Origin of the sequence: Psychroserpens damuponensis, assembly GCF_000826655.1 — a bacterium.
Lineage (GTDB): Bacteria > Bacteroidota > Bacteroidia > Flavobacteriales > Flavobacteriaceae > Psychroserpens > Psychroserpens damuponensis.
Genome location: NZ_JXJO01000004.1, coordinates 172,230 through 229,900 on the forward strand (window position 1 = coordinate 172,230; position 57,671 = coordinate 229,900).

Annotated in this window: 56 protein-coding genes and 1 other RNA gene (2 of these 57 cut by a window edge); 30 read left to right on the forward strand and 27 right to left on the reverse strand. The window is 31.7% G+C overall.

Annotated features, from left to right (window positions below; genetic code table 11):
- Positions 1 to 108 carry the end of a class I SAM-dependent methyltransferase gene (locus tag TD29_RS03150; protein ID WP_040278840.1) on the forward strand. The gene continues 597 nt to the left of window position 1, outside the view, so only the last 108 of its 705 coding nucleotides appear in the window; its start codon lies off the left edge, out of view; it ends in the stop codon at positions 106 to 108.
- Between the two features lie 1,205 nt (positions 109 to 1,313).
- Here TD29_RS03150 and TD29_RS03155 read toward each other — a convergent pair.
- The 4 genes from TD29_RS03155 to TD29_RS03170 form a co-directional block, all read right to left on the reverse strand.
- Positions 1,314 to 2,930, reverse strand: coding sequence for an amidohydrolase (locus TD29_RS03155; RefSeq protein WP_040278841.1), 1,617 nt, complete (start codon positions 2,928 to 2,930; stop codon positions 1,314 to 1,316).
- Between the two features lie 283 nt (positions 2,931 to 3,213).
- Positions 3,214 to 4,932, reverse strand: coding sequence for a porin family protein (locus tag TD29_RS03160; RefSeq protein WP_040278842.1), 1,719 nt, complete (start codon positions 4,930 to 4,932; stop codon positions 3,214 to 3,216).
- 61 nt (positions 4,933 to 4,993) lie between these two features.
- Positions 4,994 to 5,527: a T9SS type B sorting domain-containing protein gene (locus TD29_RS03165; RefSeq protein WP_040278844.1), complete on the reverse strand. Its 534-nt coding sequence runs from the start codon at positions 5,525 to 5,527 to the stop codon at positions 4,994 to 4,996.
- A 51-nt stretch (positions 5,528 to 5,578) separates the two neighbouring features.
- Entirely contained in the window at positions 5,579 to 8,599 is a 3,021-nt protein-coding gene (locus TD29_RS03170; protein ID WP_040278846.1) for a tetratricopeptide repeat protein, read from the reverse strand.
- 212 nt (positions 8,600 to 8,811) lie between these two features.
- Here TD29_RS03170 and TD29_RS03175 point away from each other — a divergent pair, with 212 nt between their 5' ends.
- Entirely contained in the window at positions 8,812 to 9,495 is a 684-nt protein-coding gene (locus TD29_RS03175; protein ID WP_040278847.1) for a cell division ATP-binding protein FtsE, read from the forward strand.
- Here the strand turns inward: TD29_RS03175 and TD29_RS03180 are convergent.
- Positions 9,492 to 11,111, reverse strand: coding sequence for a right-handed parallel beta-helix repeat-containing protein (locus TD29_RS03180; protein ID WP_040278848.1), 1,620 nt, complete (start codon positions 11,109 to 11,111; stop codon positions 9,492 to 9,494). The two genes, TD29_RS03175 and TD29_RS03180, sit on opposite strands and share 4 nt — an antisense overlap.
- 99 nt (positions 11,112 to 11,210) lie before the next feature.
- Between TD29_RS03180 and TD29_RS03185 the strand changes: the two genes are divergently transcribed.
- Entirely contained in the window at positions 11,211 to 12,101 is an 891-nt protein-coding gene (locus TD29_RS03185) for a glycosyltransferase family 2 protein (protein WP_040278850.1), read from the forward strand.
- Entirely contained in the window at positions 12,098 to 13,039 is a 942-nt protein-coding gene (locus tag TD29_RS03190) for a glycosyltransferase family 2 protein (RefSeq protein WP_052466958.1), read from the forward strand. Before TD29_RS03185 ends, TD29_RS03190 begins: the two co-directional genes overlap by 4 nt.
- Here TD29_RS03190 and TD29_RS03195 read toward each other — a convergent pair.
- Both TD29_RS03195 and TD29_RS03200 read right to left on the reverse strand, forming a co-directional pair.
- On the reverse strand, positions 13,022 to 13,432 hold the full coding sequence (locus TD29_RS03195) for a sugar 3,4-ketoisomerase (RefSeq protein ID WP_040278851.1): 411 nt from the start codon (positions 13,430 to 13,432) through the stop codon (positions 13,022 to 13,024). The genes TD29_RS03190 and TD29_RS03195 overlap by 18 nt on opposite strands.
- The gene (locus TD29_RS03200) at positions 13,422 to 14,531 is read right to left on the reverse strand and encodes a glycosyltransferase (protein WP_040278852.1); all 1,110 of its coding nucleotides are present in this window, start codon (positions 14,529 to 14,531) and stop codon (positions 13,422 to 13,424) included. The genes TD29_RS03195 and TD29_RS03200 overlap by 11 nt, the downstream gene beginning before the upstream one ends.
- Positions 14,532 to 14,566: 35 nt before the next feature.
- On the opposite strand from TD29_RS03200, the gene TD29_RS03205 reads away from it, so the two are divergent.
- Both TD29_RS03205 and TD29_RS03210 read left to right on the forward strand, forming a co-directional pair.
- Complete coding sequence (locus TD29_RS03205) at positions 14,567 to 15,721, forward strand: glycosyltransferase (protein WP_040278853.1); 1,155 nt, start codon at positions 14,567 to 14,569, stop codon at positions 15,719 to 15,721.
- A gap of 5 nt (positions 15,722 to 15,726) precedes the next feature.
- Positions 15,727 to 16,203 carry a DapH/DapD/GlmU-related protein gene (locus TD29_RS03210; RefSeq protein WP_052466959.1) on the forward strand — a complete coding sequence of 159 codons (477 nt, stop codon included), beginning with the start codon at positions 15,727 to 15,729 and terminating at the stop codon, positions 16,201 to 16,203.
- Here the strand turns inward: TD29_RS03210 and TD29_RS03215 are convergent.
- The 5 genes from TD29_RS03215 to TD29_RS03235 are packed head-to-tail and all read right to left on the reverse strand — an operon-like array spanning position 16,200 to position 21,855.
- A complete protein-coding gene (locus TD29_RS03215; RefSeq protein ID WP_052466960.1) occupies positions 16,200 to 16,958 on the reverse strand; it encodes an acyltransferase in 759 nt (252 codons plus the stop codon). The genes TD29_RS03210 and TD29_RS03215 overlap by 4 nt on opposite strands.
- Positions 16,951 to 18,438 (reverse strand): oligosaccharide flippase family protein, encoded by a 1,488-nt coding sequence (locus TD29_RS03220; protein WP_040278855.1) that lies wholly within the window; start codon positions 18,436 to 18,438, stop codon positions 16,951 to 16,953. The genes TD29_RS03215 and TD29_RS03220 overlap by 8 nt, the downstream gene beginning before the upstream one ends.
- A 16-nt stretch (positions 18,439 to 18,454) precedes the next feature.
- Positions 18,455 to 19,762, reverse strand: coding sequence for an O-antigen translocase (locus tag TD29_RS03225; protein ID WP_040278856.1), 1,308 nt, complete (start codon positions 19,760 to 19,762; stop codon positions 18,455 to 18,457).
- On the reverse strand, positions 19,763 to 20,866 hold the full coding sequence (locus TD29_RS03230; RefSeq protein ID WP_040278858.1) for a DegT/DnrJ/EryC1/StrS family aminotransferase: 1,104 nt from the start codon (positions 20,864 to 20,866) through the stop codon (positions 19,763 to 19,765).
- On the reverse strand, positions 20,863 to 21,855 hold the full coding sequence (locus TD29_RS03235; RefSeq protein ID WP_040278859.1) for a hypothetical protein: 993 nt from the start codon (positions 21,853 to 21,855) through the stop codon (positions 20,863 to 20,865). The genes TD29_RS03230 and TD29_RS03235 overlap by 4 nt, the downstream gene beginning before the upstream one ends.
- A 94-nt stretch (positions 21,856 to 21,949) precedes the next feature.
- On the opposite strand from TD29_RS03235, the gene TD29_RS03240 reads away from it, so the two are divergent.
- Positions 21,950 to 23,257, forward strand: coding sequence for a glycosyltransferase family protein (locus TD29_RS03240; protein ID WP_040278860.1), 1,308 nt, complete (start codon positions 21,950 to 21,952; stop codon positions 23,255 to 23,257).
- A complete protein-coding gene (locus TD29_RS03245) occupies positions 23,241 to 24,392 on the forward strand; it encodes a glycosyltransferase family 2 protein (protein ID WP_040278861.1) in 1,152 nt (383 codons plus the stop codon). The genes TD29_RS03240 and TD29_RS03245 overlap by 17 nt, the downstream gene beginning before the upstream one ends.
- 28 nt (positions 24,393 to 24,420) lie before the next feature.
- Here TD29_RS03245 and TD29_RS03250 read toward each other — a convergent pair whose 3' ends face one another.
- Together TD29_RS03250 and typA are read right to left on the reverse strand one after the other, a co-directional pair.
- Positions 24,421 to 24,975: a class I SAM-dependent methyltransferase gene (locus TD29_RS03250; RefSeq protein ID WP_040278863.1), complete on the reverse strand. Its 555-nt coding sequence runs from the start codon at positions 24,973 to 24,975 to the stop codon at positions 24,421 to 24,423.
- Positions 24,976 to 25,104: 129 nt separating this feature from the next.
- Positions 25,105 to 26,904, reverse strand: a complete 1,800-nt coding sequence (typA, locus tag TD29_RS03255) for a translational GTPase TypA (RefSeq protein ID WP_040278864.1) — start codon at positions 26,902 to 26,904, stop codon at positions 25,105 to 25,107.
- Positions 26,905 to 27,229: 325 nt separating this feature from the next.
- Here typA and TD29_RS03260 point away from each other — a divergent pair, with 325 nt between their 5' ends.
- From TD29_RS03260 to TD29_RS03275, 4 genes are read left to right on the forward strand one after another with little or no spacing between them, the layout of a single operon-like run.
- Positions 27,230 to 27,589 (forward strand): hypothetical protein, encoded by a 360-nt coding sequence (locus TD29_RS03260; protein WP_040278865.1) that lies wholly within the window; start codon positions 27,230 to 27,232, stop codon positions 27,587 to 27,589.
- A gap of 49 nt (positions 27,590 to 27,638) precedes the next feature.
- On the forward strand, positions 27,639 to 28,457 hold the full coding sequence (gene kdsA, locus TD29_RS03265) for a 3-deoxy-8-phosphooctulonate synthase (protein WP_040278866.1): 819 nt from the start codon (positions 27,639 to 27,641) through the stop codon (positions 28,455 to 28,457).
- Positions 28,458 to 28,514: 57 nt separating this feature from the next.
- On the forward strand, positions 28,515 to 29,384 hold the full coding sequence (locus TD29_RS03270) for a hypothetical protein (protein ID WP_040278868.1): 870 nt from the start codon (positions 28,515 to 28,517) through the stop codon (positions 29,382 to 29,384).
- A gap of 3 nt (positions 29,385 to 29,387) precedes the next feature.
- Entirely contained in the window at positions 29,388 to 29,861 is a 474-nt protein-coding gene (locus tag TD29_RS03275; protein ID WP_052466961.1) for a GNAT family N-acetyltransferase, read from the forward strand.
- Positions 29,862 to 29,964: 103 nt separating this feature from the next.
- Here TD29_RS03275 and TD29_RS03280 read toward each other — a convergent pair whose 3' ends face one another.
- Entirely contained in the window at positions 29,965 to 30,324 is a 360-nt protein-coding gene (locus TD29_RS03280) for a DUF1801 domain-containing protein (protein WP_040278869.1), read from the reverse strand.
- Positions 30,325 to 30,416: 92 nt separating this feature from the next.
- Here TD29_RS03280 and TD29_RS03285 point away from each other — a divergent pair, with 92 nt between their 5' ends.
- The 10 genes from TD29_RS03285 (at position 30,417) to TD29_RS03325 (ending at position 36,612) form a co-directional block, all read left to right on the forward strand.
- Positions 30,417 to 31,049 (forward strand): hypothetical protein, encoded by a 633-nt coding sequence (locus TD29_RS03285; protein ID WP_040278870.1) that lies wholly within the window; start codon positions 30,417 to 30,419, stop codon positions 31,047 to 31,049.
- 67 nt (positions 31,050 to 31,116) lie between these two features.
- Positions 31,117 to 31,413: a winged helix-turn-helix domain-containing protein gene (locus TD29_RS03290; protein ID WP_040278872.1), complete on the forward strand. Its 297-nt coding sequence runs from the start codon at positions 31,117 to 31,119 to the stop codon at positions 31,411 to 31,413.
- A 62-nt stretch (positions 31,414 to 31,475) separates the two neighbouring features.
- Entirely contained in the window at positions 31,476 to 32,879 is a 1,404-nt protein-coding gene (locus TD29_RS03295) for a DUF4153 domain-containing protein (RefSeq protein WP_040278873.1), read from the forward strand.
- On the forward strand, positions 32,879 to 33,268 hold the full coding sequence (locus TD29_RS18350) for a hypothetical protein (protein WP_152611450.1): 390 nt from the start codon (positions 32,879 to 32,881) through the stop codon (positions 33,266 to 33,268). The genes TD29_RS03295 and TD29_RS18350 overlap by 1 nt, the downstream gene beginning before the upstream one ends.
- Positions 33,255 to 33,755, forward strand: coding sequence for a Coq4 family protein (locus TD29_RS03300; protein WP_040278874.1), 501 nt, complete (start codon positions 33,255 to 33,257; stop codon positions 33,753 to 33,755). Before TD29_RS18350 ends, TD29_RS03300 begins: the two co-directional genes overlap by 14 nt.
- A 1-nt stretch (position 33,756) precedes the next feature.
- Positions 33,757 to 34,041 (forward strand): hypothetical protein, encoded by a 285-nt coding sequence (locus TD29_RS03305; RefSeq protein WP_040278875.1) that lies wholly within the window; start codon positions 33,757 to 33,759, stop codon positions 34,039 to 34,041.
- Positions 34,042 to 34,050: 9 nt separating this feature from the next.
- Entirely contained in the window at positions 34,051 to 34,680 is a 630-nt protein-coding gene (locus TD29_RS03310) for a SanA/YdcF family protein (protein WP_040278876.1), read from the forward strand.
- On the forward strand, positions 34,677 to 35,063 hold the full coding sequence (locus tag TD29_RS03315; RefSeq protein ID WP_040278878.1) for a ribosomal maturation YjgA family protein: 387 nt from the start codon (positions 34,677 to 34,679) through the stop codon (positions 35,061 to 35,063). The genes TD29_RS03310 and TD29_RS03315 overlap by 4 nt, the downstream gene beginning before the upstream one ends.
- A 56-nt stretch (positions 35,064 to 35,119) precedes the next feature.
- On the forward strand, positions 35,120 to 35,776 hold the full coding sequence (locus tag TD29_RS18170; RefSeq protein WP_152611451.1) for a DUF1361 domain-containing protein: 657 nt from the start codon (positions 35,120 to 35,122) through the stop codon (positions 35,774 to 35,776).
- Between the two features lie 335 nt (positions 35,777 to 36,111).
- Positions 36,112 to 36,612 (forward strand): hypothetical protein, encoded by a 501-nt coding sequence (locus TD29_RS03325; protein ID WP_040278879.1) that lies wholly within the window; start codon positions 36,112 to 36,114, stop codon positions 36,610 to 36,612.
- A gap of 113 nt (positions 36,613 to 36,725) precedes the next feature.
- Here TD29_RS03325 and TD29_RS03330 read toward each other — a convergent pair whose 3' ends face one another.
- From TD29_RS03330 to TD29_RS03345, 4 genes are all read right to left on the reverse strand, one after another.
- Positions 36,726 to 37,520, reverse strand: coding sequence for an SDR family NAD(P)-dependent oxidoreductase (locus tag TD29_RS03330; RefSeq protein ID WP_040278880.1), 795 nt, complete (start codon positions 37,518 to 37,520; stop codon positions 36,726 to 36,728).
- 42 nt (positions 37,521 to 37,562) lie between these two features.
- Positions 37,563 to 38,729: a peroxiredoxin family protein gene (locus TD29_RS03335; RefSeq protein WP_040278881.1), complete on the reverse strand. Its 1,167-nt coding sequence runs from the start codon at positions 38,727 to 38,729 to the stop codon at positions 37,563 to 37,565.
- 47 nt (positions 38,730 to 38,776) lie between these two features.
- Entirely contained in the window at positions 38,777 to 39,982 is a 1,206-nt protein-coding gene (locus TD29_RS03340) for an NAD(P)-dependent oxidoreductase (RefSeq protein ID WP_040278882.1), read from the reverse strand.
- 69 nt (positions 39,983 to 40,051) lie between these two features.
- The gene (locus TD29_RS03345; protein WP_040278884.1) at positions 40,052 to 40,264 is read right to left on the reverse strand and encodes a hypervirulence associated TUDOR domain-containing protein; all 213 of its coding nucleotides are present in this window, start codon (positions 40,262 to 40,264) and stop codon (positions 40,052 to 40,054) included.
- A gap of 311 nt (positions 40,265 to 40,575) precedes the next feature.
- On the opposite strand from TD29_RS03345, the gene ssrA reads away from it, so the two are divergent.
- The 4 genes from ssrA to TD29_RS03360 all read left to right on the forward strand — a co-directional run bounded on the left by ssrA (position 40,576) and on the right by TD29_RS03360 (position 43,731).
- Positions 40,576 to 40,971, forward strand: a transfer-messenger RNA (tmRNA) gene (gene ssrA / locus TD29_RS18175).
- Between the two features lie 227 nt (positions 40,972 to 41,198).
- Positions 41,199 to 41,933 (forward strand): flavodoxin family protein, encoded by a 735-nt coding sequence (locus TD29_RS03350; RefSeq protein WP_040278885.1) that lies wholly within the window; start codon positions 41,199 to 41,201, stop codon positions 41,931 to 41,933.
- Between the two features lie 330 nt (positions 41,934 to 42,263).
- The gene (locus TD29_RS03355) at positions 42,264 to 42,641 is read left to right on the forward strand and encodes a hypothetical protein (RefSeq protein WP_040278886.1); all 378 of its coding nucleotides are present in this window, start codon (positions 42,264 to 42,266) and stop codon (positions 42,639 to 42,641) included.
- Between the two features lie 73 nt (positions 42,642 to 42,714).
- Positions 42,715 to 43,731, forward strand: a complete 1,017-nt coding sequence (locus tag TD29_RS03360) for a TQO small subunit DoxD (RefSeq protein WP_040278888.1) — start codon at positions 42,715 to 42,717, stop codon at positions 43,729 to 43,731.
- A gap of 809 nt (positions 43,732 to 44,540) precedes the next feature.
- Here the strand turns inward: TD29_RS03360 and TD29_RS03365 are convergent.
- The gene (locus TD29_RS03365; RefSeq protein WP_152611452.1) at positions 44,541 to 46,241 is read right to left on the reverse strand and encodes a T9SS type A sorting domain-containing protein; all 1,701 of its coding nucleotides are present in this window, start codon (positions 46,239 to 46,241) and stop codon (positions 44,541 to 44,543) included.
- A 203-nt stretch (positions 46,242 to 46,444) separates the two neighbouring features.
- Here TD29_RS03365 and TD29_RS03370 point away from each other — a divergent pair, with 203 nt between their 5' ends.
- On the forward strand, positions 46,445 to 46,870 hold the full coding sequence (locus TD29_RS03370) for a hypothetical protein (RefSeq protein WP_152611453.1): 426 nt from the start codon (positions 46,445 to 46,447) through the stop codon (positions 46,868 to 46,870).
- 427 nt (positions 46,871 to 47,297) lie between these two features.
- Here the strand turns inward: TD29_RS03370 and TD29_RS03375 are convergent, their stop codons facing one another.
- The gene (locus tag TD29_RS03375) at positions 47,298 to 48,176 is read right to left on the reverse strand and encodes a DUF3298 domain-containing protein (protein WP_040278890.1); all 879 of its coding nucleotides are present in this window, start codon (positions 48,174 to 48,176) and stop codon (positions 47,298 to 47,300) included.
- 17 nt (positions 48,177 to 48,193) lie between these two features.
- Positions 48,194 to 48,649 (reverse strand): pyridoxamine 5'-phosphate oxidase family protein, encoded by a 456-nt coding sequence (locus tag TD29_RS03380; RefSeq protein ID WP_040278891.1) that lies wholly within the window; start codon positions 48,647 to 48,649, stop codon positions 48,194 to 48,196.
- A 157-nt stretch (positions 48,650 to 48,806) separates the two neighbouring features.
- Between TD29_RS03380 and TD29_RS03385 the strand changes: the two genes are divergently transcribed.
- Positions 48,807 to 49,805, forward strand: coding sequence for a metal-dependent hydrolase (locus tag TD29_RS03385; protein WP_040278892.1), 999 nt, complete (start codon positions 48,807 to 48,809; stop codon positions 49,803 to 49,805).
- Between the two features lie 5 nt (positions 49,806 to 49,810).
- Here the strand turns inward: TD29_RS03385 and TD29_RS03390 are convergent, their stop codons facing one another.
- From TD29_RS03390 to TD29_RS03405, 4 genes are all read right to left on the reverse strand, one after another.
- On the reverse strand, positions 49,811 to 50,107 hold the full coding sequence (locus TD29_RS03390) for a hypothetical protein (protein ID WP_040278893.1): 297 nt from the start codon (positions 50,105 to 50,107) through the stop codon (positions 49,811 to 49,813).
- Positions 50,108 to 50,122: 15 nt separating this feature from the next.
- Positions 50,123 to 51,199 (reverse strand): cytochrome d ubiquinol oxidase subunit II, encoded by a 1,077-nt coding sequence (gene cydB, locus TD29_RS03395; RefSeq protein WP_040278894.1) that lies wholly within the window; start codon positions 51,197 to 51,199, stop codon positions 50,123 to 50,125.
- Between the two features lie 2 nt (positions 51,200 to 51,201).
- Positions 51,202 to 52,533, reverse strand: a complete 1,332-nt coding sequence (locus TD29_RS03400; RefSeq protein ID WP_040278895.1) for a cytochrome ubiquinol oxidase subunit I — start codon at positions 52,531 to 52,533, stop codon at positions 51,202 to 51,204.
- 210 nt (positions 52,534 to 52,743) lie between these two features.
- Positions 52,744 to 55,026, reverse strand: coding sequence for a transglycosylase domain-containing protein (locus TD29_RS03405; RefSeq protein WP_241485200.1), 2,283 nt, complete (start codon positions 55,024 to 55,026; stop codon positions 52,744 to 52,746).
- Between the two features lie 256 nt (positions 55,027 to 55,282).
- Between TD29_RS03405 and msrB the strand changes: the two genes are divergently transcribed.
- Positions 55,283 to 55,753: a peptide-methionine (R)-S-oxide reductase MsrB gene (gene msrB / locus TD29_RS03410; protein ID WP_040278897.1), complete on the forward strand. Its 471-nt coding sequence runs from the start codon at positions 55,283 to 55,285 to the stop codon at positions 55,751 to 55,753.
- On the forward strand, positions 55,743 to 56,285 hold the full coding sequence (gene msrA, locus TD29_RS03415) for a peptide-methionine (S)-S-oxide reductase MsrA (RefSeq protein ID WP_040278898.1): 543 nt from the start codon (positions 55,743 to 55,745) through the stop codon (positions 56,283 to 56,285). The genes msrB and msrA overlap by 11 nt, the downstream gene beginning before the upstream one ends.
- Before the next feature lie 81 nt (positions 56,286 to 56,366).
- On the opposite strand, the gene TD29_RS03420 is transcribed toward msrA, so the two are convergent.
- Positions 56,367 to 57,671: the 3' portion of a protein-disulfide reductase DsbD family protein gene (locus TD29_RS03420; protein ID WP_040278899.1), read on the reverse strand. It continues 1,083 nt past the right edge of the window; the window shows 1,305 of its 2,388 coding nt (coding positions 1,084-2,388); its start codon lies beyond the right edge, outside the window — the gene reads right to left on this strand; its stop codon occupies positions 56,367 to 56,369.

Sequence of the window (57,671 nt, forward strand, 5' to 3'; positions counted from 1 at the left end):
ATCGATTTTGAGCGTTTACAACTCGCTTGTGATGTTGTTGGCTTACAATGTGAGAAAGTAATCGATGGTGAGCATTTTGATTTTTTGGCTCGGATTAGTGTCAAGTAAATTCTTCGCTGCGCTCTGATTGACATATTGCTGTTACATTGATATGAGTAAAACACAAACTCCTGCTGTCATTCAGAAGGAAGAATGACTGATGAATCTCATACGTATTAAACTTATTTAATCAAAGATTCTTCGCTGCGCTCTGAATGACATATTGCATTTTAAAATTATCTACTTAGAATTAAAGTTAACATTGTCATTCAGAAGGAAAAACGACTGATGAATCTCATACACATTAATCTACTGTAATAAAAGATTCTTCGCTGCACTCTGAATGACATATGGCTGTTATGTTGATATGAGTGAAATAAAAACTCCTGCTGTCATTCAGAAGGAAGGAACGACTGATGAATCTCATACACATTAATCTACTGTAATCAAAGATTCTTCGCTGCACTCTGAATGACATATTGCTGTTATGATGATATGAGTGAAATAAAAACTCCTGCTGTCATTCAGAAGGAAAAACGACTGATGAATCTCATACACATTAATCTACTGTAATCAAAGATTCTTAGCTGCGCTCTGAATGACATATTGCTGTTACATTGATATGAGTGAAATAAAAACTCCTGCTGTCATTCAGAAGGAGGAACGACTGATGAATCTCATACACATTAATCTACTGTAATAAAAGATTCTTCGCTGCACTCTGAATGACATATTGCTGTTACATTGATATGAGTAAAATAAAAACTCCTGCTGTCATTCAGAAGAAGGAGGAACGACTGATGAATCTCATACACATTGATCTACTGTAATAAAAGATTCTTCGCTGCGCTCTGAATGACATATGGCTGTTATGTTGATATGAGTGAAATAAAAACTCCTGCTGTCATTCAGAAGAAGGAGGAACGACTGATGAATCTCATACACATTGATCTACTGTAATAAAAGATTCTTAGCTGCGCTCTGAATGACATATTGCATTTTAAAATTATCTACTTAGAATTAAAGTTAACATTGTCATTCAGAAGGAAGAATGACTGATGAATCTCATACGTATTAAACTTATTTAATCAAAGATTCTTCGCTGCACTCTGAATGACATATTGCTGTTACATTGATATGAGTAAAACACAAACTCCTGCTGTCATTCAGAAGGAAGAATGACTGATGAATCTCATATAGAATTTACTTATTTATCAAAGATTCTTTGCTGCGCTCAGAATGACATATTGCTATTCCAAATAACCATTATTTCTTTACTGCTCCTCTCCTCCAACAAACGTCTTCTCCACCTTAATCTTAGGAATTTCACTCTGTTCCACAGTCATAATATCTTGATCTAAAATGATAAAATCTGCAAATTTCCCAGTTTCAATACTACCTTTTTCGTGTTCTTCAAAATTAGAATAAGCAGCCCAAATGGTCATTCCTTTTAGAGTTTCCTCACGAGTTAATCCGTTTTCTTTCTGAAATCCACCTTCAGGATATTGTTCTAAATCTTGTCTAGCAACAGCTGCATAAAAAGTTAAAAACGGACTCACTTGTTCCACCGGAAAATCTGTCCCTAAAGCTACTTTTCCGTAGGCATCAAGCAAATCCTTATAAGCGTAAGCGCCTTTTATACGTTCACTACCTAAACGATCTTCTGCCCAATACATATCACTAGTTGCATGTGTTGGTTGAATAGATGGCATCACATTTTTATACAAATCAAAATCCTCTGGTGAGACCACTTGCGCATGTTCCACTCGCCATCGTCTATCCGTTTTGCCAGCCAATACCTTATTATAAGTTCTTAAAACGGCATGATTTGCACTGTCTCCAATGGCATGTGTATTCATTTGAAATTCTGAGTTAGATATTTTTTGAGCAGATCTATTAAATGTTTTCAAATCTGTGACTAATAATCCAAAATGATTGTCTTTATCGCTATAGGGTTCTCTCAACATAGCGCCTCTAGAACCCAATGCACCATCGGCATAAAATTTAAATGAACGTACATTTAACCTATCGGTTTTTGTTATGCCTTTGTTAATATAATAATCTAAGTTTTCTGGTGTGTAAGACACCATAGCATAGACTCGCATTTTTAAATCTCCTGTTTGTTGTAAGCTATCAATAAGCTCAATAGATTGTTGATCTAAACCTGCATCATCAACAGTAGTTAGACCTAAATCAAAGCAAATTTCTTGAGCAGCAAGTAAGGCTTTCACAGCGTCTTCGCGTGTTGATTCTGGCCAATGTTGCCAAACTAAACCTTCGGCATTATCCACCAAGACACCTGTTAACTCACCGTTTTCTATAACAACCTCACCTCCTTCTACTTTACTGTCTACAGTCACTTTACCTAAATCTAAAGCCGCTTGATTACATAAAATCGCATGACCATCAATTCGGGTTAAAGCAATTGGAGTATTTGGAAATAATTTGTCTAATAATGTTTTCTTCGGAAATTCTTTCTCTTCCCAATCATTCTGATCCCAACCACGACCTGTAATATAAGGTGCTTGGTTTTTATTCTGAAACGTTGAAACACGTTTCACCACATCTTCAAAACTTTTTGTACCTACTAAATCTACTGCATACTGATTAAAACCTAACCCTAGAAAATGGCAATGTGCATCTATTAACCCTGGAACGATTGTTTTTCCGTTGGCATCAATTATATTTTCAGAATTGTAGGTTGATTTTATACGTTCAGAAGAACCAACTTCTATAAACTTACCATCTTTTATAGCGAAGGCTTCTGCTTTTCCGAAGGCATCATTAACGGTATAAATGTTGGCGTTGAATACTATAGAATCTGCTTGTTTTTTTTCTTCGGAACAAGAGAAAACAGCAAATAAAATAATTAGAATGGATAGTTTTTTCATGGTTGATTTTTTAGTGTAGTAAAAATACAAAAAGCATTGGATTTGTTATTATGAAGGAGGAACAACTGAAGGAGCTCTTGATAATTTAATTTTATAAAAGATTCCTCGCTGCGCTCTGAATGACAGTTGGCTGTTATGATAATATGAGTAAAATATAAACTCCTGCTGTCATTCAGAAGGAGGAACGACTGATGAATCTCATACACATTGATCTACTGTAATCAAAGATTCTTTGCTGCGCTCTGAATGACATATGGCTTCGCTAGGTTCTGGGTGACAGAATTTAAAAATCAAACTGATACGTAGCTCCAACCAAAAACTGAATACCTTGAACTTGATAATTCATCCAACGGTTATAGTTTTGATTTGCTATGTTATTCACTTTTGCAAAAGCCGATAATTGATCTGTGATTTTGTAGCCTGCATGAGCGTTGGCATCAAAATAACTATCTAAACTAATGGTTGAGACTACTGGTAAACTTAGGGTTCCAATTCCGGTGACTAACTCATCTTTTCGTTCTCCTACAAAAAACAAATTAGCTCCAGCAAACCAATGTTCGTCAATTTGAATATCTAAAAATGCAGAAGCTTCAATATCTGGAAGGTTCCAAGCTTCAGCTTCGTTATCTGTATCATATGCAAAATAATCAGCTTTCAAACCGAGTTTAAAATTTCGGTTTATATCCACGTTTAATTCACCACCAATTGAGAAAGTAGTGACGTCATCGTATGCAATTCCGAAGGAATTACCGAATTGATAATTCTCACGATCTATACCAACATCTGGATTGGATTTAAACAAAGCCTTGTTTTTATCAGCAAAATAACGTCCGTTAATAGTGTAGCTCATTGTATTTGACAACTTCCCTTTAATTCCCAATGCTGCATTATACGCTTGATCTGTTGGAGTAATAAATAAGGTTGGTGACACAAACGGATTTTCTTGAGCAAAATCATAATATGAGTTTTGATTTAAGCCACCTTCTATACTTCCGTAAGCAATTAGCAATTCATCTACCAAACGGTAACTGGCTGTAATGTTTGGGTAGATAAAGAATTTTCCATCACTAGCTTCGGTATCGTTAAAATACGTGAGATTCACTCCTAAACTAAGACTTAAGTCATCTTGTGTCATTTTGTAACTTGGTGCAATACCGAAAATAATGTTACTATAATTCAATTCTTCGGCAACATAATAGTTTCTATCAAAGGAACCTACTAAATAATCAATTGTTGCTTCTGCGTTAATAATTTCGTCTGCTACAGGTACATCAAATCCAGATTTTAAAACGAAGCGGTTTTCTCCAGAATCTTGATCATCACCAAAACGTCTAAACAAGACACTTCCCTTTTTAAAAATTGCATCATCAAACTTAATATTACCGCCAATATTTGCTGTATAAAATGAATGACCTACATCAAAAACATCGACACTTTGATCTGGCAAACCGTACCAATTAAAACGTTGTAATTGGAATCCTCCTTCTACTTTCCAAGAGTAATCTCTAAGTTTTTGACTGTAGTGTGCATTTAAGCCTGTTTCAGAAAAATTATTATCAAAATTGATATCTTCAATATCTCCAGAAGATGAATGATGACTAAAATAACCTCCAACGCGTTCGGTTCTACTTATGGCATGATTGAGATAGACTTCTCCTAAAATCGTTGTGTATGTACCAACACCTAAAGACGCATAATTATCATATAATTTTACAGCCTTTTCTTTATCTACTGTTGCTGCTTTCCCTTTTGCAGGAGTAAATGTAGATGCCACTGGAATTGAAAAAATATTATACTTAATCTCTTTTTTCTTGATTGTTGTAGAATCGTTTAAAGAAGGGACTTCTTTAATTTTAAAAGCATCACTAACAGTTGGTGTGTATGGTTTTACAACGTTTACTGTACCACCTTCAATGCTATCACTTTCTCTTTCTTGAGCAGATGTGATTGCAACATTTAATGTTATGATTGCTAGGATTATATATTTGAGATTGTTTTTCATATCGTCTTATTGTTGTGCTTCGACTGCTCTTAGCATGACATATTTAATATTTTTTATTTTTTTAGTTACCAGAAATTATAGGATCAAAACCTTCTTCTAGTGGGTTACATTCACTAAAGTTTTGTTCTACATTCATAAATTGAGTGAATAAGCAAAAGGTGCCTGATTCTCGAAATGTTCCTTCATTTTCTATAACTACTTTGTATTTATATGTTCCATCTGGCGTTCCTACAACACCATTTTCCCCTTGTTGACCTATTGGAAATAAGTCATTTTCATTTCCGTAGTTATTAGATTCAAAAATTATATTATCATTTATATCATAAATGGTAACCGAATGATTATCGTACAAATCGATATTTTCGATTTCAAGAACGTCATTAAATGCATCACCATTTGGTGTAAAAATATTATCAACTTTAATTTCTCCAGCAGACTGATCTAAATTATCAACATTAGGTCCAAATACTGGATCTGGTGAGCAACAGCCTTCAAAAACGTCTTGTGTTTCTTGAGTATTATTATCATCATTTCCACATGCGAACAGTGTAAAAATAGATGAAAGTATTATTAAGAATTTTATTTGTTTTATCATTGATGTTCGTGCTTATTTATTAGGAGACTCCTGCTTTAGCAGGAATTGGTTTTAATTTTGAGGTTGTACAGATGAATTCGTTTTTGCGGCTTCAGCCTTGATTCTATTTAATTCTTGTTGTGCTTCACTTACAACATCATCATAATCTGGAAAATTGCTTATCACACTTTCCAAAATATAAGTGGCTTGAAACGCATCTCCCAACGCATCATAATTTTTTGCCATAAGCACTAAACCTTTTGCACTATAAAATTTATAACTACTGTAATCTCTAGCTAATTTTTGAACCGTTGTATTTGATGTTTCATGTTTGCCTTCCTTATTTTTAAAATAAGCATTGTAGTACAAAGCTTCAGCCGCTAATGCTCCTGTTGCTATTTTTTCTACCTCAGCATAGGCTGATTTAGCTTTATTTTCATTACCCGTTTTTATGGCAGAACGTGCAATAATAATTTGTGCATCACTTTTTACTTTATTATCAATTTTTGAATTTTGAAGCGACTTTTCAGCATAGTTTACGGCTTCGGTATAGTTTTCTTTTTGATAATAAGCATTCATTAAATTGGATTGTGCGTAAGTTATATTTTGCGGATAATCGGCTTCGATTTCTAATCGTTTTAATAACGGAATGGCTTGATCCCAATTCTTATTGCTTAAATATATTTCAGATAATTTAACTATAGACTGCTCTGTAAATTCCCCTTTTTGTTTATTGATGACATATTCATAATGCGGTTTCGCATTGCCAGACAAGTCTTTTTGCGTGTACATTTCCGCGAGATAAAAATGAGATTTGAGTGCATGTATTCCGTTAGGAAATTCATTTAAATATTTATTAAATTGACGAATTGCACTATCTGTATTATTGTCTAAATACTGTTTCTCTGCTGCTAAATAGGTTGTATTATCTAGCTCTGCATCAGTCACATTAATATAATCTAAGGTTTTCACCCAAGCTGCATACTCCTCAACGCGACCTAAATCTATATAAATTAAACGTGCAGTTGCTACGGCTTGATTAGCTTCTTCTGTTGATGGATAATCGTTAGCTACTGTTTTAAACTTACTCAATGCTCGCTCATTATCATTTACATTATAATACGATAAGCCTTGACGTAATAAAGCTTTTGAGATAAAAACACTGTTTTTATATTCTGAAAATAAGCGATCATACATAGCCATCGCTTTATCAGTGTCGCTAGTTTTAACATAAGAATTTGCCAATTCATACATGGCATCATCACGCAATGACGATTTTGGATAGTTTGAAATAAAAGAATTTAATCCTGCAATTTTCTTGGCACTTTGCCCACTATAACCAAAACTCATCGTTTTTTGAAAAGTTGCATAATCACTTTCAATCTCATTAATAGCTATTGCATTATCATAAGCAGAAATGGCATTGGCATAGTCACTAGACACAAAATAGCCGTCGCCAAGTCTCAAATAGGCATCATTTAAACGTAATTTATCATCCTTATGATTTTCAACAAACGTTTGAAAATGTGCTGTTGCTTTTGTATAATTTTTAAGTTTAAAATACGTGTAAGCGATGTTGTAATCTATATTATTGATTTCATTAACTTGGGAAGCTTCGCTTTGCTGTTCAAACTGCTTAAAGCCAATTAACGCTTCGTCAAAATTGTTTAAGTGATATTCTGTTTCTGCCTTCCAAAAGATTCCTCTTGTTGTAAAAACAGGATCTTTTGCTTCTTTGATTGACTTACTAAATAAATCTATAGCGTTAGTATAATCACCTTCGTTATATATTTCAATTCCTCTATAAAACGCTACTTTTTGATATGCTAGTCTATTTTCAAAACTCTTTTTACCTTCTAACAATTTGATGGCTTCTTTATAGTTTTTTGATGTGATATAGGAATCTATTAATAAGGTTTCTATTTCTTCCTCATAATTTGTATCTGGATACTTATCTAAATAACTGGTTAAAACCTGTGGTACAGACTGGTATGGGTTTCCAATCTCGTAACTAATTTTTGCATAGTTTAACCAAGCATCTTCCTGGATTTTTAAATCATAATCCATTTGTGATGCATTTCTAAATGCATTTAAACCTTCTTGTTTTTTATCTAAATTGATATAACTTTCACCTAGATGGTAATATGCGTTTTGAGCAACGCTGTTATCTCCTCCAATGATTTTATTAAATTCTGAAATGGCAGCTTCAAAATCATTTTGCTTATAATAAGCATATCCTAATTGATAATAATCAACGTTATTCCATTTACCTCGCGTACCTTGATACGCTTTTAAAAACGGAATTGCTTCGGAATATTGTTCTAAATTAAAATAACTCTCACCTATAATTTTTGACAATTGAGATTTTTCTTGAGCACTACTATTATCTAATTGAGCTTTAGCTAGCTCTATTGCTTTTTCAAACTTACCGAGTTTAAAATTAAGATCGGCTTGGTAATACGACAACTTCTCTTTGTATTTTTCTTCATCGCTTACTTGATCAAAGTATTCGTTAGCTTTATCATAATCATCACCTTCATAAGCCATAAACCCTATGTAATATTTGGCTTGAGAACCATATTCTTTTGAAGTTACAACTTTGTTTAAATATTTTTGTGCGCCTGCTTCATCTTGTGTTGAATACAAAGCATAACCGTAATTGAAATAGAATTTCTCACGATCTAATCTAGCCATACCAGTTTCGTCAACTTTATCATACCATTTTCTTGCATAAGCATATTTACCATTTGCGAAATAAAAATCGGCTACATCTAAATATGCCGTGTTTCTTTTGGTACTTGTTGGATAATCTTCCATAAACTCTTGGATGAGATCATCTGCATTTTGTTGATTGAGTCGTACAGCGCAGTTAGCAATATAATAAGCACAATCAGACTCCAGTGTTTCATTGGGAGCATCTTCTTTAATAGATTCAAATAGCGATTGCGCTGCTTGATATTGTTGATTATTATAAAGTGTGAGTGCTTTTTGATATTCTACTAAATCACTGGTATATGTGGCCGTTTGTTGGGCTTGCAATTGCATAGCAAACAGTAAAACGCCTATAAAAAAACTTATTTTTCTGAAAGTCATTAAGTTCGATTTTTAATTGATGTCAAAGATAATTTATCTTCATTTCTATAACGCAAAAATCATGCTATAATTATAAACAAGGTTATTAAAAAGACGCTTTATATAAGTTTACGTTACAGTTTCCGTTTTTATACAGAGATTTTAGTTTTACCATATGGGTAATTGCTACTTTTATAATACATTTACATTTCTATAATAATCTTCATATTACTATGTCTGAAACTGTTTTACAACTCAAAAATGCCTCAATCTATCAAGGTGATAGTATGGTATTAGCTGATGTTAATTTTGAAATGAACAAAGGTGACTTTGTGTATCTCATTGGTAAAACCGGAAGTGGAAAAAGTAGTTTTATGAAAACGTTATATGGCGACTTACAATTAACTGAAGGTGAAGGTCATATTGTAGATTATGATTTAAGAACGATGAAAGAGAAGGATATTCCGTTTTTGAGACGAAAACTAGGTATTGTTTTTCAGGATTTTAAATTATTACCAGACAGAACTATAAACAGCAATTTAGAATTTGTTTTAAAAGCTACAGGTTGGAAAGATAAAACCAAAATTAAGGAGCGTATTGAAACAGTTTTGAATAAGGTAGATATGAAGACTAAAGGGTTTAAGTTTCCGCATGAATTATCTGGTGGAGAACAACAACGCATTGCTATTGCTAGAGCCTTATTAAATGATCCTGAGTTAATATTAGCAGATGAACCTACAGGTAATTTAGATCCGCAAACTAGTATTGAGGTCATGGAAGTATTGCGCGACATCAATAATAATGGTAATACCATTTTAATGGCAACTCACGATTATGCCTTACTTTTAAAATATCCTAGCAAGACTTTAAAATGTGATGAAAATAAAGTATTTGAGGTTGTACAACGTAAGAGTTAAAACCCTAACCACTTAAAAAACCTTTTTAAAGCATTATCTTTCTGATCAGTGGATATTTCCGAAGGAATACTATGTTCAAATTCCACTATAAAAACGCCGAAATTTGATACCGTTTTTTGCGCTTTAGTATTGTGTAGTGGTTTTTCAAAATTTAAATTATTCATTGGGAATACAATATTACCATTGTTTTGAAGTACACCTGATTTTAAAACGATTTTTGGGTTTTCTACATCATAGATTTTAAATGTGGTTCCTGTTTTTAGATGGTATTCTGAAAAATCAACTATAACAGGCTTTCCTTCTTTTTGAAATAACGAAACTCTATATTCATTTTGTGCAAACTCATTTTTTGAAATATTGAGAATCGATTTCATTTCAAAACTCTTTATGTTTTGCCATGTACTATTAGCATCAATAGACAACGAAGATTTCCAATCTGCCATCGTATAATCCCTTTTATTAATCACTCTAAAGTTTCTATTATTTTTTGAAAAGTAGGCATTGTTATTAAAATCTAATGTTTCAACATTTGACAATCCATGTTCATAAAAATGAACGTAACCTCCATAAATGGTATTATGCTTAAAAACAGTATTCTCAGCATTATCAAATCTTAACGCATTATTACCTCCTATAATAATGTTATCTGTGACGACAACATCTAACAATGGTGCTTTTTTATTAATCCCTAAGGTTAGTGATCCTGCATCTCCTTTTGCGCTTTTTGCAACATCTATATTATGAAATAAAATATTATTGATTAACTTAATGTTTGTCGCTCTATTAATTCCGTTAGTATCATCTGTTGCAACTATAATATTATTTTTATAATATCCTCCAGAAGAGCCATTATTAAAAACCGTATTATTTTCTAGTAACATGTTTTTGACATAACTTGAGGTTGCTTTTGTTGAAGCCGACCAAACTTCAATTCCCATATAATAGTTATTAAAGATGATGTTATTTTTGATGACTCTAGTTTTATCACTCAAATTTTGAACATAAATTCCTGCTCCTCGTCCTCTTACTTCGGAAAAGAAACCATTATTATAAATTTTGCAACCATAAATTTGAGTACCTCCTGTGTGCTTCCAAGAACCAAATCCTGAACCTGGATTATTATGTATTATAAGATTTATGAATTTACAATCTTGACCAGACATATGGTTAATTCCATCTGCTCTAATAAAACCCTTATCCTTAACATGTCTAGCATATTCACCTAAAAACGTGACTTCAAAGTTTTGAAATATCACTTGTTGGCTTTTAATTTCTAAAACAGATTTCTTTGGAGATTTCACATTTCCGTTAAGGATAACTTTATCATCATTAAAACCAGAGACAGTAATATATTGGTTAGGTTCAAGACTTTGAAGACTAGTCGCAAATTTCCCTGTATAAACACCTTCATGAATCCAAATAGTATCGCCAGAATTCACAATATCTGTGGTTTGACTCAAAGCCGTTTGTAAATCCCAAGGTTGAGCTAAAGATCCATTACCTAGAGACGTTCCTGGTGAATTTGCATCATCTTTTGGAAATACATGAAATTCTTGCTGAGCATTTACTAGCAATCCAACAAAATAACATAAGACATAAAGTGTTTTTCTTAGCATAATCCTGTAATTTCAATTACTACACCAAATGTAAGTATTCAACTTAATTAATAAGTTCAAATCTATAAAAAGTGTATTTTTGAATAATTAGATATTTATATGCTGTCCGTACTCATTCCTGTTTACAATTATGATATTAAAGCGCTTGTGAATTTAGTGCATAAGCAATTAATGGCTAGCGAAATTATATTTGAAATCCTATGCTTGGATGATAATTCTAATACTAACACTAGTGTTTTAAATGCTGAAATTGGACAACTTCAAAATACGTCATATCAAATTTCTAAGGTTAATACAGGACGCGTAGCAACACGACAAACCCTTGCAGAACAAGCAAAATACGACTGGCTGTTGTTTTTAGATGCAGATGTAATGCCAAAATTAGATGAGTTTATTTCTAATTACATCGCTTTTTTATCGTCGGAATATGATGCCATTTATGGCGGTTTTGCTTACCAACCTGAACAACCAAAAAACGAATTTATGTTACGATGGACTTATGGATCATCTAACGAACAAGTGCAAGCCTCTTTAAGGAATAAAACACCTTATAAAATTGTGATTTCGGCTAATTTCATGATTAAGAAATCGGTTTTTTTAAAGCTTAATTCTAAAATTACACAACGAGGCTATGGTTATGACAACTTCTTTGGTGCGCTGTTAAAAAGTGGACAATACAACGTATTTCATATTGATAACGAAGTGTATCATTTGGGTTTAGAACCTAATGAGCGTTATCTTCATAAAATTGAGCAATCTGTGGTAACGCTTTTAAAATTAGACTCCAATGATCATATACAACACACAGAAAACTCACTCTACAACTCTTATAAATTATTAAAAAAGTTAAAGCTTAATTATGTATTCTCTTTGATTTATACATCTTTTAAAAAGCAATTCAGAAAGAACTTGTTAAGCAATAAGCCCAACATTCGTTTACTTCAGTTTTATAAATTGAGTTACATTTGTTATCTAGAATTAAACTCATGACTCCTTATTTTTCTGTCGTCATTCCTTTATATAATAAAGCACAAGAAATCAGTGAGACGATATCTAGTGTTTTAGCTCAAACATTTACAAATTTTGAGGTGATTATTGTTAATGATGGCTCTACAGATGATAGCTTAAATAAAGTTGAAAAATTTAATGATCAACGCATTAGGATTTTTACAACCCAAAATAAAGGTGTTTCTCATGCTAGAAATTATGGTATACAACATGCCACTTCACAGTTTATTGCCTTTTTAGATGGCGATGATATATGGAAACCTCATCATTTACAGGATTTAAAATCACTAATTGAATCTTACCCTAATTGCGGACTGTATTGCAAGGCTTACAATAAAATAAAAGGACAAACGATTATCGATTCTCAGTATAAAGATCTTCCGAAGCACAAAAAATGGTCAGGAGTTATTGACGACTATTTTTATCACAGCAGCATTAATAGCTTAGCTTCTAGCTCAAGTATAGCCATTAACAAATCTGTTTTTGAAAGTATTGGGTTTTTTAATGAAGCCTACGACTCTGGAGAAGACACCGATTTATGGATTAGAATTGCTTTACAATTTCCAACGGCTTTTGATAATAACGTAAGTGTAACCCATAACTTAAATGCAAATCATCAATTAACGAATAGTCTATTTAGTGGTAGACAACATTTTAATTTAAATGCTTTTAAAAACGACGAATTAAAGAACCTATCCCTAAAAACCTATTTAGATTTAAATCGATATGCGATTGCCATTCAATATAAATTAGAAAAGGAATTTGCTACATCAAAAACGATTTATAAATCTATTGATGTTAGGAATTTGAGTCGGCCACAAAAATTAATTTATAAGTGCCCAATTTTTGTTATTAAAAGCATGCTAAGTTTTAGAGACATACTACGACTATCACATATCAACTTACGCCTTTTTAGATAGTTGAAATTCTTTATAATCTCGTATATAATCTGCTTCGTCAAATTCATCAGAGGCTAAAACCAAACACACAGCTCCAGAGGAGAAATTATCAAGTTCTCTCCAAATTCCTATTGGTATTAATAATCCTTTATTGGGTTTATTTAGCATAACACGTTGCTTAGTGTTACCATCATCTAATACCACTTCAAAACTACCACTAAGTGCAATTAGAAACTCATGTTGTTCTTTATGTGCATGACCTCCACGATAAGCATCACTTGGTACATCGTATAAATAATATACTCGTTTAATAGGATAAGGAATACAGTTTTTTTCAATGACTGCAAGATTACCTCTAGGGTCTGAAATTTTAGGGATGTCAATAATCATTTTATCACTTATATTATTCTTCATGTTTTAGTAGTTTTTCCCATTCAAGAGAAATCTTTTCTATTGAAAACTTTTCAACAGATGTAGAGGCATTATTTTTACAATGATTGTATAATATCTTATCCTCAAAAAAGCTACTCATTGCTTTTGCAAAGATCTCAATATTTCTAGCTGACACTAATAACCCGTTTTCTTTATGAATAATTATCTCGTTTGGTCCAGATTTAATATCTAAAGAAATTACTGGAATTCCAATTGACAAACTTTCTAAAAGCACCATTGGAAACCCTTCATAGCGACTTGTTAAAGTCACAAATTTACTATTATAAATATAAGGAAATGGATTTGATGTAAAGGGATAAAATAACACAAAATTACTACCTTCAAATCCTTCAACATAAGATATAAGAGCATCTTTGTCTTTACCGTCTCCTAAAATTACTAGATAAATATTCTTTTTCCACAATTTAGATTCAAAAAAAGCATCGATGAGAAATCTAAAATCTTTTATTGAATCTACAATTCTTCCATAGGATAAAATATATGTTTTTCCATTTAAAGGATTTTCATAAATTTCGTCAGATTCTATCCATTTAGGGTCATAAGCATTATAAATTGTTGTTGAATTCTCTATGCCGCTTGCTTTTAATATATCATGCTCAATATAATTTGACACTGCTATATTGCTATAGTTATTTTTATGAATTTTAATAAATTTATTTAGTTTATCATTTTTATACAATACTTGATTTGAGCTATGAAGAACATAAATTGTTTTTAAATTTTTATATACAAATTTCTTATAGAACAATTCTCTGTAGTAATTATTCTTAGGCCTATGATCTATGATAAAATCAAACTTGTGAATTTTAAGATATTCTCTAAACTTTTTGAAGCGTTTTAATCTGCTAAAAATCGTATCGTCATTACTATCTTTGGAGATTCCTAAATTATATAAAGTTGCTGAGTAGGAATAAAAAATCTGATTGGTCAAAATCACAAGATGCACATCATACCCAATTTTAGCCAACATACGTGTTAGCATGGAAACTGATCGCTCTGCACCACCTTTTGATAATGAGATTGCTACAATACAAATTTTTTTTTTATTAGTTTTTAGCATTAAAAGCTATCTTTGAAACAAATGTACTAATATAAATGAAGATTCTTTTAATTGGCGAATATAGCAGGTTACACAATTCTCTAAAAGAGGGTCTATTAAAACTAGGACATGAAGTTACAATAATTGGTGATGGTGATGGTTTTAAAAATTACCCTGTTGATATTTTATTAAAAAACAGGTACGTTAAAAGACCACTAAATATTTTAAGAAAAATTCTTTATCGCCTTTTTAAAATAGATTTAAAATCTATATCAAAAGAGAAACAATTTAATGCTTATAAAAATCAACTAAAAGGTTTTGATATAGTACAACTCATCAATGAACGCCCTTTTAAAACTGTTCCCAAAACTGAAAAAAAACTCTTAAATTATATTTTTGAGAATAATAAAAATGTGTTTTTACTGTCTTGTGGTTGTGATTTCCCAAGTGTAGATTATGCTATGAAAAAGAAATTTAGATATTCTATTTTAACACCTTTTTTTGAAGGTAAAGTCACAAGGAAAGAATTTGACCCAATACTATTATACTTAGAGAATAACCACAGAAAAACACATGATTACTTGTACAAAAATATTAAAGGTGTCATCTCTTCTGATATTGATTATCACATACCCTTATTGGGAAATTCTAAATATTTAGGATTGATTCCTAACCCTATAAACATTAACAGAGTAAGCTTCAAAGCAAACAATCCTCAAGAGAAAATCATTATTTTTCATGGAATCAATAAAGCTAATTATTATAAAAAAGGAAATGATTTTTTTGAACAAGCTTTAGACATAATTAATATTAAATACAAAGACAAAGTTGAAATAATTTCTACCACAGATATCCCTTACAACAATTATATAGACATTTATAATAAAGCACATATCCTTTTAGATATGGTCTATGCATACGATCAAGGATACAATGCTTTAGAAGCTATGGCAAAAGGGAAAGTTGTATTTACTGGTGCAGAACAAGAGTGGTTGGATTATTATGGATTAGAGAAAAACACAGTTGCTATTAATGCCGAACCTAATGTAGACAGTATTATTAAAAATTTAGAATGGTTAATTAATAATCCTGAACAGATTACTATTATTTCAAAAAATGCCAGACAATTTATAGAAGAAAAGCATAATTATATTAATATTGCTCAAGATTATATAACCCTTTGGTTAAAAACAACACAAATATTTAAATAGTTTATATGATTTCAGATAAAGCAACTATTGGAAAAAATGTACAAATAGGCTCCTATTGTGTTATTGAAGATGATGTTGTAATTGGAGACAATACAGTGATTAAAAACTTTGTAGAATTGAGAAAAGGCACTATTATTGGAGAGAATTGCCTGATTGACTCAAGAGTTAGTTCATCTGGCGATTGTATTATTGGAAACCATGTTATAATACGATACGATAGTATTTTGGCTAGAGGATTAAAAATTGGAGATAATAGTTATGTATGTCCGAGAGTAATGACAAACAACCTAAATACTAATAAAGAACAAATTGGTGGAGCACATATTGGTAAAAATGTGTTTATAGGCACAAATTGTGTTATACATCATGGTATTTCTATTGGAGATAATTGTATTTTAGGTGCATTATCTTATATCAATAAAAACATAGAAAGTGGAGAAGTTTGGTATGGTAATCCTGCAAAATTTCAAAGAAAAGTCTAAAGTTTTACACGCTTGTAACGTAAAAGATCTTCTTTTTCAGATTCCCAATCTCTAACAAAGTCTCTTTTTATAAGTTTAGCAGGTAAACCTCCAATTAATATTTTAGAACCTAATTTAGTATAATCTTTATTACATAAACTATTGGATGCAATCACACAATTATCTGGTGTTTTAGTATTAGACATTATAGACACGCGGTTAGAAACCGCATTATAATCTCCTAATTCTATTGGTGCAGATATTGGATGCCTTTCTCCTGTTTTACTGTTAATCATTGTATGTGAATTTGTGTCAATGACTTGTGATTCGTACCCGATTCCTGTCCAATTTCCAATGATAATTCGGTTTGTGCACAACAACTTAACATCAGAACCAAGACATCCCATAAAACCAAACTCACAATAGGCCTCTTTCTTTACATATAAAAAAACATCTTTTCCAAAATGGGCATGTCCTTTAAAAACTAAAGTACCATCAAGAAATAGCTCTCCAATTCCTTTCGAAACAGACATTTGCTCAAATTTTTGACCAAAACCAATCATAGCTCGTTTTATTGGTGCTTTAATTTCAACAGTACCTCTCAAACTTGAGAATTTCACTTTTCCGTAGAAATAAAAAGGTAATATTTTAGCCTGTTTAAAAGGGAGCATTTTAAAATTAAAATACAGGGTTTTATACCAATTCACTTTAAAAAAAAATTTTATTCTTTTCTTAATTCCTAAATGACTTGACGTGTTTTTTTTATGATTACTCATTATCTTTTTTAAAAATACGATTTATCAATAATTTAAAATCTACTCTTTTATCCAATTGACGATATGAATATATAAATGTAATAATCATCAATATAGAACAAATTACATATTTATAAATATAATGATCAATATAAGTCGCCAGAAAAGTAGCTATAGACAAACCAAATAGCATAAGAAAAATAGTTACTAAATCTTTATCCAAACTTAATTTATAGTGCTTAGTTGTTATGATTTTAATTCCGAAGAAATGAATTATATAATATATTAAGAAACTAATACCTAAACCCTCTAAACCATAAAAATGATAACCTAGAATATTAAAAGCGAGCATTAAAGTGCTAAAAAAAACACCTGTTTTTATAAACAATTTAGAATCGCCTTTTGCCAAGATCACATAACCCATAGAAAATGATAATGTCTTAAACAAAACACCTAAAATTGCCCATGAGACAAACGTTGTAATTATTAAAAATGCTGGAGTATATAACACCCTAACTAGTAATGGTAAAAAAGACAAAAAGCCAACAACCATAGGACCAATAATTAATATCCCAACAATAGATTGATTGGTTACTATTGTATTGACCTCTTCCAAATTATCAATAACACCCGAAAGTTTAGGAAAATAATCTGTTCGCATGGCATTAAAAACCATCCCAACATAAGAGTTGATAATCATAAAACCTGCAACAAAATAACCCACTTCATCAACACCTCCTGCATGGCTTAAATATAATTGAAAAATGTAAGCAGCAACTAATGTGATAGAACCTCTTAAACTCAACATGAGTCCTAGTTTAAGCATGCCTTTTGCTTTATTATATGCTTCGCTATTAGACAACTTAGGTGTATTAAACTTTACTTGTTTTGAATATAACCAACTTACAACCATTGCAACAAAAGAAGACACTATTATAACTGGGACAATAGCATCTAATCTAAAAAAATAATATAAAGGCAAACTTATAAGGAGTCCAAAAAGATTTCCTAATAGATTAGCTTTTGCTAATAATTTAAGTTTTCTAAATCCTTGAAGAATTGCTAATTGCCCTTCAGAAAGCTGATTAAAAAGTAACGATATAGAAATCCAAACAAAGGCTAAAGTGTACTCATAACCATCAAAAGCGAGATAGCTTAATAGTGGTGAAAGTATTAGAGTTATAATAACGCCAAATAAACCAGTAAACCATACAACGCGCTTAATTGTTGCCAAAATCACATTGGTTTCTTGTGCATCACCTCTACTTTCGGTTTGCGCAATTTCTCTTACAGCTGTAGTGCTTAATCCTAGTTTAGTAAACTCACCAACTACTTTTAAAGTAGACATTAAAAGTCCCAAAATCCCCATACCAGTTGGACCAATCCAAATGGCAATAACTTTTGATCTAATGACCGAAATTATAATATTAAAAACCTGCACTGCTCCAAATAAAGAAGTGGATTTAAAGATACTTGTATAATCGTTATTTTGTTTTGACATTAAACGAGATATCTTGTTATGACTCTTGAGACGCATCTGGGATGATCCCAAATAGCGATGTACCAAAAATAAGTAACACAATGCCATAATGCATAACATAACTTAAAAAATGTCCCATCACTGCACCTTCAACACCAAACTCATCAATTAGATAGATGCTAGAAAAATAAAGCATGACAACTAAAAAGACTTCTATGATAATAAAATGAGTAAACATTTTTTTAGCTAAAAATTGGTAGGAAATAACCAATGTTAACACCTTTACAAAATCACCTAAAAGCTGCCACAAAAATAAGTTTTCAACGGGTTTAAATGCTTCGGAAAAGATAAGTGGCACCACAAAAGACTTTAAAAAATAAAGCGCAATTAAACCTATACCAAAAATGGGCATTACAGATTTATAAAAGCTAAAAATCTCTTTTTTAAATTCGGTTTTACTATGAACCTTACTAAACTTTGGTACAATATACAAAGTGATTATTGACGTAATAAACATTAAGTAATAACTAGAAATTCTATTCATGGCTTCCCAATAACCAGCTTCTTGAATTCCAATTTCAGAAATAATATAATTACGAATACATATAGAAACCATAGGTAAAGCAATCGCAGTTACTAATGCCATTACTGCATAAGGTCCAAATGATTTTAAAATATCAAAACTTATATGATCTGTCTTGATAAGATGAATTAAATTTCTTCTATTTACAATACCAACCAAAGTGATTAAAAATATTAACGAAGGCGCTACAACTGCAGCAATTAAAGCACCATCAATATGATTATTATAGATTAAAAGTAAGGTTACTAACAACCCTAAAATTTGACCAATTATATTAACAATGAGCAACATTCTATAGTTAGAAAAACCATTCATTATTGAAAAACTCATCATATTTAACGCATAAAATGGCAAGGCAAAAGCCAAAATTTTAATGACATAAGCAAAATCATAAAAAGACGTAAATAAAAAATCATTTATGGATTGCGCATTATAATAACAAAAAAAGGAGGCCAATATCGTAGAAAAGAAACACAGATAATAGGCTGTAGATAAGGTTTTACTTAAATTAACGCTATCGTCTCTAAATTTAGCAATCGTCTTTACAACACCATTATAAAACCCAAGAATTGATATGGATTGAATAGCACTTAAAAAATTTCTAATATTACCAATGAGTGCCATGCCTTCAACACCAATAAAAATTGCAATCGCCTTAGAGGTTAAAATACCTGCAATTATTTTAGTAATTATAGTTGCTGAATTAAGGTGTGCAACTTTATATAATACATTAGAATTAATGTACTTAATTAAGTTTTTCAATTAATAATCGTTTAGGGCATTGATAATTGTTTTAATCTCGACACTTGTTAATATTGGGCTTAATGGTATACTCACTACAGTGTCATGAATTTCTTCTGTAATAGGCAAATATAAGTTTTTATAAGCTAATAGTGCTTTTTGATGATGAGGCGCAATAGGATAATGAATGAGATACCCAATGCCGTTTTGTTCTAAATAGTTTGTAAAATGAGATCTATCTTCTACTCTAATCACAAATACATGAAAAACATGATTTTTAGTACCATCATAAAATGGCAGCTTTATTTTTGGGTTATCTATCTCATTTAGATACTGCATAGCAATCTCACGACGCCTTTCGTTATCTTGATCTAAATCTTTAAGTTTTACATTTAAAAATGTGGCTTGCAGCTCATCTAACCTACTGTTAACGCCAATTTTTTCATTGACATATTTTTTAGAACTTCCATAATTATGCAATAATTTTATACAAGCTGCTAATTCATCATCATTTGTGGTTACTGCTCCTGCATCACCTAAAGTGCCTAGATTTTTTGTTGGATAAAAACTAAATCCGGCTGCATGTGAAAGGTTTCCTGCTTTTTTTTCTTCGGAAATAGATACAGCTCCATGAGCTTGAGCTGCATCTTCAATGACTAAAAGATTATGGTCACTCGCTATCTTATTAATTTCAAGCATAGGAGCTAATTGTCCATATAAATGAACGACTAATATGGCTTTAACAGACGGTTTTATGTGCTTTTCAATTTCCGAAGGTGAGATATTAAAAGTCTCATGATCTGGCTCAATAAAAACGGGTTTAAGTCCAGAATTAAGAATGGACAACATCGTAGCAATGTAAGTATTTGCTGGTACCATGACTTCATCTCCTAGATTTAATTTACCTAGTTCTATGTAGCCTTTAAAAATTAAAGTTAACGCATCTAAACCATTGGCAACACCAATACAATGTTTTACACCACAGTAGTTTGCAAAATCATGTTCAAATTGTTTTACCTCAGTGCCTTTTATATAATATCCCGATTTTAAAAACGCATTAAACCGTAATGAAAATGCGGCTTCGTATTTTGAATTGATTGTATTTAAGTCTAAAAATTTTATCATATCATGACGTCTTTTAATAAACTATAATTTTTAGTATTAATTGTAAAAAAATCATGAGTTATTGGCTTTGCACCAAAACTCTCTTTCCAATTTAACAATCCTTTATTTATATGTTGCCCTTGATTTTCATTAGAAATACCAAAACTAAAATAGCGTTTAACACTAAAGGTCTCGTTAATTAAAACGTCAAAAATAGCGTCAAGTCCGCCAAGTTCATTTTTAGAGCTCACAGTAGAAATATATTGAGCATGCGCTACTTGAGGCGATTCAAAAATGGTAACTCCTGCAATAATATCATTATTATGATAGGCGTTAAATTGTCTTATATTCTTCGGAAATTTTAATTTCAACGCTTTTATTTCTTCTAAAGTATGTGTTGGTAACGTTTGGTACTTTTGCTTTAGGTTTGGAATAAGAATCTGATTAAAAAACGCCTCAAAACCGTCTAATTCGCAAACGCTTACTTTATTGGTTTTGCTTCGTTTTAAATTCCGTTTTCGGTTAGATGATGCTTCTAATTTATTAGTATAATCAATTACCATTGACACATCTCTTCTGTGCAATTGCGCTTGTGTTTTAAAAAGTAAATAATCTATTTCATCACTTGGCAGTTGATGATATATTTTAGGCAATAATTTAATTTTACATGTGTGAATATCAAGATGATCTAAATACTTTAAAACCGAATAAAACACCTTAATAACTGTTTCAAACTTCACTTTTTTAGATAACACCAAACCACCATAACTCAAACCTTGATGAGAATTAAGTATATTCTCGTGTATGCTAGCAGGTAAAACAGCTTGTAAATGATCGCCTTTATAGATCATTAATGAGAAATCTTCAAAACGATTTTGATGATATTCCATAAAATCGCGATGAAATAAAAACGTCGCATTTTTAGAATTTGAAACAAAGGTATTCCAAACTAAGCGTTGACTTTGATTGTATTTTATAACTTTAAATTCATCCAATTTTGATCGTGTCATTTAAACTTTGAAAAGGACAAAATACAATATTTTTAAATCTTAGAATCTGTTTTGATTCAATTCTTTTATATTTGAAAAACAATATAACTAGCTCTTGAAATTAAAAACCTTTTTTAATGAAAATACCGTTTTAAGGGTTGTATATCTATTGGTATTCCTATTTGTTATTTTTAATGATGCCATTTATTCTCCAGACACCAGAAGTTATATACATGCATTACCTTATCGTCATCCAGGATATGTGCTCTTTTTAAAAACATTTAAAGTCCTATTTTCTAGCGTTTTTGACCTCAGTGTTCTTGTATTTCAAGCTGGTTTTGGGTTACTTGCCGTTCACTTCTTTTTTAAAACAACAGCTAAGATTTTTAATTTAAATACCCTAAGCAAAGTCATTGTTGTGGCTTTGTTGTTATTTCCTTTTTTTAATCCGCTCTTTGTAGCAAACAATATTTGCCCTGAAGGTTTTAGCTATCCTTTATATCTCTTTTTTATTGGTAGTAGCTTACGTTTTATACAACATGACAATTATAAAATACTTTGGGCAGCTCTTGTTTTATATGTGCTTTTATCACTCACAAGAGGTCAATTTATTATTACGCCTTTAATATTTGGTGTTGCATATATTTTAAAAAACAAGAAGCATTTTTTTAAAAAACCTATCCTCATAAAATCTCTGTTACTAATTTTTATTCCAGCAGTTGTGGTTGTAGCAGATTCTAGCTATCATAAATTAAAAGATGGCATATTTGGTTCAACGCCATTTGGTTTTGTAGCAGCTTCTGGCTCAGCATTTTTTGTTTCAGAACAAACTGATAGCCACTTAATAAGCAATAAAGATGACAAGGCTATTTTTAACCTATGCTATAACAAACTCTCAAACGAGAATTTATTGCTTTCATCTCAAAGTAATCTAGAATCATATTCGGCATATTATGATTTTTTTCATAATCATGTGCCTCCAATTTGTAATAGAACGGTTCATAATTTAGGGAAAGCCTATTATTATGATAAATTAATTAAAACTAATACGATTGAATCTGCAGATGCTCAAGCATTCTATAATATTGAAAAAACGTGTAAAAACATCACATTAATCCTTATTGAAAATAATTTTAGCAAATGGATTAAACTCTATTTTGCAAACATCTCTCATGGATTCTTTTCTCCTATCCTTCTTATTTTAGTCATAATTAGTTTGCTTTTTAGCAGCATTAAACTACTCTATAATCACAAAAATTATTTGCTTTTATTTATCTGTTCGGCATTAACGTTATCTAATGCTGCGCTCATCGCTTTTGCAAGTCATTCAATAATGAGATATCTTTTTTATAATTATGTACTTATATTTTTAATCTTTGTCATCATTATTTCTAAACTAATCAAAAATGGAATCAAACATTGAGCTTTCTGTTGTCATGCCTTGCTTAAACGAAGAGGAAACTCTAGCGATTTGCATTACTAAAGCTCAAGGTTTCTTGAGTTCAAATAACATTTCCGGAGAAATTATTATAGCAGATAATGGCAGTACCGACAGCTCAATTGCTATTGCAAACTCACTTAATGCCACTGTTATACATGTTAAAGAGAAAGGCTACGGAAATGCGCTCAAAGGTGGTATTACGGCTGCTCAAGGAAAATACATCATCATGGCAGATGCAGATGACAGCTACGATTTTGAACAATTAATGCCTTTTTTAGAAAAACTTAGAGAAGGGTTTGACCTCGTGATGGGCAACCGTTTTAAAGGTGGCATTAAAAAAGGTGCTATGCCTTTTTTACATAGATATTTAGGAAATCCTGTATTATCATTTATTGGACGATTATTTTTTAAAATTAAAATTGGAGATTTTCATTGCGGACTCAGAGGATTCTCAAAAGAAGCCTTTAAAACCATGAAATTAAAAACGACAGGAATGGAGTTTGCTTCTGAAATGATCGTTAAATCAAAACTTAATAATCTATCCATTACCGAAGTTCCTACCGTTTTACATAAAGACGGACGAACTCGACCTCCACATTTAAATACCTGGCCAGACGGTTGGAGACATCTCAGATTTTTAACGCTCTATAGTCCAAAATGGTTGTTTCTTTATCCTAGTTTACTACTTATGATTCTTGGTGTTATAACTTCAATAGCTTTGATTATCAAACCCCTTTCATTTGGCAATATTACGTTAGATGTGCATACCTTATTGTACACAGCGAGTATGATTTTAATAGGTTTTCAGTTTTTTGTGTTCTACGCATTAACCAAAGTATTTGCTGTAGAGAACGAATTATTACCCAAGAGTAATCGCTATCAAAATTTATTTAAATATATATCGTTAGAAAAAGGATTAGTGTTTGGCTTTCTCTTTGTTTTGATCGGTATTATTTTAAGCGTTAAAGGCGTCTCAGATTGGAATATGGCTAACTTCGGAAAGTTGAACCCTTCACATACATTGCGTATTATTATACCTGCAATCTTCACTATGCTTTTAGGAATTCAAGTGATTTTGTTTAGTCTCTTTTTTAGTATTTTAGGGTTGAAAAAGTAGTACCCTTTAACATTTCAGAAATTAAGAGCTACGAACGCTTTTCAAAAACAAATAGGTTGTTAAGTCCTAGTTGAAACTTTTTGTGCTTGATTAAGGTAAATTCCTGTTCGGCAAACAATGTAAATACCTCCTTAACTTTAAAGCCGTAATGCTCATCAACAGACATGCCATCAACAAGCCTTAGTTTAGTTAGCACAACAAGAATGTGATCTACAAGAGATGAAGGAACTGTAATAATGATACGACCTGACGGATTTAATACTTTCAAAAAATTATTATTTAATTGTCTTTGCTGTGCTCTTGGTATGTGCTCTAAAACGGCTAACATTACAATACTATCAAATGTCTCATTAGTTGGTACAGCATCTGGAAACATACCAGGTAATAATTGGTGTGCACCATTTTTTTGAGATTCCTGCAATAAAGGATCTATACCAATACTTGGTTGGATAGGTTTATGGGCTAATGCTTTAAATAAGTAACCGTCAAAACAACCTACATCTAGGACCTTATCATTTGGTCTCACATATTTTGTGGCAACACTTGTTCGCCATTGTCTTAAAACCTTATCTAGAAATTTCACGTCGTTACGTTTTCAACATTAAATAATGTGACAATTTATACATATTAATCTAAAGTAGCAGCACATTTTATCAAACAAAAAAAGGAACCCAAAAATGGATTCCTTTAATTTATATATTTTAAAATATGCTTACATATTTTTATTACGCTTACGATCTACTTCTTTCAAGTAAATTTTACGTAATCTTAGGTGGTTTGGAGTAACTTCTACATATTCATCTTTTTGAATATATTCTAAAGCCTCTTCTAATGAAAACTTAATTGCAGGTACAATTTTAGCTTTATCATCTGCACCAGAACTACGAACATTACTTAACTTTTTAGTTTTTGTAACGTTAACAGCCATATCATCTCCACGAGAGTTCTCTCCAATAACTTGACCTTCATAAATATCTTCACCTGGATCAACAAAAAACTTACCTCTATCTTGTAGTTTATCAATTGAGTAAGGAATTGCTTGACCTTTCTCCATAGATACTAAAGATCCATTTTGACGTTCTGGAATACCACCTTTTAACGGTTGGTACTCTTTAAAACGGTGTGCCATAATTGCTTCACCAGCAGTTGCTGTTAACAATTGGTTACGTAAACCAATAATACCTCTAGAAGGCACAATAAATTCACAAACCATACGATCACCTTTAGCAACCATACTTAGCATTTCACCTTTACGCATTGTAACCATTTCAATGGCTTTACCAGAAACAGTTTCAGGTAAATCGATTGTCATTTCTTCAACTGGCTCACATTTAACACCATCAATTTCTTTAATGATTACTTGAGGTTGTCCAATTTGTAATTCATAACCTTCACGACGCATGGTTTCAATTAAAACAGATAAGTGTAATACACCACGTCCAAAAACCATAAACTTATCTGCACTATCCGTTTCTTCAACTCTAAGTGCTAAGTTTTTTTCTAGTTCTTTAGTTAAACGATCTTTAATATGACGAGACGTTACAAACTTACCATCTTGCCCAAAGAAAGGCGAATCGTTAATGGTAAATAACATACTCATTGTAGGCTCATCAATTGCAATTGTTTTTAAACCTTCAGGGTTTTCCCAATCGGCAACTGTATCACCAATTTCAAATCCTTCTAATCCAACAATAGCACAAATATCTCCAGTTTGAACACTATCAACTTTTATACGACCAAGACCTTCAAATACATGAAGTTCTTTAATTTTTGATTTTACAATACTTTTATCTCGCTTTACTAAAGAAATATTTTGTCCTGTTTTTAACTCTCCACGAGTTAAACGTCCAATTGCAATACGTCCTGTAAATGAAGAGAAATCTAATGATGTAATCAACATTTGGGTATTTCCTTCAGGGATTTTTGGTGCAGGAATATGCTCGATAACCATATCTAAAAGTGGCTCGATATTTTCAGTTTCCTTTTGCCAATCTTCACTCATCCAGTTGTTCTTTGCAGAACCATAAACTGTAGGGAAATCTAATTGCCACTCCTCTGCTCCAAGCTCGAACATTAAGTCAAACACTTTTTCGTGAACTTCATCAGGTGTACAGTTTTCTTTATCAACTTTATTGACAACTACACAAGGTTTCAATCCTAAATCAATAGCTTTTTGTAATACAAAACGTGTTTGAGGCATAGGACCTTCAAACGCATCAACTAATAATAAAACACCATCTGCCATATTTAATACACGCTCTACTTCACCTCCAAAATCGGCGTGACCAGGTGTATCAATGATATTAATTTTTGTGTCTTTATAAATTACAGATACATTTTTTGATGTAATTGTAATTCCTCTTTCACGTTCAAGATCATTATTATCGAGAATTAAATCACCAGTATTTTGGTTCTCTCTAAAAAGTTGACAGTGATACATGATTTTATCAACCAAGGTTGTTTTACCGTGATCAACGTGTGCAATAATTGCAATGTTTTTAATATTAGCCATAATAGATGCCTTGTTTTAAGCGTGCAAAGGTACGTTAATTTCCGTATAATATCTTATACTTATATAATTATTAAAATTGTGATTTTTAGAAGTTCTTGAGAAATCCCTCAAACGCACCATTATTAGGCTAATTAATTGAAAACTAATTGTTTTAAAGACGAATTTTGAAATGTTAAAATTTCCGAAGCATTAGTTAATAAAATGTTATACTACACAATTAATGTAATTTGTGGCACTATCTTTCGTTCTAATAATTGATTAATAGTAAATAGCCTCCTAAAAACCAATCCATTTTTAGGCGATTTACATCTGAAACCCACAACAGATGGAAACAATAAATAAATACTCAAAATTCATACCTTACCTCTACTTTTTAGCGGTAATTGCTTATTGGTTTACAGACGTTAACCAAAGTAATGGTATCACAGCTTACCCTATTCTTTTATTTGGAATTCCTTTTATTTGGCAAATTATAAAGCCCAACAAAAGACTCAACTTTACATTAGGGATAACCTTTGTATGCCTTTCATCTTATATGATTGTTGCTTACCTATCTGATATTTTTAATATCGTAAATGTATCAAACTCTGCTAAACAGTTTATGGTATATGGTGGCATTTTTGTAATTGCCAATTTTGTAATGGCATTATGGATGATTAGAAATAGTCTTAAGAGCAGCTTTTAATGCATGATGATTTGTATCTTTGCTGCTGAAATTTGAAAACTCGTAGCTCATGCAATTATCATATGTACCTAAACTAAAGCATACCAATTCTAACAACTTCTTCTTACTTTGTGGACCTTGTGCCATTGAAAGTGAAGATATGGCTTTGCGTATTGCAGAGAAAGTAGTTACGATTACTAATAAGCTAGACATCCCTTATATATTTAAAGGTAGTTTTAAAAAAGCGAACCGAAGTAGAATTGATAGTTTTACTGGTATTGGCGATGAAAAAGCGCTTAAAATTTTACAAAAAGTTTCGCAAACATTTGATGTACCAACGGTTACTGATATACATGAAGTTTCTGATGCTGAAAAAGCTGCCGAATATGTTGATGTACTTCAAATTCCTGCATTTTTAGTGCGTCAAACTGACCTTGTGGTTGCAGCTGCAAAAACAGGAAAAGTGGTCAATCTCAAAAAAGGACAGTTTATGAGTCCGGAGGCCATGAAACATGCAGTTCAAAAAGTAAAAGATTCTGGTAGTGAAAAAGCTTGGATTACAGATCGTGGCACCATGTTTGGCTACCAAGATATGATTGTAGATTTTAGAGGTATTCCTACAATGAGAGCTTATGCACCTACGGTTTTAGATGTTACCCATTCTTTACAACAGCCTAACCAGAGTGTTGGTGTTACAGGTGGACGACCAGATATGATTGAAACCATTGCGAGAGCAGGAATTGTAAATAATGTTGATGGTCTATTTATTGAAACTCATTTTGATCCTGCTAACGCAAAAAGTGATGGTGCCAATATGCTGCATCTGGATAACCTAGAGCCATTATTAACGAATTTGGTGGCTATAAGAAAAACTGTAAATGCGCTTTAAATATTAAACAGGCCTCTTCTTGAGACTCCATTAAATTGTCATAACCTAAATTACGTAATGAAAATTATATCCGCTAAGCTAGTTTTTCTACTTATAACGTGTTTATCAATAACTACAATATACGCTCAAGATGCGCAACATATAGATGTAACAAGATACACAGCTTCTAACAAAGGAAAGTTTACCGTAAGTTGGGGAGGAAACAGAGAGTCTTTTTCTAAATCTGATATTAGATTTCAAGGTGATAATTATGATTTTACAATCAAGGATGCTTCTGCAGTAGATAAACCTAAAGGCTGGCATCTAGATTATGTTAATCCAACTAGAATGACAATTCCTCAAACTAACTTTAAACTTGGTTACTATATATCAGATCATTATGTGGTGTCTTTAAATGTAGACCATATGAAATATGTGATGGTAAGAAATCAAAATAAAGTGGTTGATGGTTATATAAATTTACCAGACACTGAAGCAGGCAGTGAGTATAATGGTAATTATGACAATGAAACGACATTTGTATCTGAAGATTTTCTAAAATTTGAACATACCAACGGATTAAACTATGTGTATATAGAGTTTTCTAGGGTTGATGACATATCTAAACTTTTTGGAGTAAACAATACAGATATTTTTCAATTAAACGTCACCGAAGGTATTGGTGGTGGTATTTTATACCCAAAATCAAATACGACACTTTTAAAAAAGGACAAGTATGACGAATTTCATCTTTCGGGTTTTGGAACCTCATTAAATGTTGGACTTAACTTTACATTTTTTAAACACTTCTATATCCAAACAGATTTGAGAGGTGGCTTCATTAACATGAGTGATATTAGAACAACTAGTAACACCAACGAAAAAGCATCACAACACTTTTTCTTTTTACAACGTGTGATTTCATTTGGAGGAATTTTTAGACTATAAATTATGATAAAAGATATAAATATTAGAGAAGCAACTTTAGATGATATTCCTGAAATCACTTCCATTTTTAGAGATACGGTAAGAAGTGTTAACAAAGCAGATTACTCCGAAAAGCAAATAGAAATTTGGTCCTCTGGTGCAGATGATATTGACGTTTGGGAAGACCGTATCAACAACCTCTACTTTATCGTTGCTGAAATTGGAAACCATATTGTAGGTTTTGCTTACATCGTCAAAGGCTGTAACCTAGAAGGCTTATATGTTCATAGAGATTATCAAAGACGAACCATTGGCTCTAAATTACTGCGTATTGCAGAATCTCATATCATGGCAGATGGTTATGAAATTATAAATGCAGACTCTAGTATAACATCGGTTGATTTTTTTGATTCTCATTACTTTGAACAAATTAAAAAGCAAAAAAAATCATATAAAGGCAAAGGTTTTGCGTATTCTATTTTCTCTAAAGAATTGTAGTATAGTGTTTCTTTCTTCGGAAATATGACAACTACACTTTAGTTTCTTTTATAGATTACCATTATACAGTTGAGATCTAAATGGTGCTTCTAAAAACTGAAAACTATTTCAAAAACGATTTGTTTTTATACTTCTCAACTTCTTTTAGAATCTTAATAAATAAATCGTCATCTATAGCTTCTAAGGTTCTGTAGCGCATAGATTTGACTACTTTCCTGTTTTCTGAAACCATATGCTCTGTATATTTAGTTAAATGAGCCGAATGCCAAAACCCAACATCGACATAATCTTTACTATGGTTTAGATAGCAAATTGGTCGCTTTTCTATATAATAACAAGGTAGTTTCCACTTATATTCTAAATGAGATTCGGGTAGCGTATGCTCAATAAGAAGTTGTAAATGCAGTAATATCGACCTGTACGGCTCGTTTTGTCTTAGGATGTATGCTTCTGCTGGTTTCATAAAGTTCAAATAGAGTACTTTCAAAATTAACAAAAATTTATTTCGTATAATTCAATTATTTTTACTTACTTTGTATTTCAAAGTACTTTACAATGGAATCAAAAAACTATTTACAGGATATAAGTGACATCAAATCCATGATGCATAAATCATCACGATTTTTATCTATTAGCGGTTTGTCTGGTATACTCGCAGGTATTTACGCTCTCATAGGTGCGTATTTAGGGTATCGTATTATTTATGCCAATAACATCATTACAGTGGATGGCTATCGCAGTTTAATTTTAACGCAAGATCATTTAATCCAAATCTTTATAATTGCATCATCGGTTGTTTTATTAGCGATGATTACCGGAATTATTTTAAGTTTTTATAAAGCAAAAAAACAAAATGAGAGTCTTTGGGATTCCACTTCAAAACGTTTATTGATTAATTTTTGCATTCCTTTAGTAACTGGCGGATTATTTATACTCATATTAATGACTAAAGGTGGTTATCCTTACGTTGCTCCGCTTACTATGATATTTTATGGTTTAGCTTTAATAAACGCAAGTAAATACACATTAGGCTATGTAAGGTCATTAGGACTAACAATGATCATTACTGGGTTAATAGCAACCTATTTTTTAGGCTACGGCCTAGTATTTTGGGCATTTGGTTTTGGCATTTGTCATATATTCTATGGCACAATCATGCATTTTAAATATGATAGAGTTTATAAATAACGTCAATATTTTATTAAGTTGAGCTAACTTTACAAAATACTAAACATCGATTACTGAATACTGAAACTTGAGCATCATAAACAACATAAATAAAGCATTTGACCATCGCATAAGACTAGGCATTATGTCTATACTTATGGTTAACGAATATGCAGATTTTAAAATGCTAAAAGAACTCTTAGGCGCTACAGATGGTAACCTTGCCAGTCACACCAAAGCACTTGAAAAAGAAGCATACATCACTGTTGAAAAACAGTTTATTGGTAGAAAACCGAACACACGTTATGCGGCATCAAAACTGGGAAAATTAGAATTTAAAAAACATATTGAAGCACTAGAAAAATTAATATATAAAGGACCATAAACATTTTTTTTATCTATTTACTTTGAAATACAAAGTACTTTATAAAACTAAAACACATTTTTATGAAACACATCGCAATTATTATCGCCTCGTTACTTTTTAGCATCTTATTTTACAACAAGAGTATTGGTTTAAATTTATCCATGTTCTCATTGATTACAATTGTAATTCTTGTCATTTATAATTCAGAAAAATTTAAAAGCAAAACACTATTGCTACACGCTTTTGCCTATGCCTTAAGTGCTATTTTTGTTTTTGTAAATCATTCTAGTTTAGCTATTATCGCTAATTGTGCTGCATTCTTCACATTAGTTGGTACTGTGTCACAAAGTTCAACTTCCATTTATGTACAGTGGTTTAACGGCATTTACACCACTGTTGCAGGTTTTTTTCATAGAAATTTTGAAACTAATGAAGCGGCTCAAAAAGTAGACTGGAAAAAAGATGTTGACTATGCGCATTGGGCTAAACTTATAGGTATCCCCTTAATATTTAGTATCGTTTTTATTTTATTATACAAAAATGGAAACCCAATTTTTAATGATTTAATTTCAAAAATAAACTTTGATTTCATCAATATTCAATGGGTTTTATTTACGGTTTTAGGCTACTTTTTATTCAGTAATATTTTAAACCCTGTGGTTGTAGAACCAGCTACTTCAAAAGATTTACAAACCACAAACGAGCTGCAGCAAACGGCTACCTTTTCCGTAGAAAAATTAAAAAAAGAAAAGCAATTAGGAACCACACTACTTGCACTTTTAAATGTGTTATTAGCGTTTTATATCGTTACAGACCTCATGTCACTCTCCTCAATTGAAACTTCAAAAGCATCAGAATTATCAAATCATGTACATAGCGGAATCAACACACTTATTGCCTCTATCATCATCGCAATTGGTATAATTCTCTACTTTTTTAGAGGAAATCTTAATTTTTATGCCGAAAATAGAATCCTTAAAAACATTGCTTTTTCATGGATCTGCCTTAACGTTATTCTCATTGTTTTAATAGCCATTAAAAATCACATATATATCACCTCATTTGGTCTCACTTATAAACGCATTGGTGTTCATATTTATATTGTTCTTACGCTAATTGGCCTTATCACGACATTCTTAAAAGTATTAAAGATTAAAAACCTAGCCTTTTTATTCCGTAGAAATACACAAATAGCGTTTGTTGTGTTACTCCTGTGCAGTACTATAAATTGGGATGCCATTATCACAACATATAATCTTAAAAATGCTGATGATTATGACATTGATTACCTCATCAATTTATCAAACAGAAATGCAATTATACTTTATGAATTACGAGATGACATTGAAATTTCTCAACACAACAAAAACAGAATTGAAACAAAATATCAAAATCACATCCTGAATTTATCACAGCAAAAATGGCAAGAATTAAGTTATGAAACCGTAACTAATGCTCATGTAAATAATCCAAAAACACACTAATGAACGTTCCTGAAAACCTTGCAAAGTCTAGTTTATTGGCTTTAGTGATTTTTTGGACGATTATTAGTAGTGTCCATTTTGACCAAAACGTACTGCTTTATGTTATGCTGTCTTTCATTCCGGTATGTATAAGTGTCACCATCGTAATTCTAGGAACTATTTGTCCGTTTTACTGGTCTGCCAAGGGAAATGATGTTACAAACAAACAGGTGTTCAAGTTATGTTTTCCTTACTACACATGTATTGCGTTTGGCTTGTGTAGTTATGGGATTGTTGTTTCAAACTATGACCTTCATTTTTCAGCATTTTGCCTATCAGCATTTATCACCACAAACCAATCATGGCTTTGGTTTGCAAAAGAAAAAACACGTATAGATGACCGTATTTAGAGCACATAGAAAAAAATTAATAGTTTGGCTTTTTGAGCATTCTCAAAACCTGTATACACAACTGTTTAAAACTCATAAATCTTGGGGAATTTCACGAGAGGAACTCCTCACATATCCTAGCCAATCCTTTGGCAAACATTTAGGTGATTTTCTAAATAAGCATGGTTTTGAACTCATACCAAAAGTTGAGCGTCACGATGCCTATCACACCTTAACCGGTTATGGTGTTACTGTAGAGGATGAGATAGCACTACAATGCTTATGTTTTGGCAACGGAAAACGCAGTTTGTATCTCTACGGTTCGATGATTTTAGGCATCATTATTCTGCCAGATTATTACAAATACTACAACCGTTCTTATACTCTTGGTAAACGAGCTAACCCCTTTCACCATTTTGATTACAAGCAACTATTACACATAAATATTAACGATTTTAGAGTTCTAATATTTCCGAAGAAACACAACAACACCTTAATTTTAAATTAACATGGATAGATTAAAAATAACCTGCATAATTGCAACCATATTTTTTAGCATTGGCACCATGCTTTTACTGCTTCAGCTTTATTTTAAAAACATGATGGAGATTACAGTCTTAGGATACTATTATGTGTATTTTTCTGTTATTATTAATATAATAGTTTTGGGAGCATTATTTGTTATTTTACTATTTAGAAATGACAAAATTAAAACCTTAAAAGCCATTGGCGTACTTTTAATAAATATCCCAATTGCACTACTATATTTTCAAATTATCATGAAGATTATCTAAACACCAACCATGAAAAAACTTAAAATTGTATTTCTCCTTGCCATCTTTATGCTACTTGGCTTAATGCTCACTAACCTTATGATAAGTTCTCAGGCAGAAGACTTCATTTATGACACTGTTGACAATGTCCCAAAAAATAAAGTAGGTCTCCTTTTAGGGACTTCAAAATTTCTTACCAACGGAAATATCAACTTGTATTACAAATATCGTATTGATGCAACCGTAGAACTTTATAAAGCCCAAAAAATAGATTTTGTATTGATAAGTGGTGACAACGGAAGCAAAAGTTATGACGAACCCACCACTTTTAAAGACGATCTTATAGCACAAGGGATTCCCGAAGCTCGCATTTTTTTAGACTATGCAGGTTTTAGAACATTAGACTCTGTGGTTAGAGCTAAAAAAATATTTGGTCAAAATTCTATAACAATCATATCGCAACAATTTCATAACGAACGTGCCATTTATTTAGCAAAGCACCATGATATTAAAGCTGTAGCCTATAATGCAAAAAATGTATCTGGACGTTACGGATTAAGAGTTCAACTTCGTGAATATCTCGCTAGAGCTAAAGCTTCAATAGACATATTATTTAATGTAGAGCCTAAATTTTTAGGTGATAAAATAGACATCAAATGACCTTCAAATTTAACAAACCCTTTTTTGCCTCTAGCATGCTGTTATTATCTACAGAAATTTGCATAGCAGCATTTTTAACCACAGGTTTTATTAGACACACCTTTGGTGATTATTTGTCGGTCATTTTATTGTATTGTGCCATTAGAAGTTTTATTAAAGCCAAACCTTTATATATAGCTTTAGCTGTTTTAGTCTTTTCTTTTGGTATAGAATTTCTACAACTCTGCAACCTATTAGACTATTTAAACCTTAGAGACCATAACCTAGCAGTCATTATTTTAGGAAGCACGTTTAGCGTTGGCGATTTAATAGCCTATAGCTTAGGTATTATTACCATTTTTTTAATTGACATTAATTTAGATCATTGGAGTTCAATCAATTAAAATCATCTGTCATTTCGAGCGTAGTCGAAACGTATAATTTTCAAAACAAAAATCACATGAACAACATAAAATACATCATAATCAATAAATTCAAAATCATCTCTTTATTATCAATTTCAATGGTATTGAGCATTGTATTATTGATGATTAGAATGAAATTAAACCAATCGTACTATTTGTTATTTCTAGTCTGGAATTTATTTCTAGCCATCATCCCATTTGCAATAACTACGGGATTAATGAGTACTAAAAAACCCAATAAATTACTGCTGTTTTTTTTCTTCGGAATTTGGCTACTCTTCCTACCAAACGCACCATATCTCGTCACCGACTTATTGCATTTAACACGTACCAACCAGACTTATTTATGGCTAGACATTTTAGTAATTATGTCCTTTGCTTTTAACGGTTTGATATTATTTTATTTATCATTATCAGACATGGAAAAACTACTCAAATCGCATCTCAAACCTAAATTGCTCACACCATTAATGCTTTCTATTTTTGGACTCACAGCATTTGGTATTTATTTAGGTCGTTTTCTACGTCATAACTCCTGGGAAATCATAAACAATCCATTAACTATTTTTACAGATAGTTTTAATATCATTTTCCAACCCAATATTGAAGCTTGGATATTTACAACCACTTTTGCCAGTTTTTTAGCCATTTCGTATTGGATGCTAAAGGCTTTTTCTAATTCTAAAATGTAACGCAAAATATTTAAATTATCATAATTGGGAGTCGTTACACCTAAGTAAATTAAATAGTACTGCTTTTAGAAAGCTATTTTTTAATAGTTAATTATTAGTTCGAAAAACAATGACCCAATCTATAAAACTGTATTATAAAAGCATTGAAAATAGCAACGCAAATCGAGAATTATACAAGAAAGATGACCCATTACTTCTATTTAGATTTAGGTGTGCCTAGCGCTAAACTTGCTGAGTATTCTCTTGTTTAAGAAATAGTTAGATTTATTTTAAGTTTTATTTAACATTTAGGCAAAAATGTATATATTTACCTACAATCATAAAAATCAATAACAATGAAAAAATTTATTTACTCAATTTTATTTTTAGCCGTATCGTTAACAACACTACAATCTTGTGATAGTGATGACGATAGTAGTGATCCAGGAAACGACTTTTCTAACGAAGTTTCTATAGCAGGAACTGTTACAAACTTAAGCCCTTCTGCTTCTTTATTCTCTTATGGTGAAAATGGAGATGGAAGTTTTGATTGGGATGTAACGCTGTCATCAACAACAGCAAATGGTTTAAATATTTATTTTGACTTAAACACAAACTCAGTAGATGGTCTTGTTGCCGGTACGTACACATACTCTAATTCAAGAGCAGAATTTACATATGTTGATCTTGAAGTTTATACAAATGATGACACTTCAGATTATAACGTACAAGAAGGTACCGTAGTTATTGCAATTAGTGGAGAAAACACATCAATGACCTTTAATCTTGTCGCAACAGATGGAACTCCTATTGTTGGACAATGGACTGGACAATTTGATTCTTTTGATGAAGACTAAGATATTTCCATTTAAACATATAAAGGCTTCCTGTTTAGGAAGCCTTTTTTATGTGTTCTTTTTTTCTTCGGAAATGTGCCAAACTTAAATTTTGTCAACCTAAGACCATCTATTTAAGACGCTCTATTTTTATCCTGGATTTTTCTAACAATTTTTGTGGTTCTATTACGTGTTAACATTCTTGGTAACACAGAAAGAAATTTATTAAAATTACCAGGTATAGCCACTACTCTACCGTTATGCATAGCTTTATAACCATAAGCGGCAACATCTTTTGCACTAGCCATATTAAACCCAATTTTATTGTCATTGACACCTTCTGAAACAACGCCTTGAAATGCCGTTTTTGTTGGACCAGGACACAATACAGTTACACTCACACCTGTGCCTTTTAACTCATTAGAAATTGCTTGAGAAAACGATAACATATACGCCTTTGATGCATAATATAATGCCATCATAGGTCCTGGTTGAAAAGCCGCTAAAGAAGATAAATTCAATATTTTACCCGATTGCCGTTTCACCATCTCTGGAAGAATGAGCTTTATTAAATGTGTGGTGGTTAAAATATGTAAGTGTAACATTTGTAATTCTCGATCCCAATCTGTATCGTAAAATGTACCAAATAAACCAAAACCAGCATTATTTACGATAACATCTATTTTAGACGCATCAATCTCATCATATATTTCTTGCGCTATATTTATAACACTTAAATCTTTTACTAATACTGAAATATTGGTTTGATGTGTATTTAAAATATGAGATTTAGCGTCTTGTAATTTTTTAGATTCAATATCAATTAAAATAAGATCATACTCATCTTTTGCTAATAATAAGGCTAACTCAAGCCCTAAACCAGAGGCAGCTCCTGTAACTAAAGCTGTTTTAATATTATTTTTCTCCATCTACATAATCCTGAAGGTATTTAAAACGATCAGTTAATTTTTCTATAATTTTAATTTGGGTAAAAACTTATTCCAATCGGTAACTTCAAACTTATCAATAATTCTATTATCTTTTCCTATAACATAGGACATTCTTGAGCAGAAAACTCCTCTGTAAGCATCATAGATTGATTTATTTTGTTCTTTCATTACATCTATATGCACCCCTTTACTATTCTTCTTAATAGCGGAATCTAATCGAATAACATCTACTTTATTGTTATAAAATTCTTTAATCTCAAAATAAGCTTCTGTTGATTTCACATCACCTCCACAACCGCAAGAATTCACGATAATTAATGGCTTTTTTATATAATCTGAACTTTTAACCATATCGTTTGACATAGAAATTGCTTCAAATTCTGGAGCTAACATTCCTATTTGTGTGCCTATTTTGCTTTCAAAATCATATTCTCTTATCAATGTCAAATAATCACCATTATTTGAAATACTATGAAAGCGATAATAATTCCCATTGAGTTTTATAAATTCGCCCATTTTTATAGAATTCCTCTTTAGCAACGAATCAACTTTTAATTCATTTCTAGATAAAATGATAATTTCTGTGCTGATTCTATATGTGAAAAATGCTGAATTTGCATAATCAATAATTCCAATTTCAAATTTTTGGTTTTCCAATTCTACTTCTGCCAAAAGATATTCTCTTTTCCCAAATAATAATCTTCCAAAAGCATAACCAAAACCTATATATGTAGAATCTCTAACTAATTTTTCGCCATTTGAAATATTATAATTGATTTGAACTAAATTTTCAGAAGATTTCCATTTGAATTCTTTAATAGGACGGATAATATCATCGTTAAAATCTTTATTATTATTTTGATCTATTACAAAAACTTCTTTCCCATTTAAAACACCTTTTATGATATAAAAGAAATTCGTTTCTTTTTCTTTGTAATCAGGAATAATTTTTGAAAATGACAAACTATCTATATTTTTGGGAGGTATAAACAAATTACTAGCTTGATTAAATTTCTCAAAATTAGGAGAACCTGATCCTAACTCAAAAACACCTACTCCTTTTTGTTTTTTAGTTTTTAAAACAAGTGTATCATTGGATGAAGGAATAGAAACACTTTTCTGATTTAAATCTTGAGCTTGAACTTGAGACGTTAGTACAAGAATTAAAATAGCAAGAATATACTTCATTTTTTTATTTTTGAGTCTATTATCTATCAAACTACAACACTAATTACTTATTTCCCATCTACATAATGCTGAAGGTAACTAAATCGATCAGTTAATTTGCCATTTGCAGTGGTGATTTTAGCACGTTTTAAAATACCACGAGCATCATCATTAAAGAATGCTGGAATCACATGTTCTAAAAACATTTCTCCAAAACCTTCACTTGCATCTTTAGGTAATTCACAAGGTAAATTATCTACTGCCATCATGGTTATAGCTCCTTGAGCGTCAAAGGCAACTTCTTTTTCTGTTAGTGGATCGTAGCCATAAAAAGGATTAGCAATTGTTGATGGCCTAATTGTAGATGCTACAGGACCATCAATATCACAGGAGACATCTGCAACAAGATTAATTCTAAAATCTGGATGCTTTGCGTCTTCTCTTGTAAATAAATAAGGCGCATTATTACCATAAAAATGACCAGCAATAAAATAATCGGTTTCTTTGGCATAAGCCATAAAGTTACTTTCGTAACCTGTTGGATCTTTATAGAATTCCCATTTATCACCTACTTTACCGTCTTTTCTTTTGGCATATTCCATAACATCTGCCATAACGTAAACAGGCTCTGTAAATTGGGATGTTAAGTATAAGGCATCACTAACCTCTTTAATATTTAAATGGTCTAAAATTTCTTTTGCTCCAAGTGCCACTTTGCCTGTACCTGTAAGCAATATTTTAATATTAGGTAATGTGATTTTATCGAGTTCGGCTTTGACTTCGTTGAGATCGGTAAGGGTTTCAACTTTTGGTAACTTAAACAAACCATCACGTAAACCTAAGGCTCTAAAACCATTATATGCTCCTACCAAACCAGCGTAACGACCAAAACCTATAAGTCTTGCGCCACTTTGTTTGACGATGGTTTCATGGTCATACATTTCTATATTTTTATTAAGCATGTCTACTAACAACTTTCTATTGTAAGGTTGTTTTTTTATAGTATGCGAGAAATAAAAGTATTTTTTATTAGGAAGAAGTGCCTCTAAAGGAACTTCTTTAACGCCAATCATAACATCACTGTCTGACACATCATCTGTCACTGTAAATCCGGCTTTTCGATAAGCTTCATCTGAAAACACGCGAATATCTGAAGACTCTACAACAAATTGTGCGTCAGGAAATTGTAATTGTGCTTCTGCGAGTTTTTCTGGTGAGAACACCACACGTCTGTCTGGTGGATTTTTACGTTCTTTTATGATGGCGAATTTCATGTGCGTTGATTTTTCACGAAAATAAGCTGATTTTGTGATTTTAGCAAGTGTAATACGTATTTGAATTGTTTAATCTATGGGCTCTACTTCGCTTTCTAATTTTAAAACATGGTTTCCATCGTCTTGTTGTATGTATAAGGCTTTATTATCTTGTTCACCATTGCGTGTGATTTGATTGCCTTTGATTGTTTTTTGTGTTTTTTTTGTGTAGGTTTCTTGTACTTTACCTGTGGCTGTACCGTTTCCCCATGACCATTTTACTTGTGTTCCTGTTTTTATCATTGTTGTGTAGTTTCTTAAAATTAAGAATTGAAACTGACATTTTTTCTTAACGGAATGATAAAATAGCTTTGGTATAGCTTTTGCGTTACTATTTTTAGTAATTTCGCACTCCTTTTACTGTTTTTACAGTACATTGGGTAAGTGCGTTAAGGATGGAACGGTTTGTTTGAGCTCCTCGCAGAGAGCGAGTAGTGAGAGCCTGACCTGAAAGGTAACGCCAAAATAAAAATTACTAGAGATGTATTGAAGTAGTCTTAAATGAAATTTGAGATTAATTTGATGTTGCGAATTTGAATTTGCTATCTCATTAAGGGGTCGACTGGTTTTGACAGCGAGACTCATTAAACGGTAAGCACGTCGTGTAATGACATTGAAACACGTAAAAGGCTAGGTCAACTTTTTAATCGGCGAGAATAACTACGCTTTAGCTGCCTAATCTGAATTATAGTAAGATTAAGCTCATTTCTACTAGGTAGAAAGGCTAAATGTCTCCAGAAAGCCTTGGTTAATGGCGTTCTTATTTGAGGCATCGAAAATATTAACTTAGATCGTGTGGCGCTTTGACGCACTTTCGAGATTAAGAAGATAAGTTATAAGTGGGTTGTTTTTTGCCAGCTTATAATCGAAAACCTAATGAAAAACTAAACGTGTAGAAGGCTCTTTAATAGCTTGTTTGGACGAGAGTTCGATTCTCTCCGACTCCACCATCAACCCTGTAAACACCTACTTTACAGGGTTTTGCTTTTAAAAAAAACCGTTTAGATGCTACTTTTAGCAGCAAAAACCTTAGTAATATTTTAAGGGAACGCATGGTTTTCTTTTCAAACAACAACCATTTTTACTAAAAAATCACTACATTAGAAGTACTTACTTAATTTGGATATTGACTAGAGCTATATCTTGTTGTTTCTGCCAATTTTAAAAAAATATAATAATGAACAAATCAGATTTCAGTAGTTTAAAAGTGATTTATATCAATTGTACTCTTAAAAAATCACCACAAGAGAGCCACACCGAAACATTAATGGACGTTTCTAAAGCCATTATGATGAAGGAAAAAGTCAAAATCGATGAGATTAGATTAATCGACCATCAAGTAGCAAGTGGTGTTTATCCTGATATGACAGAATACGGATGGGATATTGATGAATGGCCAAAATTAACAAAACGAGTTTTGGATGCTGATATCCTAATAATTGGCACACCAATTTGGCTTGGCGAAAAATCTTCTGAAGCTCAAAAATTAATTGAACGACTTTATGCTTTAAGTAGTTTAACTAATGACAAAGGTCAATATATTTTTTATGGTAAAGTTGGTGGCTGCATAGTTACTGGTAACGAAGATGGCATAAAACATTGTGCGATGGGAATATTGTACTCACTTCAACATGTAGGCTATTCAATACCACCACAAGCAGATTGTGGATGGATTGGAAAAGTTGGTCCAGGACCAAGTTATGGAGATAAAGAATGGAAAGGAGAACAATTAGATAAGCCAGTTGGTTTAGATAGTAATTTTACCAATAGGAATACCACTTTTATGACTTATAATTTGCTGCATTTAGCAATGATGCTCAAACAAAATAGCGGCTACCCTAATTATGGCAACTCTCGAGAAGAATGGGATAATGGCGAACGATGGGAATTTGAAAATCCCGAATACAGATAATAAAACGCATACTGTTTAACTTAGTTAAACTATATTTTATACCATATGACCTTCTGGTTTATTATTAGAAGCACTTGTTTCAATCGTTTATTGCATACTGCTATTAGTGTTTATTACCACACTCAACCTTTGCCCCACATTTGACGACATAAAGTCACATCTCATTTATTGATACCTCGAGTTTATTTACGATTATTTCTTCGGAATTTATACTTGCTATTTATTTGCTAACTTTAAAGCTTAATTTCATAACAAAACCACCCACAAACACGTTAGTTTTTATTATAAAAATATCACATTTTTAAAATAGTAATGCTACATTTGAACAGAATGAATGAAAAGCTAGAAATAAAAAAACACTACTCAATCCTAACTGTATTTGGACTAGTATTGTTGCTTTTATTATCGCCTTGTAAGGTTAGAAACTTTATAAAAGCTGAACTAGAGATACCTCAAACAAATGTATTAAACAAGAATCAAACCACAATTTCGACAACAAGTTGTGTGGCTTTTGATGCTACCCAAATTAACCATTCTTCGGCAACATCAAGCACAAAAGCACTTGTCACTTTTGCTAATGACGAGTTATTTACTTTTCATGTTCCATTTCAGTTAAAAAATAAAAACACTTTTCGATCCAGTACATCTAAACTGGTTCTTTCTATACCTCTTTACATTTTATATCAAAATATTCAGGTGTATTCGTAATTGATTTTTTTCCTAAGAAAAACTTAAAGCAGTCAGGCGACTGTATTTTATCAATTACAAATAATACAATACAATGAAAAATATGAGCATAAAAAATGATGCTGGGCTTTTAGCTCTAGCATTAAGATTAGTAGTAGGTTGGACTTACTTTTCCGCATTTTGGAGAAGAACTGCATTAGCCAATAAACTAGACCCAGAAGTAACGGGTTATATTGGCGAGAAGTTTAATGCTTTTTTACCCAATGCCTTAGGGATAAAACCGATTATACAATACTTAGTAGAACATCCAGATGCACTTTGGATTAATATGGTGATTTTCACAATTATTGAAGGCATAGTAGGCTTGTTTATTATGTTCGGTTTATTTACTCGAATAATGAGTATTGGTGTTTTTGGGTTAGCAATGGGAATTCTTTTAGGTTCTGGTTGGATTGGAACAACTTGTCTAGACGAATGGCAAATAGGAGTGTTAGGAATCGCTACAGGTTTTGTTTTATTTTTAACAGGCAGTGGAAAATACTCTGTAGACAATTATTTGATGAAAAATAATTTTGCAATAACCAAAGAGAAATGGTTTGCTTGCTTGGGTTCAGGCATATTGCCTATTAAAGAATCTATTTTCCCAAAAGTTGTTTTAATAGGTTCTCTATTTATTTTGGGAATAACCTTAATGACGAATCAAGTATTTCACGGAGGACTTTGGGGAACACTTCACAACAAATCTGTAAAGCCAAAACTTGAAATTACTAATGGTGAAATTCAAAACAATACTCTCAATTTTAATGTATTTAGAACCGAAGGCGTTGATGTTTATGGCTCTTGGGTTATTAGTATTGAATTAAGTGACACTAAAAACAATACAATTATTGAGTATACTCAAGATGATTTAGCAAACTTGAATAAAGAGAATATATCAAACTATTATGTTGCTAAAATAAAGCCTGGTAAATATAGTTTAATTGTTCCTTTAGGAGCAAAAGCAAAGCTAAACTTAGACAATGAAGTCTTATCTACTCTACCCAAAGGAGTATATACGCTTAAAATAACAGACATAAGTGGTGCTTATTGGGAACATAAGATTGAAAAATAACAAATTCTACCAATGTATAAACGCAATAGCGGTTTGGGTGCAAACTCATACCGTTATTGTGTTTAATTTAGTATAATACTATGTAAAAAGTCAGTGCGTTCAATCCGTTATTGCTCTTATACTTAATCTTTGTACTACATTTCCTAAATGAACATCTACCCAACATCAAAACTTGAGTGTTTAAAATTGAAGAATAAGTTTCAAAATGACCTTGAACATATTCAAGCTATAACGGGTTTAAGTTTAAATATTTCGGATTTAAATTTTGAAATTCAATCTATACATTTGAAAAGTTTTCAAAAATAAGAAAACCACATTATCATTTAGAGATAGCACTTGACGTTTCACAAATAGTTAAAGTTGATCAAATTCTAAAAGAAATTGTTACTGAATTTGGTTATTTCTCAATCCCAGACATTAATCATAACATATTGATTCCTACAACCTAACTTACTCGTATTAAAACTCTTAGTCACATAGATTTATTCGAAGTTTTTACAATAAATTATATTTCTAAGGACCTGACAGAGCCATTAATGATTTATTCGAAAATCAGCAATATTAATGCGGATAATAGAACTAAAACGCAAATTGAGGAATTTAGCATCAATGTTTACGGAATGAATCTAATTAAGAAAGTAATTAAATTAAGAAACGTTGGGTAACAATGCTAATATTTTATTGCTAGGTTCTAGCCTGATTACAAAAGTCCTTACTGATTTTCTATTAAGTTTTTATTTATAAATTAGTTGCTTAATCACGTAACTACGTCTAAACAATCACGCTAGGTGCGATTTAAAAAAAACTAATTACTTTGTAATAAACCTTGTGAAAAATTCTTTTTGAGAAGTTAAAATTTTAATGAAATAATGCCCAGATTCTAAATTTGAGACATCAATTTTTATATGTTCATTTTCAAACGCAACCGTTTTTACTTCTTGCCCTAAGATATTATATATAATAACTGATTCTACATCAACTTGTTTTTTCATTTTAAGATTTAAAAAATCATAAGTTGGATTTGGATATTGATCAAAATAATCCGAAAACTCAAAACTGGAAACATTTAACAAACAACATTGAAATGTATGATCAAAATTATAAACATTATCAACTGGTGTTGTTTCAGTCAAATTAGAACTAATAGTTCCAGTAAAGTTTAAAACGTCACCATTATTAATTGGCGGAACGTTAAAATTTAATATAAAATCAATTGACCTGGTTTCAAAAGGCTTAAGATCGATGAATTGCCAAATTAACTCATTAATATTTTGCTCTGATACCATTGGATTAGCAGAATTAAAATCGATTAAGTTATCGTCAAAATCAAAACTTACTAATCCTGACTGTGTCATAGTTCCTTGGTTACTATAATTAATTCTAAAAGTAACAGTATCATCATAATTTGACTCAATTGTTACAATAGAAATTTTTAAATCGGGATATGATCCTGCTGGAGTCATACAAAAATCTTGAATATAAGGACTACTGACGTCAGGAAATGAAACGGAAGTGCTTGTAGGCGAAACATTAAAATAAGTCGCATTAGGGACAATTGGAGTTATAGAATAATTTCCAGCTTGGATATTGAATTGATAATCTCCATCGGCATTTGAATACATATCGCCCGAATTTGCACCATCAAATACTGTTAAATTCAAGTCTTTATAATTCATGTCTATAGTAGAGCAACCATTATTGTTTTCGTCATATTTAACATTTCCAGATAAAGTATAAATAACTTCACCTTGATTGAACGAACATAATGAGTTCACATAACAGTTAGTGTAACCATATTGTGTTATTAGATCCTTAATACCAATAAGTTGAGATCCATCAGCACATACATATTCAAGGTTGATATTGTCAGAAAAATTAATAAATTCAACATTATCATTTTTAATATTTAGTGTTGTTAGGTTATTTGAAGAGCATTGAACTTGTACTAGGTTTGGTGAATCACTAACATCTAAGTTTGTTAATAAGTTATTTTCACAATATAGATGTACAAGTTCAAGGTTGTCACTGAGTATTAAAGAAGACAATTGATTATTATTACTACTAATAACTGAAATATTTGTCAATCCAGAAAAATCTAGTGAACTTAATTGATTGTTGTAACACTGTATTGATTCTAGACTCGCTAAATCAGAAACATCAAGGTTAATCAAAGCGTTATCATTAATTTTTAAAAACTTTAGGTTAACTAAAGATGACAAATCTACTTCTACTAAGTTATTATTATGAACATATAAATAATCGACATTTATAAAAAACTCAATTCCCGTCAAGTCAGAAATATTAGCATTCCCCAACTCTAGAGAATACGTCCAATCTAATGCTTCCGAAACTTCAATTTCATTATCATTGTTAGCATCAAGAAAAGCTATTCCTCCAAAACTCTGTTCAAGCAGTTTCGATTTTAAATTAGCATCAGGAAAATTTATAACTTGAGCATACGAATATATACCTAAAAAACAGCACAAAATGTTGAACATTTTTTTTTTCATAACAGTAGTTTCGAAATATTTAAATAAATATAATAAAAAAATTACATCTAACAATGTGCAGAATTAATTAATTGGTTATCTAGCACTTGCAAAAGTACTCGCCCACTTTCTATTCGGTTTTTATTTCCTAACTTTAGTATTTAAACAACGTAACCAAAAACAAACGCTTTGGCAATAAAGCTGAGAGCCATAATCTAAATTCTATGAAATACAACAAAGTTATAGGAGTAATATTTTCACTGTTTTCGATAGTGTATTCAACTAATTTTATTGTCAACTCAAAGCTAACTTACAACATCGAAAGTTATTTTGATTTTGAATATTTAATGAGTTTCTCTCCTGTGGTAATTTCATTAATTCTTTTAATTGCTGGAATTCTACTCTTTATAAATCCTGCCAAAGCAAATCTAGCATTAGCATTATTTGGTCATGCGGTCGTTGAAGAAATCCTTTTCAGCTGGTTAGGAATATCAAATAGTCAATATGATTTTTATCTAACAATAGTATTTCTAATATTTGGATTAACAGCTATATATATTGCATACACTGATACTTTTAGCTCTGAAAAATTATCAATAAAAGAAGCCATTATTAGTTTTATTATTGGGACCCTATTTGCTATTTATTAAACAAAGCCAAATGCCAACATCATGTAATTTTCATAGTTACTTTCAAACTTAGTTCCAAATATGGCTACGCTATATTCCATATGGTCTAATTTTTATGAATTAGGTGCTTAAAAACGTAACTTACCTCAAGTCTCTCGTTAAAAAAAATAAATTGGGAGTAATTTAATTACTAGTTAAAACATGCTGCAACTCACTATTCACAAAGTTAATTGGTCGCTATGTGCATATTTATAAAGCTTCCTAATTACATATAAGTTCTATTTCCGAAGAAAACTTTATACCAAAAAACACAACGAACTTAGGTGTTGAAGCGTTAAATATTCTTCGGAAATATCCTGCAACAAGTTTGAAAAAATGAATTATAGATCCTATCTATACAACAAATTACGGCTGTGTTTTGGTCTTCATAATAACATGAAATGCTTTATTAAAAAACTAAAGGATTTGTATCATACTTTTTTAATACCGAAAGTAAATCTACCAACGGAAGTTTTATAGAATATGAACCTGTATAAGAAGGGCACATGACGCAATCATCAAAATAAAACTCTATATATGTGTCATTAAGCACGAAGTTATTTTTACTTTCAAAAAAATCTTCTGGTGATAGTTCCCAGCAATCATAATACAAATCGCCTTTACTTATTTTTTCATTAATACTTTTATTGATTAAAATCACTAAATCATCTTCAGAGCCTTGATTAAAAAAATTTTCATAAGTCATAAAATCACCGCTATTGAAATCAAAATTAAATGCATCAAACGAATAACTTGGATGCATCGCTCCAGAGTAGAAATTCTCTTTATAAAATAGCACGCTTAAAAGTTGATCATTTACATTGTATATTTTGTAATCAATAAATCGTTCTTCTCTAAATTTTGATGCTTCAATACTGTCGCATAATGATTTATTTTCTAGTATATCTAACTCTGTTTGAGTCACATTAACGTAATAATTATTGATAAACGTATTAAAATTTTGGTAGATTGGATTAACAGATTCATTAAGTAAAGGATATCTAAAATTAATGGTATAATCATTTTTCTCTACGAGATATTTCTTGTCAAAAATTAAAGCTTTAAGAGCTTCTCTTTCATCTACTTTTTCTTTAAGTTTTTGTTGTTTTGATGCAATGGTTATACTCTTGTCTAAATCTTGATCATGAGCATCTACAATTTGCACTGTATCTTTTGAGATAGGCAAATTGTCTTCAAGGTTTTCAATGCTTTGACTACTATCTTGACGCTTCTCATTTTTACAGTTTACTAATAAAAGCATTATTAATACTAAGCTTAAATATTTCATATGTACTATTTTTAAATTTAATTACGTCTCATTTTACCTGTGATTTCTTCAATTTTAATTTGAAACACAATTGGTAAATCATCCTTATAGATTTTACTAGAAAATTCACTAATAAAGTCGAGTTTACGATGTTCTTTTTTAATAATTAAATCTTTTACACCTAATGAAAATATATGGAGTTGGGCTTTTGCATCGCTGCCAAAAAGTTCTAAAAATGTGCCATGAGCTAGAACAGATTCCCATGAATTCACAGAATCTGTCTCTGAAACTGCCAATGCAACATTATTGTTTTTTCGCATGGCATTAATTTTATGGCCTTCGGCAGAGTAACCTATAATCACATTATTAGCTTTATCAAAAAAATAGGTAATAGGAGCTACAAACGGTCTATCTCGGTAGATATATGATAAATTACCAATATAGTTTGATTCTAAAAGATTAGTACTTTCGTTTTGATTAAGTGTTCTGATCATTTATTTTAGCTTTAACTGTTTAGGCTAAGATAATTAGAATACGGTTTAAAAACTATGATATTCATCAGTTTCTAACAATTTAAATCATCAAAACTATAACCATTTTTACAACCTAAATTCTATTGTTTATAATCCTTAACTTACTTTTGCAAACCATATGGACTCACTAACACAAATTGTTTTAGGAGCTGCTGTAGGAGAAGCAGTTTTAGGAAAAAAAATTGGCAATAAAGCTATGCTTTATGGTGCAATTGCAGGAACCATTCCTGATTTTGATGTATTTGCTTCGTATTTTACAGATACCGTTTCGGCACTTTCAATACATAGAGGGTTTACACATTCTATACTATTCTCTGTTCTCTTTGCGCCTATTTTTGGTTGGTTGGTTTCTCGTTACGACACCTTTAAAAACTTTAGAAGTTGGTCGTGGTTATTCTTTTGGGCATTTATAACACATCCTATTTTAGACGCACACACAACTTGGGGAACACAATTATTTTGGCCTTTTGATATTAGACTGGCGTTTAAAACCATTTTTGTAATTGATCCGTTGTATACATTACCTTTTTTAGTGTTTTTAATTTTAGCCATGCGACAAAAACGTGCAACTAAGAAGCGTAGAATATACAATAACATTGGGTTGCTAATGAGTTCTTCATATTTACTACTCACCTTTCTTTTTAAAAGCATTGCTTTTTATCAGTTTGAAAAAGCACTAGAAAATCAGAAGATTAATTATCTCCAAATAGACACTAGACCTTCTCCTTTAAACACGATACTGTGGAGTGCTAATATAGAAACAGAAGATGCATATTTATTAGGAAATTATTCGTTTTTAGACAGCAAACCTATTGCATTTGAATCTTATCCTAAAAATCACAATTTACTAGGAAATTTAGTCGAAAACGAAAAAGTACAACGTATGATTACCATTTCTGAAGGTTGGTATACTATCACAAAAAAAGAAGATGTACTTTATTTTAATGATTTACGTTTCGGGTTATTAAGCTTAAAACCAAAGGCTGATAATTTTGTGTTTCAGTATAAAATAGAAGTGGATGCTTCTAAAAATGTTTCGTTTATAGAAATGCCAAAAAACAATAGAGATGGCAAACAATTAATCAAAGAATTATGGACGCGTTTAAAAGGAAATTAACAATTTTATGTATTCATTTTAGCAGCTAAAAATTTTATAAAAAGAAGTCCTAAAATTCCTCCCAAAGCCGAAACCAAAACATTTATAATAAACAAACCGCTATGCAACGTTCCGTTTTGCATGATAGACCAAGGGTCAAAACCCAATCTACCAAAAAATTTAATAAAAAATATACTTCCAAAAACACCAATTAGTGTATTTCCTGTAAAACCAAAATCGTATGTTTTATAGAAATAAGCAAAAACATTTGCTGCAATCAATCCTATAAAAATACTTATTAAAGAAATTAGGGTTCCTGTCATGAAATAATTAATTCTCTAATGCTCACCATAACCGACATCATCCATTTTACCGTTAAAAACTTTATACTGAATAAACATATAAATAGCCACTAAAACGGCTGCAATAGCAAACCAGTAAACACCAACAGATAAACCATATGCATCTGCTGCAACGTTATACAAGGTGAGGTCTGGGTTGATGTCATTTGTTGAAGGCAGTACCTTCGGAAAAATAGATGCTACAGTAGATGCTAATCCGCCTCCCAAAAATAGAGAAGAAAACAAAAAACCTTTGCCATGTTTTTTAAAGGTTTTCACTTTAAACAATCCAAATAATCCTATAAATGTAAGAATTGGAAAAATAAACAACCAAGGATATTTTATAAAATTATGAAAAGGTTTAGGCTCAATGATATGCCACACTAAAAGCGAAACAACCACTAAAGCTAAGAGTACAAAATTGAGGTTAAAAACTACTTTTTTAAGCTTTTCATTAATATCTGCATTGGTTTTAAAAATAATCCAATTAGCTCCATGTATGGCAAGCGCTACTACGCCAATGATACCTAATAGTAAGGTAAACCAATCTATGATCCCTAATTGTTCTGCTTGCGGACTAAAACTTGGGTTCCAAAGTGGTAGGAAGAAATAATGTGCTTCATGTGTTGATACACCGTCAACTACACCTCCTAAATTAACACCACGAACTACGTTACCAAGTGCCACACCAAAAAAGAGCGCTAAGAGTAAACTAGAAATTCCGAAGGCTTTATCCCAAATACTTTCCCACATTTTGTTATGGATTTGTCCGCGCAATTCTAAACCAATCGCTCTAAAAATAAGCAACCAAAGAATCATAATTAATGGCAAATAAAAACCACTAAAAGACGAAGCATATAAGGTTGGAAATGCAAAAAACAACACACCACCTGAGGCTATTAGCCATACCTCATTAGCGTCCCAAAACGGACCAATAGCATTGGTGATTGCTTTTTTATCTTTTTCTTTTTTCGCAAAGAATAAATGAATAATTCCTGCTCCAAAATCATAACCATCTAAAATTACATAAACAGCTAACATTGTCATTAAAACGATATACCAAAATAATTCCATAATTAGTGTTGATTAAGTTCTGGACCTTTATTAATAATTTTTCCTGCTAACATTAAAAATAGTAATCCTAACAATAAGTATAAACCAATAAAACCTAGTAATGTAAACAAGGTATTACCAGAAGAAACTGTTGGTGAAGCACCATCTGCAGTACGTAATAAATTGTAAACCAACCAAGGTTGCCTTCCTAATTCTGCAGTATACCAACCGGTTGTATTTGCGATGTATGGAAACGGTAACATAAACATAAGCGACCATAAAATCCATTTTGTTTTATATAGTTTTTTACGGAATAACTGTACCGTTGCCAATAGCATTAAGCCAATAAAAATAGTCCCCAAACCAACCATGATATGATACGAATAATACAATCCTGGCACATTAGTAGGGTGCACACTTTCATCAAATTCATTTAGTCCTTTAATTTGCGCATCCCAATCTTGATAGGTTAAAAAACTTAATATGTTTGGAACCGCTATTTTGTTATCTAACTTTTTTTCTAGCATATTAGGTTGCCCAATTAAAACAATTTCAGATCCACCATCTTCGGTTTCAAAAATCCCTTCCATAGCTGCAAAAGTTGCTGGTTGATATTTTACTACATTTTTAGCCACTAAATCACCTGTAGGAAAAGCCACTAATAAGCTAGAAATTAATCCGAAGACAACACCAGTTTTTACAAAGAGTTTACCAAATTCATTGTGTTTATTGTTCAATAAGTAAAATGCACCAATGGCAGCAACAACAAAAGAAGATGTAACTAAAGAAGCTGCTTGATTGTGTAAATAAGAAGGCAATAGCCAAGGGTTTGAAAATAAAGCACCAAAGTTATTTAATACAAATTTTCCGTTTTCTAAAATCTCATAACCTACAGGATATTGCATCCAAGAATGTGTTGCTATAATTAAATAACCACTAGCCCAAGAGCCCAAAAAGACGAGAAAACCAGTAAGAAAATGCAGTTTATGTCCCAATAGCTTTTCACCAAAGAGAAAGAGGCCTAAAAAGGAAGATTCTAAAAAGAAGGAAAACATACCTTCCATGGCTAGCGTTTGGCCAATAATACCACCTGTAAGTTCAGAAAATTTTGCCCAATTGGTACCAAATTGAAATTCCATTGGAATACCAGTTACTACTCCCATGGCAAAATTAAGCGCAAAAATTTTCATCCAGAATTTCGCAGCATCGTTATATTTTTCCAATTTAGAATATAAAAATTTGCCTTTAAAATAGACTATCAATAACGATAATCCCATGGTTAATTGCGGAAATAAATAGTGAAATGTAATAGTAAATGCAAACTGCATTCTATCATAAAAGAGCATGTCTTCCATATCCTGAATTTTAGACTATAAAAATACGACACAATCGTTAATTTTCGTCTAATATTCAACATAAAAAAGAGCCTAAATAAGACTCTTTTATATTCATGAAATTACTTATTTTAAAATGGTACCCAAAAACTTATTTTTAACTAATTTTTTCAATTAAACAAATCAACTTTAATGGTTTAAACTGCAAACAAACACCATTAACCCGCTCAACTATTCATTATCATCCTTTTTCTCCTTCTTCTTTAAAAACCCAAACAACCCTTTCTTTTTCTTTTTGTCTTTTTCTTCGGAAGCAGTATCAAATTCTCGCTCTTTTTGGTCTTTTTTGAAAAGACGTTTTAGGAAACCGTCACGCTTTTCGGTCTCACAAGCTAGCGCATTTTTTATAGCTTCGGAAGGCGGTTCAAACCGAGCTTTTGTAATTGAGTTAAACTCTGGGTCTCTATTCATTTGCTGTAAAAACAAAGCTACAATTGGTAATGCCGAATTTGCACCTTGACCAATACCTGTATTACTAAATCCAATACGATGATCGTCATTTCCAACCCAAGATAGCATCACTAACTTTGGACTAATCCCTAAAAACCAACCGTCTTTATTGTTTTGCGTGGTTCCTGTTTTTCCGGCTAAATCGTTTTTAAGTCCGTATTTAGAACGCATTCTCACTGCAGTTCCAGAATTAATGGTTGATTTCATCATTTCTACCATGAGTTGTTGTGTATCGTTAGAAAACACTTCAGGAGAAGCCTCAATTACTTCGCGTTCATAGATTATAGTCCCAAATTTATCTTCAATTTTTGTAATATAAAAAGGTTGAGACACACGACCTTCATTAGCAAAACTTGTATAAGCTCTAATAAGTTCAAGCATTGATATTTCCGCAGTACCTAAAGCTAAAGATGGTACTTCTGGCAAATCTGCAGTAATTCCCATTTTTTTAGCTTGATCAATTACAGTATGAATTCCCACATCTTCGAGTACTTTAACTGCAATGGTATTGATAGATTCACTCAACGCTTTTTCTATTGAATAGTTGAGATGTCTATCTGTTTCTTGTTTTCCGCCATTTGTAGGAGTCCAATTTTTTTGATTAGTATAGGTCACTTCTTTTACCGAATAATACGAACATGGTTCCACGCCATTCTCTAAAGCCGTTGCATACACAATAGGTTTAAATGTAGAACCTACTTGACGTTTGGCTACTGATACATGATCAAATTTAAAATGTTCAAAATCAATACCACCAACATAGGCTTTAATAGCACCTGTTTGAGGTTCTACAGCAACAAAACCTGTATTTAAAAACTTTATAGCATGCTTTAAACTGTCTAGAATTGAACCTTCTAAAACATCAGTTTCATCCCAAGAAAACCCTGTATACTTAGTTTTAACATTCAAACTATCTAAAATAGCTTCATCTGATAGTTTTTGTTTTTTAAGCTTTTTATAAAGTGGTAAATTTTTTATTTCCTTTTCAATTAATGCGTTGTTTTTTAACCAAGGTGCATTTTTGCCATAGGCATTTTCAAATTGTTTCTGTAACGTTTTCATATGTTGCTGCATAGCATGTTCTGCATAGCGTTGCATATTAATATCTAAGGTGGTATGAATTTTCAATCCGTCTTTATATAAATCAAACTCAGTATCATTTGTAGTATTTAAACTATCAAGTAATGTTTTAACCTCTAACCTGATTTTTTCTCTAAAATAGGGAGCAACGCCATCTGTATGATTAAATTTTTGGTATTTGGTTTCAAGTGGCTCTGCATTGGTTTTCTTTTTTAAAGTGTCATCTATATACTGAGCTTTAACCATTTGCTGTAAAACAACATCACGACGTAATTGGCTTCGCTCTGGAAACAATCTTGGGTTATAACCATGAGGTGCTTTTAAAGTTCCAACTAAAGTTGCCGATTCTGAAAGATTCAACTCGCTTGTTTTTTTACTAAAAAAACGTTGTGATGCGCTTTCTATTCCGAAGACATTTTCACTAAATGGCACTGTATTTAAGTATAAAGCAATGATATCTTGTTTTGAATACATACTCTCAAAACGTCTCGCTAAAAGCATTTCCTTAACTTTATTAACTGGCATGGTAAACCAACCATGACGTTCTCTACCGTATATGTTTTTTGCCAATTGCTGGCTAATTGTACTTCCTCCACCAGACGACGTATCTTGCATTAAAATAGATTTAAAGAATACGCGTAATAAACTCATATAGTCTACACCTCCATGTTCATAGAAACGAGAATCTTCGGTAGCAACAAGCGCGTCTACCAAATGTTTTGGCAATTCATTGTACGACACAACTTGTCTATCAAAAATGAAATATTTTCCAAGAAGTTCACTATCAACATCTAATAACAACGACGCTTCGGCTTGTTTAATATCTTTTAAATCTGCTTTAGTTGGGAGTTTACCCCAAAGTCCAATATAAACCGAAAACCAGAATAGCACTAACAATAGGAGTCCTGCTAAAGCGGCTTTCATTAGTCGTTTAAGCCACTTCGACTTGAAAGTAAATGTCATAAATAAAATATAATAGTTGGTTGTGATTAATATACGTACAAACTCATAAAACAGACGTTAAATTAAGAAATTAATAGTCTATGTATGGTATTTATCATGTAACTTTATAATGCAAGATTTTACAAAGAATTGAATTTTGCTTAGAAAATTTAAACTGTAAGAAATTCGTTTAGTTTTCGACTTATACAATCAATAAAAACAGAAAGAACCATACAGTATGTTAACTTGGAAAGATATTATAAAGTACTCCGTAAATGGAAACCCAACTCCAAACCGTAGAGTTGAAAAAACCGAAGCAGAATGGCGTCAACAATTAACACTAGAGCAATATAGAATCACACGTCAAAAAGGCACTGAACGTCCACATAGTGGAGCACTTTGTAGTATTTATGACGAAGGACAATATAACTGCATATGCTGTGACACACCTTTGTTTGATTCTACTATAAAATTTGAATCTGGATCTGGTTGGCCTAGCTTTACACAACCTATCACACCTAATGCCATTAAATATCATAAAGATTCGTCTTTTGGTATGGTTCGCGTTGAAGTTATGTGTAACACTTGTGATGGACATTTAGGCCATGTATTTCCTGATGGACCAGCACCAAGCGGATTACGTTATTGTATAAATTCAGAATCTATGCAATTAGATTCTAAAATAGAGGAGCATAATAATGACAAGTAAAAAAATAGAACAATTAACCGTAGGATGTGGTTGTTTTTGGTGTATTGAAACCATATACAATGAAATTAAAGGCGTAGAAAAAGTCGTCTCTGGCTATAGTGGCGGAACTGTTCCAGGCAAACCAACGTATAGAGAGATTTGCTCTGGACTAACTGGTCATGCCGAAGTGGTTCAAGTCACCTATGACGCTAATATCATTTCATTTGAAGATTTGCTAGTCATTTTTATGACAAGCCATGACCCAACAACATTAAATCGTCAAGGAGCTGATATAGGAACACAGTATCGCTCGGTGATATTTTATCATAATGATGCCCAAAAGAATATTGCAGAAGCTGTTGTAAAAAAAGTTTCGCCTTACTTTGAAAATCCTATTGTGACAGAAATTAGTAAATTAGGAGAGTTTTTTGAAGCCGAAGCAGAACATCAAGATTTTTACAATAGTAATCAAAGACAAGATTATTGCACCATTGTAATTGACCCTAAACTAGCAAAACTTAGAGCAATGCATGCAGATAAATTGAAAAACTAAAAAGTATAGTTTTCTTTATATTAAAAATGGCAATCTAAAATTAGATTGCCATTTTTTTATACATTCAATAGTAAAAAAGAATTACTCAAACTTACCAATACCATCCTCTAGCCATTCAAAATACACATCAGCATCTGGAGTGTAGGCTACAGGTGTATTTAGATTGTTTTCATCATGATCCATCAACACATAATAAGGTTGCGTGTTGGTTTTGTATTTTATGGTTTGAAGCTCACTCCATTTTTGTCCAATATATTTGAGTTTTTTTCCTGGTTTGAGTTGTGAATCTACAATTTCATCATCGTCTAATTTTCGCTTATCATCAACATATAATGAAATTAAAACCACATCATTTTTAAGTTTCTCTAATACTTTAGGTTCTACCCAAACGTTTTGTTCCATTTTACGACAATTTACGCAAGCCCAACCTGTAAAATCTATCATCACTGGTTTTCCTACAGTTTTAGCGTAAGCCAAACCTTTATCATAATCGTTAAATGCTAAGATATCATGAGGCGCTAATAAATGTCCACCATCTGGCAAATCACCATGATCTGACAAACTTGTACTTGCTCCACCTCGAGAATTACCAACTCCATAAGGTGACTCACTATAATCTAAAGGTGGTGGAAAGGCACTAATTAAATTTAATGGTGCTCCCCAAAGTCCTGGTATCATATACACTGTAAAGGACAATGTCAATAATCCTAAAAGTAATCGTCCTACGGAAATGTGCTTCAACGGAGAATCGTGTGGTAGTTGGATTTTTCCGAAGAGATACAACGTCAAGGCTCCAAAAATAGCAATCCAAATACCAATAAACACTTCTCTTTCTAAGATGTGCCATTGCGAAACCAAATCTGCATTAGATAAGAATTTAAATGCTAGAGCCAATTCTAAAAATCCTAAAACGACTTTTACTGTATTGAGCCAACCACCAGATTTTGGCAGTGAATTTAACCAACCTGGAAAAGCTGCAAACAAAGCAAATGGTAATGCTATTGCTAATGAAAATCCTAACATCCCAACAATTGGGCCTACTTGACTTCCTCCAGCCGCTGCTTCAACGAGTAAGGTTCCAACAATTGGTCCTGTACAAGAAAATGACACAATTGCCAAAGCCAATGCCATGAAGAAAATACCAATAAGTCCGCCTCTATCGGCTTGAGAATCTACTTTATTTGCCCAAGAATTAGGCAACATAATTTCAAATGCTCCCAAGAATGAAATTGCAAATATCATTAATAAGGCAAAGAATATAAGGTTAAACCAAACATTGGTAGATAGTGCATTTAAAGCGTCTGCTCCAAAAATTAAACTCACAACTACACCTAATAACACATAGATTACAATAATTGATAAACCGTAAATAATGGCATTTCTAAT

Bases quoted from the DNA above. Each gene is read 5' to 3' on its own strand.
- TD29_RS03155 (WP_040278841.1), bottom strand. From the start codon at position 2,930: ATGAAAAAACTATCCATTCTAATTATTTTATTTGCTGTTTTCTCTTGT.
- TD29_RS03160 (WP_040278842.1), bottom strand. From the start codon at position 4,932: ATGAAAAACAATCTCAAATATATAATCCTAGCAATCATAACATTAAAT.
- TD29_RS03165 (WP_040278844.1), bottom strand. From the start codon at position 5,527: ATGATAAAACAAATAAAATTCTTAATAATACTTTCATCTATTTTTACA.
- TD29_RS03170 (WP_040278846.1), bottom strand. From the start codon at position 8,599: ATGACTTTCAGAAAAATAAGTTTTTTTATAGGCGTTTTACTGTTTGCT.
- TD29_RS03175 (WP_040278847.1), top strand. From the start codon at position 8,812: ATGTCTGAAACTGTTTTACAACTCAAAAATGCCTCAATCTATCAAGGT.
- TD29_RS03180 (WP_040278848.1), bottom strand. From the start codon at position 11,111: ATGCTAAGAAAAACACTTTATGTCTTATGTTATTTTGTTGGATTGCTA.
- TD29_RS03185 (WP_040278850.1), top strand. From the start codon at position 11,211: ATGCTGTCCGTACTCATTCCTGTTTACAATTATGATATTAAAGCGCTT.
- TD29_RS03190 (WP_052466958.1), top strand. From the start codon at position 12,098: ATGACTCCTTATTTTTCTGTCGTCATTCCTTTATATAATAAAGCACAA.
- TD29_RS03195 (WP_040278851.1), bottom strand. From the start codon at position 13,432: ATGAAGAATAATATAAGTGATAAAATGATTATTGACATCCCTAAAATT.
- TD29_RS03200 (WP_040278852.1), bottom strand. From the start codon at position 14,531: ATGCTAAAAACTAATAAAAAAAAAATTTGTATTGTAGCAATCTCATTA.
- TD29_RS03205 (WP_040278853.1), top strand. From the start codon at position 14,567: ATGAAGATTCTTTTAATTGGCGAATATAGCAGGTTACACAATTCTCTA.
- TD29_RS03210 (WP_052466959.1), top strand. From the start codon at position 15,727: ATGATTTCAGATAAAGCAACTATTGGAAAAAATGTACAAATAGGCTCC.
- TD29_RS03215 (WP_052466960.1), bottom strand. From the start codon at position 16,958: ATGAGTAATCATAAAAAAAACACGTCAAGTCATTTAGGAATTAAGAAA.
- TD29_RS03220 (WP_040278855.1), bottom strand. From the start codon at position 18,438: ATGTCAAAACAAAATAACGATTATACAAGTATCTTTAAATCCACTTCT.
- TD29_RS03230 (WP_040278858.1), bottom strand. From the start codon at position 20,866: ATGATAAAATTTTTAGACTTAAATACAATCAATTCAAAATACGAAGCC.
- TD29_RS03235 (WP_040278859.1), bottom strand. From the start codon at position 21,855: ATGACACGATCAAAATTGGATGAATTTAAAGTTATAAAATACAATCAA.
- TD29_RS03245 (WP_040278861.1), top strand. From the start codon at position 23,241: ATGGAATCAAACATTGAGCTTTCTGTTGTCATGCCTTGCTTAAACGAA.
- typA (WP_040278864.1), bottom strand. From the start codon at position 26,904: ATGGCTAATATTAAAAACATTGCAATTATTGCACACGTTGATCACGGT.
- TD29_RS03260 (WP_040278865.1), top strand. From the start codon at position 27,230: ATGGAAACAATAAATAAATACTCAAAATTCATACCTTACCTCTACTTT.
- kdsA (WP_040278866.1), top strand. From the start codon at position 27,639: ATGCAATTATCATATGTACCTAAACTAAAGCATACCAATTCTAACAAC.
- TD29_RS03270 (WP_040278868.1), top strand. From the start codon at position 28,515: ATGAAAATTATATCCGCTAAGCTAGTTTTTCTACTTATAACGTGTTTA.
- TD29_RS03275 (WP_052466961.1), top strand. From the start codon at position 29,388: ATGATAAAAGATATAAATATTAGAGAAGCAACTTTAGATGATATTCCT.
- TD29_RS03280 (WP_040278869.1), bottom strand. From the start codon at position 30,324: ATGAAACCAGCAGAAGCATACATCCTAAGACAAAACGAGCCGTACAGG.
- TD29_RS03285 (WP_040278870.1), top strand. From the start codon at position 30,417: ATGGAATCAAAAAACTATTTACAGGATATAAGTGACATCAAATCCATG.
- TD29_RS03295 (WP_040278873.1), top strand. From the start codon at position 31,476: ATGAAACACATCGCAATTATTATCGCCTCGTTACTTTTTAGCATCTTA.
- TD29_RS18350 (WP_152611450.1), top strand. From the start codon at position 32,879: ATGAACGTTCCTGAAAACCTTGCAAAGTCTAGTTTATTGGCTTTAGTG.
- TD29_RS03300 (WP_040278874.1), top strand. From the start codon at position 33,255: ATGACCGTATTTAGAGCACATAGAAAAAAATTAATAGTTTGGCTTTTT.
- TD29_RS03305 (WP_040278875.1), top strand. From the start codon at position 33,757: ATGGATAGATTAAAAATAACCTGCATAATTGCAACCATATTTTTTAGC.
- TD29_RS03310 (WP_040278876.1), top strand. From the start codon at position 34,051: ATGAAAAAACTTAAAATTGTATTTCTCCTTGCCATCTTTATGCTACTT.
- TD29_RS03315 (WP_040278878.1), top strand. From the start codon at position 34,677: ATGACCTTCAAATTTAACAAACCCTTTTTTGCCTCTAGCATGCTGTTA.
- TD29_RS18170 (WP_152611451.1), top strand. From the start codon at position 35,120: ATGAACAACATAAAATACATCATAATCAATAAATTCAAAATCATCTCT.
- TD29_RS03325 (WP_040278879.1), top strand. From the start codon at position 36,112: ATGAAAAAATTTATTTACTCAATTTTATTTTTAGCCGTATCGTTAACA.
- TD29_RS03330 (WP_040278880.1), bottom strand. From the start codon at position 37,520: ATGGAGAAAAATAATATTAAAACAGCTTTAGTTACAGGAGCTGCCTCT.
- TD29_RS03335 (WP_040278881.1), bottom strand. From the start codon at position 38,729: ATGAAGTATATTCTTGCTATTTTAATTCTTGTACTAACGTCTCAAGTT.
- TD29_RS03340 (WP_040278882.1), bottom strand. From the start codon at position 39,982: ATGAAATTCGCCATCATAAAAGAACGTAAAAATCCACCAGACAGACGT.
- TD29_RS03345 (WP_040278884.1), bottom strand. From the start codon at position 40,264: ATGATAAAAACAGGAACACAAGTAAAATGGTCATGGGGAAACGGTACA.
- TD29_RS03350 (WP_040278885.1), top strand. From the start codon at position 41,199: ATGAACAAATCAGATTTCAGTAGTTTAAAAGTGATTTATATCAATTGT.
- TD29_RS03355 (WP_040278886.1), top strand. From the start codon at position 42,264: ATGAATGAAAAGCTAGAAATAAAAAAACACTACTCAATCCTAACTGTA.
- TD29_RS03360 (WP_040278888.1), top strand. From the start codon at position 42,715: ATGAAAAATATGAGCATAAAAAATGATGCTGGGCTTTTAGCTCTAGCA.
- TD29_RS03365 (WP_152611452.1), bottom strand. From the start codon at position 46,241: ATGAAAAAAAAAATGTTCAACATTTTGTGCTGTTTTTTAGGTATATAT.
- TD29_RS03370 (WP_152611453.1), top strand. From the start codon at position 46,445: ATGAAATACAACAAAGTTATAGGAGTAATATTTTCACTGTTTTCGATA.
- TD29_RS03375 (WP_040278890.1), bottom strand. From the start codon at position 48,176: ATGAAATATTTAAGCTTAGTATTAATAATGCTTTTATTAGTAAACTGT.
- TD29_RS03380 (WP_040278891.1), bottom strand. From the start codon at position 48,649: ATGATCAGAACACTTAATCAAAACGAAAGTACTAATCTTTTAGAATCA.
- TD29_RS03385 (WP_040278892.1), top strand. From the start codon at position 48,807: ATGGACTCACTAACACAAATTGTTTTAGGAGCTGCTGTAGGAGAAGCA.
- TD29_RS03390 (WP_040278893.1), bottom strand. From the start codon at position 50,107: ATGACAGGAACCCTAATTTCTTTAATAAGTATTTTTATAGGATTGATT.
- cydB (WP_040278894.1), bottom strand. From the start codon at position 51,199: ATGGAATTATTTTGGTATATCGTTTTAATGACAATGTTAGCTGTTTAT.
- TD29_RS03400 (WP_040278895.1), bottom strand. From the start codon at position 52,533: ATGGAAGACATGCTCTTTTATGATAGAATGCAGTTTGCATTTACTATT.
- TD29_RS03405 (WP_241485200.1), bottom strand. From the start codon at position 55,026: ATGAAAGCCGCTTTAGCAGGACTCCTATTGTTAGTGCTATTCTGGTTT.
- msrB (WP_040278897.1), top strand. From the start codon at position 55,283: ATGTTAACTTGGAAAGATATTATAAAGTACTCCGTAAATGGAAACCCA.
- msrA (WP_040278898.1), top strand. From the start codon at position 55,743: ATGACAAGTAAAAAAATAGAACAATTAACCGTAGGATGTGGTTGTTTT.